This window comes from Billgrantia sp. Q4P2, assembly GCF_052806135.1.
On the sequence record NZ_JBRBAI010000006.1, the window covers coordinates 112509 to 168135 of the forward strand.

The following is a 55627-nucleotide window of genomic DNA, read 5'->3' on the forward strand; positions in this document are numbered from 1 at the left end:
AGTTCGCTGCGCGGCAGCCCCTGCATGCCTTGCTTGAGCGCAATGATGTGCACGAACAGATAGACGGTGGCGAAGTACATGATCGCCGGCAGGATGCTGACCTTGACCACATCCAGGTAGGGCGTGTTGGTGTATTCGGCGATCAGGAAGGCCCCTGCCCCCATCAGCGGCGGCATGATCTGGCCACCGGTGGAGGCGGCGGCCTCGATGCCGCCGGCCTGGTGCGGCTTGTAGCCCAGGCGCTTCATCAGCGGGATGGTGAAGGCCCCAGTGGTCACCACGTTGGCGATGGCGCTACCGGAGATCGAGCCCATGCCCGCCGAGGCGAGCACCGCCGCCTTGGCCGGGCCGCCGCGCTGGCGACCGGTGGCGGCGTAGGCCATGTCGATGAAGAACTTGCCGGCGCCGGTGCTCTCGAGGAAAGCACCGAACAGCACGAAGACGAAGATATAGGTCGCCGCCACGCCCAGCGGCAGGCCGAAGATGCCCTCCTGGCCGAGGTAGAGCTGCCCCACCACGCGGTCGATGTTGTAACCGCGATGCTCGAGGATGCCGGGCATGAACTGGCTCAGCCAGGGCAACTCGCCCCTCGGCCCGGCGAAGGCATAGAGAATGGCGATCACTCCGATGATGGTCATGCCCAGCCCCACCGCACGGCGACTGGCCTCGAGTACGGTAACGGTGGCAATGCAGCCGACGATGATGTCGGTCTGGCTCCAGAACCCGGCGCGACGGATGATCTCGTCGAGGTAGAGCACCATGTAGCCGCCGGTAATCAGGGCTCCGGCGAAGAAGGCCACATCGATCAGCCAGCCCAGCACGCCACGTTTACGGTTGGGGCCGAACACCGGAAAGATCAGGAAGGCCAGCATCATGATCAGCATCAGGTGGATGCTGCGCTGGTAGAACAGGCCCAGCGGCTGGATGCCGGCGGAATAGAGCTGGAACAGCGACAGCCCCACGGCGACCAGGGTGATCAACCACAGGATCGGGCGGGGCTGGATGGCATTGCCACCGGGTACGATGACGGGAGGGTTGGCAGATTCGCTCATGCACGCCTCTCAGGGGGTGGAGTCTGGGGTGCGCAGGTGAATGGTCACCCGCTCGCCGGCCGCCCTTTCGCTCAGGCTGGTCCGGCGACCCTCATGCAGCAGTCTATGGTCGACCCTATCCGAGCCGACCCGCAATCGGTAGTGATTGCCGGGCACCGGTTCGTCGATGTCCTCGATCCAGTAGCCGCCCTGCCCGTCCGAGACCTGGCGGCCCCGGCCCGGCACATGGCCCAGTCCGGCGGCAAAATCGGGCTGGTGGCTACGCTCCAGTACCATCCTCCCTTGGATGTGGCGATAGCAGTCCTGCACGCGAATGCCGGTCACGGAGTGGTTCCACTCCAGGCACCAGCGCTCGCCCTCCGGCATCGGCAGCTCGACCAGCAGCCGGCCTTCGTCGTCGAGCACTTCCAGGCGCGACGCATCAGCCCAGGCGTTGGCGCAGCACAGGGTCAGCACACAGAAAGTCGCCGACCCGAAGGCTCGGCGACTCCTGCGCAGGTTCGAGGCAAGCATCACGGTTGCCTGATGCGAAGAACCTTACGGACGCTGATGGTCGGCGACTTCGGCGCCAACTTCTTCATAGTAGCGCAGCGCACCATCGTGGAAGGGCACCGGCGTGGAGTCGATGCTGAACTCGATCGTGGTGTCGTTGGCCGCCGGGTGCACGGCGATCAGCTCGTCGGTGTTCTCGAACAGCAGCTTGGTCAGCTGGTAGGCCAGCTCTTCGTCCATGTCGGCATTGACGACCAGCACATTGGGGATGCTGATGGTCTGCACCGCTTCGTCCATGCCATCGTACATACCGGCACGCAACTCGTAGGAAGCGAAGACTGGCTCCTCCTCACGGGCATTGGCGATCTCTTCGTCACTGAAGCCGATCAGGCGAATGTCGCGGGTGGCGGCCAGGTTGAGAATCGAGCTGGTGGGCGGCCCGACGCTCCAGAAGCCGGCATCGATGTCACCGTCGCGGATGGCATCGGCGGTCTCGTTGAAGTTGAGACGCTGCGGCGTGAAGTCATCGTAGGTGATGCCGTTGGCCTCCAGCAGGGCACGAGCGTTGAGTTCGGTGCCACTGCCCGGGGCACCGACGGAAACACGCTTGCCCTTGAGATCCTGCAGCGACTGAACATCGGAATCCGCCAGGGTGACGAGCTGCACTGCGTTCGGATAGACGGAAGCCAGGGCACGGGTGTTCTCGATCTGGCGGCCTTCGAAGTCGCCGGTGCCGTTGTAGGCCTGGTAGACGGTATCGGCCAGCGCCAGCGCCAGGTCGGCGTCGCCGCGCATGATCAGGCCCATGTTCTCCACCGAAGCACCGGTAACTTCCGCCGTCGCGCTGGCCCCTTCGATGTGGTTGTTGATCATCTCGGCAAGACCGCCGCCGATCGGGTAGTACACGCCGCCAGTACCGCCAGTGGCGATGGAAAGCTGCTGAGCGGCAGCCAGCGGAGCCGCAACCATCAGCGAAGCAGCCGCGACATATTTGAGAGCGCGCATGAGTCTCCTCCGTCCTGAAACCGGATTGTTCGTGTTGTATGAAATAGGTCTAGCGTACCGGGGCGGTCCCGGCCACCACCAAGAAGCTAGCATGCCCTGGCACTGAGGGGCTAATCGTCAGTTTCTACGTTATTGTAAATTTTCGGAATTCCACCACGGTCGGTTCAGCTGGCAGGCCGTCGGACCGCGCACTGAGCAACATGCGCCCCGGTGCAGCGGGCGATTTTTCGCGGTCATTCCTGACTGCCTGACGCCGCAGCCCACGGCGTCGGGCAGCGACTGTCACGGTGTCACGAAAAAGTCGCCAAACGGTACTGGCAAAATCGGCGAAATGCCCCCATGATGTGGATGTCGCAATCGCCCACTGGAGTATCATGAGTACGGCACGACACACCACCAGCGCGGAACTCCTCGACCCCCCGCGAAGCTGCCCTGGCCTCGATGTCAGGGACCTGGAAAAGCGCACGCGCCTGATGCGCATCGTTACAAGGCTGATCGCCGTATCCGATCTCGGATGCCGCGAGATCGCACGCAGAGCCGGGCTCCCGGCGCAGAAGATCAGCGATCTGCTGGCCGGCCGCCTCGAACACCTCTCGCTCGATGAGCTACGGCTCGTCTACCACACGGTCGACCCGGATGGCGCGCTCAACTACTAGCCGGCGCCGGCGATGACATGCCGCTATGGCCATATCCAAAACGCCTCGCCACCGTGCGAGGCGTTTTTTATATCGGGCTCAGGCCCGCTGCCGTGGAAAGCCAAACGCAACCGACCGCATCCGTTGCTCATTCCTGGGGGAGGTCGGTCATCGCCCCGGTGGAAGCCGAACTCACCGTACGGGCGTACTTGGCCAGCACGCCGCGGGTATAGCGCGGCTCGGGCTGGTGCCAGGCATCGTGGCGGCGGGCCAGCTCCACCTCGTCGACATGCAGCTCGATGGTATCGGCCTCGGCATCGATGGTGATGGTGTCGCCATCCTGCACCAGCGCCAGCGGACCGCCGTCGAAGGCCTCTGGCGAGACATGACCTACCACGAAGCCATGGCTGCCGCCGGAGAAACGGCCGTCGGTGATCAGGGCCACGTCGTTGCCCAGCCCTCGCCCCATGATCGCCGAGGTGGGCGTGAGCATCTCGCGCATGCCGGGGCCGCCCTTGGGGCCTTCGTAGCGTATTACTACCACGTCACCGGCCATGACGGTGCCGTCGTTGATGCGCGCCTGGGCTTCCTCCTCGGAGCCGAACACCCGTGCGCTGCCTGAAAAGCGCGTACCCTCCTTGCCGGTGATCTTCGCTACCGCCCCCTCGGGGGCCAAGTTGCCGTGGAGGATACGCAGGTGGCTCTCGGCCTTCAGCGGCGCCTCCAGCGGCGCGATGATCGTTTGTCCATCCGGATACGGCTCGACATCGGCCAGGTTCTCGGCCAGCGTCCTGCCGGTCACCGTCAGGCAGTCGCCATGCAGCATGCCGGCATCGAGCAGGGTCTTCATCAGCGGCTGGATGCCGCCGATCTCGACCAGCTCGCTCATCATGTAGCGCCCGCTGGGGCGCAGGTCGGCCAGCACCGGCACACGCCGGCCGATTTCGGTGAAGTCGCCGAGCGTGAGCGGCACGCCCACGGTGCTGGCCATGGCGATCAGGTGCAGTACCGCATTGGTGGAGCCGCCCAGCGCGATGACCACGGTGATGGCGTTCTCGAAGGCCTGGCGGGTCATGATGTCGGAGGGCTTGATGTCGCGCTCGAGCAGCGCCAGCACCGCGGCGCCGGCTGCCTCGCAGTCATCGCGCTTCGCCTGCGACACCGCGTTCTGCGCCGAACTTCCCGGCAGGCTCATGCCCAGCGCCTCGATCGCCGACGCCATGCTGTTGGCGGTGTACATGCCACCGCAGGAGCCGGGGCCGGGAATAGCCGTCTCCTCGATCTGCTTGAGCTCGATCAGATCCAGGTCGCCGCGGCTGTGAGCGCCCATGGCCTCGAACACCGAGACGATATCGGTATGGTTGGCACCGGGCTGGATGGTGCCTCCATAGACGAACACGCTGGGCCGATTGAGCCGCGCCAGGCCCATCAGGCAGCCCGGCATGTTCTTGTCGCAGCCGCCGAGGGCCACCAGGCCGTCGAAGCCCTCGCAGCCGGCTACCGTCTCGATGGAGTCGGCAATCACCTCACGCGAGACCAGCGAATACTTCATGCCCTCGGTGCCGTTGGCGATGCCGTCCGAGATAGTAATGGTATTGAACACTACGCCCTTGCCGCCGGCTCCATCGGCGCCGTCGCGGGCACGCTCGGCGAGCTCATGGATATGGCTGTTGCACGGCGTGACCATACTCCAGGTCGAGGCGATGCCTACCTGGGGCTTGGTGAAATCCTCGTCGGAAAAGCCCACCGCGCGTAGCATGGCGCGGCTGGCCGACTTGCCGACGCCATCCACCACCGGGGCGGAGTGGCGGCGGCGTGGGTCCGGGGTATCGCTCATAGGGGCGGTCTCCGTTTGGGTTACGCACCCCCTGAGGTTGGCCGTTACGAAGTCTCCTGGCAAATACTCAGGCTGCGTGCAGCGTGGCGCGCGGCCTGAGCCAGGCAATCATCAGGCTGACCAGTGTCGAGGCCGCCAGCGCGCCGAGGAACGGCGGCAGCGTGGGAATGCTGTCGGGGAAACTCGCCGCCAGCACCCCGGCCGCCAGGCTGCCCTGGGCGCCCCAGCCCGGCAGGATCGCGCCAATCAGGCCCGCCACACCACCCGCCACCGCGGCCAGCGGCGTCATGCGCCGCCACAAGCCGAGCAGCACCGGCACCACGATGGCGGCACACAGTAGGTCGGCAATCAGGAACAGCCGCAATACCGAGAGCCCCTGCAGCGCCACGACCACCACCGGCACCATCAGCGCCACGGTGACCAGCCGCGCCGCGCCGATGGAGAGCCCGCGCCTTCCGGAGCCCGCCACCGCCAGCGAGGCGATACCGTTCTGCAGGGTATCGACGCTGGAGGCAACCAGCGTGACCGCCAACACCAGCGCCGGAAGCGCCAGCCAGCCCGGCGCCTCGGCCAGCAGCGCAAAGAAGGGAATCGGCGGCTCGCCCAGCGCCACCCCACTCATGGCCGCCAGCATGCCGAGCCCACCCACCAGCGCCACCACTGCCACGGTAGTGGCACCGCCCAGCCAGGCACCACGGTTGAGGGCATGATCGTCACGCGCCGCCCATACCCGCTGCCAGTAGCCCTGGTGGAACAGGTTGGCAGCCGTAACCGCAATGATCAGCGTCAGCGCCACACTCAGCGCACTACCGACGGGAATCGACGGTATGGCTGCTTCGATGGGCATCTCGGGGAGGCGCAGGAGCACCACGCCGCCTACCACCAACAGCAGGGCGATCAGCAGCCACGCCTGCCAGCGGTCGGTAGCCAGGCTCGCCCGCAGGCCGCCGATGGCGGTGTAGAGCAGCGTGGTAACGGCCACGCCGACCACCACCAGTGCCGGCGGCACGTCGGAAAGCAGCGCGGTGATCGCGCCGATGGCGGTCAACTCTGCAGCCAGGAAGCAGGCCATGTAGAGGATCGAGACCAGCGACACCCAGCGCCGCACGCCGGCGCCATAACACGCCTCGGCGAACTCGCCGATGCTGCGGCCCTCGGGCAGGTGGCGGCGGATGGCCGGGCCGTAGAGCCCCAGCACGATGAACGGCAACGCCGAGCCGATGGCATAGCCCGCCAGCGCCACGGGGCCGACGAAGGCGCCGATCTCCGGCGGCGCGAAGAGAATCCACGCGCCCATCCCCGAGGCCAGGAACGACAGCCCCAGGGTCGAAGCCGACTGGGAATTGCGCGCGGTGACGTAATCGTCGAGGGGGCCATCGGCACGGCGGGCACGCAGCCCCAGGAAAGCAAAGCACAAAAGCGCCGCGCCGAGCACGGCTGACGTCAGGTAGGGCATGTCGCACTTCCTCCGCCGGTATGAACCGGATCAGGTTCCAGGGTCAGCGCCTTGCGCTCTCTCAGCCTCGTCGCAGCGAGACTCCCCTGGCGACAGTGAAAGAATTGTCATGGCCGGCCTCAAGCTGGCCGCCTTCGGGCCGATATGACCTCGAACCCCTGGAATGATATAACAATGAAAAAACCAGAACGAGGATGCTGACAACCTCACGAGCGATGGCCAGCGTTCTCGAAGACTTCATCCCTGCAGGGACCTCACCATGTCATTCAGCGAAGCCAAGGAACACGCCCCCGGGCATCTGCACCATATCTTTGCCGACCCCTACTCCGCCTTCGACAATCTGGCCGCCGAGCGCCAGCTGCACCTGCGGGTCGCCCTGCAAGCGCTGGTCTGCGAGCCATTGGCGAACGGCCGGCTGACACTGCGGGTCATCCATGGCTGGGAGAATGGCGGCTTCGAGCCAGCCGACCTGGCACATGGCGATTACCCTATCGCATCGCTCGACGACCTGGCCCGGGTAAGCGCCGAGCATCAGCAGGCCATCGACAGTGCCGCCCCGCTGCCGCGCGACGACGCTTCGCTGCTTGTCAAACCGCTGGCCGACGCCATCGCCGCCGCCGAGGCCAAGGGGCAGGTGCTCAACGAGGAGACACGTACCATTCCCGCGCGCTGGCCCGTCTTCGACCAAGGCCTCACGCTCTACACCTTCTTCAAGGTTTATCACCGCCTGATCTACGGTGAGGATGACACCTACCGCTCGATCCACTGCCGAACGCTGGAAGGTCCCCGCGAGATCCACGAATTCCATCTCGAGGAAGGCGAGTTCGCCGTGGTCCGCCCTACCGAAGACGCCCCCGGAGACAGCGTACTGGTGCTGCACGTCAGCCAGCTGGAGCCGGTGCGGATGCTATTGGAAGCCTGCTGCTCCTGAGCGAGCCGTTACCGCCCTAGCTGGAAGCGGGTTTCTCCCTCGGCACCCTTCCCATCAGGTAGAACTCCGGGTTGGGCGGGGTGCCGGTGAGCGTGACCAGGCGGTTGGAGAGGCCGAAGAAGGCGGTGATGGCGCCGATGTCCCAGATGTCGTCGTGGGTGAAGCCGACCTCGGTGAGGCGAGCCTGCCACTCGTCGGTGAGTTCGCCTACTTCCAGGCCGCAGTGAAGGGCAAAGTCGAGCATCACCCGGTGGCGCTCGCTGATCGGCGCGGTGCGGTGGTTGATGGCCACCTGATCGGCCAGCAGCGGGTCCTTGCTGTAGATGCGTACCAGCGCACCGTGGGCCACCACGCAGTAGAGGCAGCGGTTGCGGGCGCTGGTGGCCACCACGATCATCTCCTTCTCGGCCTTGGTCAGCGTGTCGGATTCCCGCTCCATCAGGGCGTCGTGGTAGGCGAAGAAGGCGCGGAACTCATCGGGGCGGTGCGCCAGCATCAGGAACACGTTGGGCACGAAGCCGGCCTTCTCCTGCACGGCAAGAATGGCCTCGCGAATATCGCCGGGCAGGTCGTCGATCGATTCGGGTACGGGAAAGCGGCTGAGCGGGGCTGACATGACGTTCTCCTGGATGTTGTCGTTCTTGCCACGTCACAGTTAACGTCAACGTCAACACGCTGTCCATGCAACCTCCGTCACGTCTCCGGCAGCAGGGAACAGGTGACCACTCGGTTGCGGTCGGTCGCCTTGGCTTCATACATGACCTTATCGGCAAGATGATAGAGAGCCTGAGCATCACGTACTGCCTCGCATCCCTGGCAGGCCACCAGACCGAAGGAGGCCGTTATCACGCCATGGCGAGACGCCTCATGCGGAATCCCCAACTCCTGGAGGGCCTCTCGATACCGCTCCAGCAACTGCTTGCCTGCTTGGAGGGAGTCGACCTCGAGCAGCAAACCGAATTCCTCCCCGCCCAGGCGGAACAGCCGGTCGCCGGCACGCCGGAAGTGGTCCTGAAGCAGCGTGGCCACCCTCATCAGCACCTCGTCGCCGGCCTGATGGCCATAGAGATCGTTGTATGCCTTGAAATCATCGATATCCATCATGGCGAACAGCAGCGGTTGGCCGCTACGCCGCCGCTCCTGCAGCTTCTCCTCGACCAGTTCATGGAACTGTCGACGATTCAGCAGGCCGGTCAGGGGATCGGTGCGCGCCAGGGCCGTGAGCTGCCGGTTGACCCTTTCCAACTCGCGTGTGCGCTGCTGCACCTGGTCTTCCAGACGCTCGTTGAGCGAACGCTGCAGCTCGAGAGTGGCGCGTTCGGCGGCGAGTTTCTCGTTCTTGAACTGGTTGATCTTCCAGGCCAACCCCAGGGAGAGCAGCAGGAACTCGATGCCCGAGCCGACCTGGACCGCGTACTCGGTGACGATGTTGTACGGCAGAATTCCGGCCACGCGCAGGAAGTACAGTGCCACACCCACCAGCAGCACGCCCCAAGCCACCAGGTAGATCCTGGCCAGCGTGTCGCCCCGTAGGCTGCGCAATACCGCCACCCCGAGCAACAGGCAGGAGAGCACGATGGCGGCAGGGATCATCAGGCGAAACACCGGGGCGTAATGGCCCAGTAGCGCCGGTAGCGAACTCAGCAGACACAGGCCGGCCACCGCGAAAAGCATCCGGGCCGATCGCGGAGTGTGCCGACCTAGACTCAGGAAACTATTGCTGAAGACAGCAAGCATGACGGCAAAGATACCGATATTGATCGGCACCATCTGATTATTGAACGTCGGCAACGTCGGCCACCAATACTGGTACGCAAAGCCTCGCGCCGTGAACATCAGGATGAAGAAGGACCCGAGGTAAGCCACATAAAGCAACAGGGAGCGCTCACGGGTGGCAAGGTACAGCAGCAGGTTGTAGATCAGCAGCGCCAGCAGCGCGCCGAAATAGAGGCTGAAGGCCATCAGCTCGCGCTGAGCCTTGGCCAGGAAGCTGGCATCGCTCATCAGGTAGAGAGGCGTGGCGTCATACAGCCCGTCATGAGTGTCCAGCCGCAGGAATACCTGCCTCGACTCGCCGGCCGGGATAGAGACCGGCAGCACGAAGGTGCGATGGGCAACCGGGCGGGAATCGAAGTCACGTCGGTTGCCGGTCTGCCATTGGCTGACGACCTCGCCCTGCTCGTCCACCACATAGGCATCGAGGTAGTCGTGCAGCGGCATGGCCAGCTCCAGCAGCCTGCGCACCTCGGCACTGGAGCCGTTCACGACCCCTAGCCGCAGCCACCAGGCAGAGTGGGAGAAGCTGAAGTTGAGGGTCTCCTGCTGCGAGGCTTGCCACCCCAACGCGTCCCCCCGATTCAGCAGCTGCTCGATGTCGAGTTCACGATTGGGATCTTCCAGCAGTTGAACATGCTGCCCCAGGTTCAGCTCCCCTGTGAGCGTGCCGACCTCGATGGCGGCCTGGACGTTGAGCGAGACGAGACACAGCAACGCCAGGAGCCAGCGGGCAAGCCCGAGCACCGTTACAGGGAGGGAAGGCATACAGCAAGACACCTTGTCACGTTGGCTCCGGAGTCAGGTCCCGATATCAAGGTTACTCTAGCATCTTGATGTAAATATCTGTGAACGCCCGTAAACGCAAGCGCCCCCGCCGGCAACGGCGGGGGCGCGTCTTGCGGGCTGTGTCGGTTCAGCCCAACGAAATGGTGCTGTTGATGCCGCTTGAGACATTCTCGGGCTCGAACCAGCGGGCGGTCACGGTCTTGGTCTGAGTCCAGAACTGAATCGCCTGCTTGCCGTTGGGGCCCAGGTCGCCCAGCTTGGAGCCACGCGAACCGGTGAAGCTGAAGTAGGCCACCGGCACCGGGATCGGCACGTTGATGCCCACCTGGCCGACGTCGATGTCGCTCTCGAAGCGGCGCGCTACCCAGCCGGAATTGGTGAAGATCGAGGTGCCATTGCCGTTGGGGTTGGCGTTGATGAACTCGATTGCCTCGTCCAGCGTGTCGACGCTCACCACGCACAGCACCGGGCCGAAGATCTCCTCGCGATAGATGGTCATCTCCGGCTTGACGTCGGCAAATACGGTCGCGCCGACGAAGTTGCCGTTCGGGTAGCCGTCCACCTGGTAGCCGCGGCCATCCACCATCAGCCTGGCGCCCTCTTTCTCACCGGCGGCGATCAGACGCTCCACCCGCTCCTTGGCGGCCGGGGAGACCAGCGGGCCGAGGTCGGCGTCGCGCTGCGTGCCCGGACCCACCTTCATGTTGCGCGCACCTTCGACGATGTCGTCGAGCCACGCCTTGGCTTCGCCCACCAGCACCACCACCGAGTTGGCCATGCAGCGCTGGCCGGCGGCGCCGAAGGCGGAGCCCAGCAGGTTGTTGATCGCCTGGCTGCGGTTGGCGTCGGGCATCACCACGCAATGGTTCTTGGCGCCCATCATCGACTGCACCCGCTTGCCCGCCTCGGAGGCGCGGCGGTAGAGGTGGGTACCCACGTTGGTGGAACCGATGAAGGAGAGGGCCTTGATGTCCGGGTGGTCGGCGATCTGGTTGGCCACGTCCGGGCCGCCGTGAACCACGTTGAGCACGCCTGCCGGCACGCCTGCCTCGTGAGCCAGCTCGACCAGGCGCATGGTGGAGCTCGGGTCCTGTTCGGAGGGCTTGAGCACGAAGGTGTTGCCGCTGGCGATAGCCAGCGGGAACATGAAGCACGGCAGCATGATCGGGAAGTTGAAGGCGGTGATGCCGGCGCCCACGCCCAGCGGCTGGTTGAGGGTGTAGACGTCGACCTCGTTGGCGGCGTTCTCGGCCAGCTCGCCCAGCTGCAGTGAGGTGATCGAGCAGGCGTGTTCCACCACCTCCAGGCCGCGGCCCACTTCGCCGGCGGCGTCGGGCAAGGTCTTGCCGTGCTCCTCGGTGATCAGTGCCGCGAGTTCCTCGGTGTGCTCACGGATCAGTGCCTGCAGCGTGAGCATGATGCGCATGCGCTTGGCCAGCGGCGTCTTACGCCAGGTCTTGAACGCCTCCTTGGCACTGGCCACGGCGCGGTCGACCTCCTCGGCAGTGCAGAACGGCACCCGCGCCACTACTTCCTGGGTGGCGGGGTTGACGACGTCTCGCCACTCCTGACTCTTGGAGGGGACGGCCTGGCCATCGATGTACATGGAAATTTCGCGAACGGACATGGCGGTATTCTCCTGTCGTGCTTGTAGTCGTTATAAGGCTGAGCCGGGTTAGACTTTATGTGTAGAAATACACGGAATATGATTAATTTGAGTCTATAGAGACGCCCACCGACATGACAATGCGTACTTATTCACAAGATTTGTGCAATAATGCACAACCAGCCTCGCTGACAGAGTGGTCCAATGCTTGACTGGCAGGATATCCAGATCTTTCTCGAGGTGGCGCGCAGCCAGCGGCTTACCGACGCCGCCCGGCGCCTGGGCCTGGACCACTCCACGCTGTCGCGGCGCACCCGCCGATTCGAGCAGAAACTCAACACCCAGCTCTTCGAGCGTAGCACCCATGGCTACCACCTGACCGAGGCCGGCCAGCAGCTGCTCGCCCACGCCGAAGAGATGGCCCGCCACGCCTTCGAAGCGAGTGAGGGCCTGGCCGACAAGAACCGCCAGCTCAGTGGCCAGATCCGCCTGGGCGTGACCGAAGGCTTCGGCACCTGGGTCATCGCCCCGTTGCTCTCTGCCTTCTGCGAGCGCCACCCCGGCATCACCCTGGACCTGCTTGCCCTGCCCCGGGTAGTCAACCTGAGCCGCCACGAGGCGGATCTCGCCATCACCGTGGAGCGCCCGGCGAGCCAGGGGCTGGTCATCTCGCGACTGTGCGACTACCGGCTAAGGCTCTACGGCAGTCAGAGTTACTTTCAGCGCCACGGCCGCCCTGCCAAGCTTTCCGACCTCGGGCAGCATCGGCTGATCGGCTACGTCGACGACCTGATCTTCAGTGAGCAGCTCAGCTACCTCGACCCGCTGCTCGATCCGGCGGTGGTCGGCTCAGTACCTCACTTCTCGATCCGCAGCACCAGCGTCACCACCCAGCACGCCGCCGCCCTGCAGGGGGCGGGGCTCGCCGTGTTGCCTTGCTTCATGGCCGAGACCGGCGACCGGCTCGAGAGCGTACTGAATGACGAGGTAGAGATCGTGCGCCAGTTCTGGATCACCGCGCGCCAGGAGCAGCGCCGCCTGGCGCGGGTGCGCCTGCTATGGGACTTCCTGCGCGAGGCGCTGGAGCTCAATCGTGCTCTGTTGATGGGCGAGGCGGACAGATTAACGCTCCCCGCCTCTCTCGGTTGATTCCGCCGTGTTACTGCCAGACGAAGTCGATATGCGGCCTTAAGAGGCATCGCCGTCATGCACGACGACCTTGTCGCGTCCTTGCTTCTTGGCGTCGTAACTTGCGGCATCGGCCCGCGCCAGAATCGAATCGAGATCTTCATCCCCTTCATTGAACGCGGTGAGGCCGATGCTTGCCGTCACGAAGTACTCCTTGCCTTCATGGCTGACGCTGACTTGGCTAATGGCAACGCGCAGTGACTCGGCAATTGTCACGGCCTGGCTGAGCGTGCAGCTCGGCAGTAACAGGCCGAACTCATCTCCCCCTTGCCTGGCGACATGGTCGCTGCGCCGCACCTCCCATACCAGTACCTGCGCCACGCGACGCAGCAGTTCATCGCCAAGCGCGTGCCCACCCTCGTCATTTACCGGTTTGAAGCGATCGAGATCGAAGAAAATCACTGCCGAAGGCGTGCCGAGCTTGGTGAAATCAGCCATCGCGTCTTCGAGACGCCGTTGATAACCTCGGCGGTTGAGCAGGCCGGTCAGTGGGTCATGTTCGGCCTCCCAGCGTTGCAAGGCTTCTTGTTGCTGCCGCTCGGTGATGTCCTTGATCGTGCCCACGATACCCAGCGAATCGCCGTCCCCCTGCACCCGACTGGCATGGATTTCGACCCATAGCAGAGCGCCCTTGGCATCTCTCATCCGAAGTTGGCGCAGGAACTCGTTTCCTTGGTTCATGGCATGCCGCCACATGTCGCGAGCATCTTCGCGATCATTCTCATGAATGCGCTGCCAAAGATCATGCGTCGAGGCATCGGCCCGAAGCCCCAACATTGTCGAAAGGGCCGGGTTGAGGTAGATGAGGTCGCCTTTTTGATCGGCAACGAACATACCGACTGGGGTCGAGCCGAGTACGGCATCGAGAAAGACCTCTCGGTTCTTCGAGTGCTGCAAGGCCTTCTTGCGCTCCTGTTCCAGGCCGTTGAAGGCACGGGAGATTTGTGTCAGCTCCCTCAGACTGGTCGAGAGCGCCAACTGGTGACGAGCACCGGAGCCGATCTCTCCTATCTGCCGTTCGAGCCGATGTAGCGGCTTGAGCTGGTGCCCAACCAGCCAGCGAATGACGACCAGCAGCACCAGGGCAACCACTAGCCAGGTCCACCAAAGCCGCTCCAGGAAGCTCTCAAAGGGCGCCAACATCGACTCGCGCGGCATTGTCATGGCCACCACCCAGCCTGCTTCCCACACTTGGCGGTAGCCCACCAGCACGGCCTCGCCATCCAACTCATGGAGTGTCTCGCCCTGCCACCCGTCCAAGGCGAGCTGAAAATCCGGAGGGTCGAGGCGCTGCAGGGATCCGACGAATCGGCTTATGGACCCAGGCACGAACAGGGGCTCGCCGGCGGTCGTGAAGATGGCTACGTGGCCACTATGCTCAAAGGTCAGCGAGGATATGCTGTTGAAAAACTGGCCATGGGCGAAGTTCAGGAGCCCACCGACGACTCCATCGAATTCCCCTTGGTCATTCAGGCGAGGCACCAGTAGCATCACCAAGGGCTGGTGGCTGGTCCGACCAAAGAAGGGGCGGCTGACATAAGGCCAGGGAGAATTGCTCACCATATCGAAGTATTCGGTGTCGGATACGTCGAAGCCAACGCGCCCCGGCACCTCGGGCAGATCGGCGATAAGCTCGCCATCGGCATTGCTGACGATGATGCCTTCGAAATAGGCCAGCAGGCTGGGATTATGCTGTAGAAGAAGCGAAGCCTCCTCACCCGGGACACCGGCAAGTTGCGAAGATAGTCTCTCCAGTGCGGTAAAGCGTAAATTCAGGCGATCGCGTAGTTCACGACTCAATATTTCCGCCTGATACCCCAGGTGAGACAGGTTGGCTTCGTGCAGCAATCTCTGGCCGCTGACCCAGGCAACGAACAATAGCAGCCCGACGATGACAAGCCAGGTCATGACCAACCCAACCAGCAAGCGCTTCTGCAACGTATTCAGGCGACGCCATGGCACGCCGCGAGTCGAACCTTGTGGCAAGCTGCCCTCTCTTCGAAACATGATGCAGGCAAGGTCTGTTTCTCTGTGTAGCGTTAGAGTGGCAGCTTAACGGTCCATTAACGTTATCTTTATTAACGTATCGGTAATAAATTGTCATGCCTGTCACCTGATCTACGCTACCCAGCCACCCTCACGTCACCGCCCCGCGCTGCTGAAAGCGCGGCGCCAGGTACTCGCCTTCCGCCAGTACCTCGCGCAGGTGCCGGGCCGCCTGCCAAACGTCCTCATGGCTCAGGTAGAGCGGCGCGAAACCGAAGCGCATCAGCCCCGGCTCGCGGTAATCGCCGATCACGCCCCGCTCGATCAGCGCCTGGACGATGGCATAGCCATTGTCCGGGGCCACCAGCCCGACCTGGCTGCCCCGCTCCGTCTCAGGCGGTGTGATATCGGCGATACTGTGCTCGTCCAGGCAGTCGGCCAGCGACTCGCGAAAGAGTTCAATCAGCCGTTGGCTCTTGCGCCGCAGCTGGACGAGGTCAACCTCCTGCCACAGTGCAAGGGACGCTTCCAGCGCCGCATAGGCCAGCGGCGAGTGGGTACCGGTGCGGAACCGTGAGACACCCGCCGCCGGGGCGTAGTCGGCCTCGAAGGCGAAGGGGGCGGCGTGGCCCAGCCAACCCGAGAGAGGCTGCCAGGCACGGTCTTGAGCGTCGCGCCGCACATAGAGAAAGGCTGGCGCGCCGGGGCCGCCGTTGAGGTATTTGTAGGTACAGCCCACGGCGTAGCGCACCCCACAGGCGGCGAGGTCCACCGGCAACGCGCCGGCCGAGTGGGCCAGGTCCCAGATGACCTCGGCGCCGCTGGCATGCACCTGGCGGGTGATCGCCGCCATGTCGCGTAGCCTGCCGGTGCGATAGTGCACGTGGCTGAGCACCACGGCCGCCACGCGGTCGTCGAGGTAGGCATCCAGCGCCTCCCCTTCCGGGACTACCCTGTGCTCGAAGCCGCCGAAGCGACAGAAGCCCTGGGCGATATAGCCGTCGGTGGGAAAGTTGCCCCCTTCGCTGAGGATCACCGGCCGTGCCCGGCCCTGCCCTTCGGTGATATAGCCCAGCAGCTTGAAGAGGTTATGGGTGATGGTGTCGGTGGCCAGCACCTCTCCCGGTGCGGCCCCCAGCAGCGGCGCCAGCCAATCGCCAAGCCGCTCCGGGGCATCGAACCAGCCCTGGTTCCAGCCCTGGATCAGCGAATCGCGCCACTGCGTCATCAGGCCATTGACGGCTTCCACCGCAGCGCTCGGCTGAGCCCCCAGGGAGTTGCCGTCGAGGTAGATCGTTCCTTCCGGCAGCGCGAAGCGGTTTCTGAAGGGGGCCAGCGGATCCTGGCGGTCCAGTTCACGAACCTCGTCGAGGGTCACGGGCATGGTGCGCTCCGATGATCGAAAAAGAGGAAGGTGGCGGGCTCAATCCAGCTCGCGCAGGAGGGCACGCACCGGCGAGGCGTCGGCCCCGGCCAGCTTGAGCGGCACGGCGATCAGCTCATAGTGGCCGGGCGGCACCGCGTCCAGCACCAGCCCTTCGAGAATCGCCATGCCGTGATGGTGCACGCGCCAGTGCGCCAGCAATTGACTGTCGACCTCGGGGTCGAGGGACGGGCTGTCCACCCCGATCAGCCGGGCGCCGCGCTCGGCCAGCAGGTCGATGCTCTCCGGCGCGAGCGTGGTGAAGTCGCTGCGCCATTCCTCATGAGGAAAGCGCGCCCAGGTGCGCAGCAGTACCCGTTCGACCCGAGACGGCAGCTCAGGCAGCAGGTGCTCGGGCTCGACTCTCGGCCCGGCATGGCGCACGTCGAGCACCACGCAGGGGCCGATGTATTTCGCCAGGTCTACCGCATCGATGGCCTGTCCCCCGGCCGCATAGTGGCTCGGCGCGTCGGCATGGGTGCCGGTGTGGGTGGAAAGCACCAGCCGCGAGACGTTGACCGGACACTGCTCGCCGAGGACCCAGGTCGGCTCATGGGCGAAAGGCGTGTCACCGGGCCACACCGGCATGTCGGCCCGCAGCGGCTGGGAGATGTCGTAGAGCCGGCTCATGAGGCGCCCTCCTCGAGAGTAGTACGCACCGACCACAGCTCGGGGAAGAACTGCAGGTCCAGCGCCTTGGTCAGGAAGGAGACGCCACCGGTACCGCCGGTCCCGGGCTTCTGGCCGATGATTCGCTCCACTGTCTTGAGGTGGCTGAAGCGCCACTGATGGAAGTGGTACTCGGTATCGACCAGCTTCTCGGCCAGCTCGTAGAGTTCCCAGTGGTGCTCGACGTCGCGATAGATCGCCGCCCAGGCCTGCTCCACCTCGGCGCAGGGCCGGTAGGGCTCCGACCAGTCGCGCGCGACGACCGAAGCGGGAAGTTCGAAGCCGCGCCGGGCCAGCAGCTGCAGGCTGATGTCGTAGAGGCTCGGCGCATGCAACACCTCGCTGAGACGCTGATAGTGAACCGGGTGACGCCGGTGCACCTCGACCATGGCCGCGTTCTTGTTGCCGAGCAGGAACTCCAGCTCGCGATACTGGAAGGACTGGAACCCCGAGCTCTGGCCCAGGCTGTCGCGAAAGCGCGCGTAGTCCGCCGGCGTCATGGTCACCAGCACCTCCCAGGCGTTGATCATCTGGGCCTGGATCCGCGCCACCCGCGACAGCATCTTGAACGCTGGCCGCAGCCGGTCGGCGGCGATGTGGGCCGCTGCGGCATGGGCCTCGTGCAGGCACTGCTTGAGCCACAGCTCCGACACCTGGTGAATGACGATGAACAGCATCTCGTCATGTTCCTCGGTGCCCGGCTGCTGCGCCGATAGCAGCGGCCCCAGTTGCAGGTACTCGCCGTAGCTCATCGGCTGGTCCCAGTGGACACCCTCCTGCGAGAGGTCCAGCGCACCGCCGCGTGCCGGCTCGCCTTCATGCCTGACCATGGCCGCCCTCCTGTCGATATGCCTACGAACAGTTTACGAGGAGCCATTAGGCGCTACCACTGGCATCCCGATGGCCTGGCCGCCTTCGTCGTCAGCCATCCGAGCATTGGCGTGGAGGTCCGACGCTTCGCTCACAGCAAACCCAGCGTCAGCCAGGGTTGCCAAGCCAGCAACACCAAAGCCACCAGGCTCATGGCCAGAAAGGGCAGCAAAGAGCGAAAGATGCGCATCGGCGGAACCCCGGTCATGGAGGAGCTGATGAACAGCCCCGCTCCTACCGGCGGCGTAAGCAGCCCCAGCACCAGAGTCAGGCACACCACTACACCGAACTGGAAGGGGCTGATGCCGAACTGGCCCTGGGCGATGGGCAGCAGGATCGGCACCACCAGGATGAGGGCAGCGATGCCGTCGACGATCATGCCCACCAACAGCAGCACGCCCACCACCAGCAGCAGGAACAGGAAAGGATCGGTGGTCAGGGAGGCGATCCAGGCCGCAGCCATCTGTGGCAGTTGCTCGTAGACGATCACCCAGCCGAACACCCCGGCGGCAGCGATCAGTACGATCACCAGCCCAGCATTGATCGCGGTACGCTCAAGGATCAGCGGCAGGCGGTCGAAGCTCAGGTCACGGTAGACGTAGCGCCCGATCAGCAGGGCAGCAAGCGACGCCAGCGCCGCCGACTCGGTGGGCGTAGCTAGGCCGAAGAGGATACCGCCGATGATGATCAGCGGAATGGTGAGCGCCGGTAGCCCCATCATCAGGTAGCGCCGCATCTGGCTCCGGCTCGGCCATTCGCCCTTGGGATACTGCTGCACCAGACCGATCATGGCGATAGCGATGAAAAACAAGAAGCCCATCAGTAGCCCCGGCAGTATTCCGGCCATGAACATATCCGCGATAGGCACTTGGGCTATTACCCCGTAGAGCACGAAGAGCATCGAGGGCGGAATGATAGGCGACATCAATCCCCCGGCAGCGGTGATCGCTGCCGCATACGATTTGTCATAGCCTTCCTGTTCCATGGCCGGCACCATGGCCCGGGACATGATGGCGATCTGCGAGGCAGCAGAGCCAACGATGGCCGCCATCATCATATTGGCCACCAGGTTGATGTAGACCAGTCCACCCCGGAAGCCGCCTACCAGGATTCTCGCCAGGTCGATCAGTCGACGGGTCAAGCCACCCTCGTTCATCAGCTCGCCGGCTAGCATGAAAAGGGGGATCGCCAGCAGCCCGTAATTCTCGATGGCCCCGAATAGCTGCTGAGGGTAGGAGGCAAACAGCAAAGTGTTACCGGAATCGAAGATGTACCAGGCAGCGGAGAGCGCCAGCACCAGTGCAATGGGAACCGCCCCCAGTAGCAAGAGGGCGAAAACGGCAAGGGTCATGCCAGCCTCCTTTGCCCGGCCGCGAGGCCCTTCAGGCTTTCTGTGAGATTGACCAGGCCATGCAGGGTCAGCGAAATCGAGAAGATCGGCAGGCACAACCAAGACCAGAACTTTGGAATCCCCAAGGTACTGGTCCGCTCTGAGTAGATGAAGTTGAAGGTCCCCATCTGGAAGGCCCCGACATCGAAGCCGGTTCTCCACAGAGCTGCCGGCTCGTACCAGCGCCAACACAGCACGAACAGGAACAGCGCGAAGAAAAGCACCATGGCGTCCACAAATAGTGCCACCAAGCCACGCGCCCCGACCGGTAGCGCATCGACAAACAAGGTCACGGCGATGCCTTCGCGGCGCTTTAGCACCACCGAGGTGGTCAGGAAAGCCATCCAGATCATGGCATGAATCGCCAGCTCATCGGTCCAGTAGAGTGCCTGACCAAAAGCTCGGGTGGCGATATTGAGCAGGATCAGGCCGGTGATCGCCGCAGCCAGAAAGGCCGCGACCAGCAATTCGACCCGCGCCAAGCCTCTCGACAAGGCACTAATCGACAGAGTACTAAGCATATCGACGTCCTTGCCCCAGGCTGGCCTGGGGCATGCTGGCAGTTACTGGGAGTTCAGTCTGGCGGCCGTTTCACGCAGCACGGCCAGAGAAGGCGCCTCGGCCGCCCAGACGGACTCCCAGGCTTCGATCACCCCCCGGAAGAAGGCGTCATCGGCCTCGACGATATTGATACCCATGCCTCGCAGCTCGGCCTCCTGCTCCGCATCCTGCTGCTGAAAGGCGGTAATCACGCCATCGAGATGGCTGCTCATGGTGGCCTCGACCAGTTCGCGGTCTTCTGCAGAGAGTTCACGCCAGACACGAGCCGACACCACCCCGACCATGGGAAACATCATGTGGTTGGAGATCAGCAGGTTATCGGCCTGCTCGTGGAATTTGAGGATCAGGATGGAGTCGAAGTCCATGTCGATGGCATCCACCTGGCCGTTGGCCAGGGCGTCATAGACGGCTGGCAGCGGCAACGGTGTCGGAGCGCTATCGGCGGCCAGGTAGAAGTCGCGAATCGGATCGAAGGGGGTGATACGGATCTTCTTGCCACGCAGGTCCTGGGCCGTCTCGATGGGCGTCCGGCTCAGTACCTGACGCATTCCCGCCATGCCATAGCCGATACCCACCAGGCCTGCGAGGGATGGCAGCTGATCGAGCATTCCGGTGGCCGTGTCAGAGCGCAGCAAGGCCGCCGCCTGGTCGACGTTCTCGACGAGATAGGGTGCATAGAGCGCCCCGAAGTCGGGCAGGCGGTTGGAGATCTCGGCAATCGTCAGGAACGCCATATCCAAGGAGCCGGCCTGCAGCTGTTGCACCATTTGTGCCTCATTGCCGAGCTGCTGGGAGGGGAAGATGCTGACGCTGTGCTGGCCTTCGGAGCGCTCATTCAACTCCTCGGCGAAACTCTCTGCCGCCTGGGTCCAGAGATGGGCCGGCGGGGTAATCAGCCCCAGGCGGAAATCGCGAGCCTGAGCGGTCAAGGCACTCATCGAGAGGGTCGTGGCCACGGCGGTGACCAGGAAGGCTTTCAAGCTTGTCATGGGGAAGTCACTCTTGTCTTGTCGTTAGAGAGATCATCGATCCGGCCCCGAGGGGCCGGGGCCGGTCGATCAGGCGTCTTCGAGTGCCCGGGGCCGCTTGTGGCGGCTCTGCAGCTCGGCGGCGTCGGTCCTGGTCAGCTCGACGTCGAACACCACCTCGGTGAAGGGCCCTTCCAAGCCACGCAGCTCGGCCTCGGCGGCGTTCTCGATGCGGTTGGCATCGATCACCAGCTCCTCGCGGGTGGCGAAGGCGAAGTCGTCGTAGGTGTAGGGATCGCCGGCCAGGTTGATCTGGGTGGTCAGGTGCTTGTGACCCGGCGCCGAGATGAAGAAGTGGATGTGCGCCGGACGCTGGCCGTGGCGGCCGAGCAGGTCGAGCACCTGTTGGGTCGGGCTATCCGGCGGGCAGCCGTAGCCGGACGGAATGATGCTACGGGCGCTGTAGCGGCCGTCGGCATCGGCATGGATGGTGCGGCGCAGGTGGTACTCCGACTGGGTGGGATCGAAGAAGGAGTAGTTGCCCTTGGTGTCGGCGTGCCAGATCTCGACCTTGGCGCCAGGAACGGGGTTGCCATTCACGTCACGGACCTGGCCGGTGAGCCACATCACCTCGGCTTCGGTGTCGCTGCCATCGTCCATGCGCGCGAAGCCCTCGGCCTCCGGGGCGCCGGCCACGTAGAGCGGGCCCTCGATGGTGCGCGGGGTACCGCCGGTCAGGCCGAGCGCTTCGTCCTCGGCATCCAACCGCATGTCCAGGTAGTGGTCGAAGCCCAGGCCCGGCGCCAGCAGGCCGAACTGGGTCTCCTTGCCCAGGGCATTGAGCTGGCTGATGGCGCCCCAGAACTCCTCCGGGGTGACGTCGAAGTCGTCGATCAGCCGATAGACGTCGGACAGCAGGCGATGCAGGATCTGCTTGGCCCGCTCGCTGCCGCCGGCCTGGTCGAAGCCGCTGACGGTCTTCAGGAAGTCCTGCACGTCGGGGGTATCGAAGATCTTTACGGTCATGGTCGTTTCCTCTGTTGTTGTCATTCTTTACCCGTTGCGATACGGGTCATGGCTGAGTTCACCTGTGGGTCAGCTATCGTCGTCACGGATGGACGATGGATGACGGCACAGCGGTTTGACGTGGATCTCCATCCAGGGAAACAGCGGCAGGTTGGAGACGATCTCCTGCAGTTCGGCGTTGTCCTCGACGTCGAAGATGCTGACGTTGGCGTAGCTGCCGGCCACCCGCCACAGATGGCGCCACTTGCCGGCGCGCTGCAGGTCCTGGGCGTAGGCCTTCTCGGTCGCCTTGATCTCGGCGGCCCGCTCGGCCGGCATGTCCGGCGGCAGCTTCACGGTCATTTCCACCTGAAACAGCATGCGTTGGCTCTCCTCACGCTTTTCTCGAGTAATGGGCGAGCTTGTCCTCGTCCAGGGTGATGCCCAGTCCCGGGCCCTTGGGCAGCTCGACGCCGAAGTCGTGGTAGTGGAGCGGCTCGGCGACGATGTCGTCCTTGAGCAGCAGCGGGCCGAACATCTCGGTGCCCCAGGCCATCTCGGGCAGGGTCGCCCAGGCATGCAGCGACGCCGCGGTGCCGATGGTGCCCTCCAGCAGGGTGCCGCCGTAGAGGCCGATGCCGGCGGCCTGGGCCACATGGGCCAGCTCCAGCACCCCGTAGAGCCCGCCGGCCTTGGCGATCTTCAGGGCGAAGGCGCCGCTGAAGCCGCCGGCCGCCAGGTCGAGGCCGTCGCGGGCGTCCTGCACCGCCTCGTCGGCGAGCATCGGCACGTTGAAGCGGTTGGCCAGGCGGATCAGCCCGGCGTGCTCGCGGGCCGGGATGGCCTGCTCGATCAGCTCGATGCCGGCGTCCTGCAGCGCCTGGATGCCGCGCACCGCGGTGGACTCGTCCCAGGCCTGGTTGACGTCGACCCTGACGCTTGCCCGCTCGCCCAGGGCCTCCTTGATGGCGGCCACGTGGCGCACGTCCTGCTCCAACGTGTTGGCGCCGATCTTCAGCTTGAAGTCGCAGTGACGCAGATCCTCGAGACAGCGTTCGGCTTCGTCGATGTCCTTGCGGGTGTCGCCGCTGGCCAGGGTCCACAGCACCGGCAGGTGAGCCTGGCGGGCACCGCCCAGCAGCTCGGCAACGGAAAGCCCCAGGCGCTTGCCCTGGGCGTCGAGCAGTGCGGTCTCCAGCGCCGACTTGGCGATGGCATTGCCACGCGCGTGACGATCCATTCGCGCACGCAGGGCATTGAGGTTCGCCGAGGGCTGGCCGATCAACAGCGGCGCCAGGTAGGCATCGATGTTGCGCTTGATGCTCTCGGGGCTTTCCGGGCCATAGGCCAGCCCGCCGATGGTGGTGCCCTCGCCCAGCCCCTCGATGCCGTCGCTGTGACGCATGCGCACGATGACCATCGTCTGACAGGCCATGGTGGCCATGGAGAGTCGATGGGGCCGGATCGTCGGCAGGTCGACCAGGCAGGTTTGAATCGATTCGATACGGATGTCGTTCATGGGGTCCTCAGCTCGAGACGAACTTCTCGAAGAACAGGCGGTAATCGCCGACCTCACGCTTCTCGAGCCAGTGTCTCGAGGCCTCGATCATCGGCGGCGGACCGCACAGGTAGGCGTCGAAAGGCTGGGCCAGGAAGTCGCGATCGAAGAGCTCGCAGACCACGCCACGCTTGCCCTGCCAGGCCTCCGAGGCATTCATCACGATGGGTTCGAAGGCGAAGTCGGACAGCGTGTCGGCGAAGGCCGCGAGACGGCCGAGCTCGCTGAGGTCCTGCTCCTGGTTCACCCCGTAGCAGAGCCGGATCGGCTGGTCGCAGCCACCCTGCTCGACCAGCTCGTCGAGCATGCCGAGGAAGGCCGAGAGCCCGGTACCACCCGCCACCATCAGCAGGGGGCGCTCGATCTGGCGCATGTAGAAGGCCCCGAAGGGCGCTTCCAAGGCGATGGCATCGCCCACGGCGGCACGATCGCGCAGGTAGTCGCTCATCACCCCGCTGGGCAGCAAGCGGATCAGGAAACGCACCTTGCCGTCCCGGGCCTTGCCCGTGGCAAAGGAATAAGCGCGCCACTCCTCGGTACCGGGCACCTGGATGCGGGCGTACTGGCCGGGCAGGTAGTGCATCGCCGCTCCAGCGTCGTCCAGGGTCACCTCGAGGATGGCGGCGCCCTCGGAGACCTGCTCCACGGCACTGACAGTACCCGCGAAGATCTCGGTGGCCACGCTGCAGACGTTGGAGTCGATGTCGAAGTAGAAGGAAGCAGAGCTCTTGAGGCGGGTCTGACAGGCCAGCACGTGGCCCGCCTGCACCTCCTCCTCGGTGAGGGCTTCCTCGTCGATGTACTCGACCTCCACTTCGCCTGCTTCGCGCAGGCAGCGGCAGGTGGCGCAGACCCCTTCGCGACAGTCGACCGGCAGATTGACGCCATGACGCTGGGCGGCGTCCATCAGCAGCTCGTTGGGTTCGACCTTGATGAAGCGGGTGGCACCGTCGCGGAAGACGATGGCGGCTGTGTGATACATGGGACGTCCCTCCGGCGGATCAGACGTGGTAGAAGTCGAGCACCGAGTCGATCCGGTCGTTGAGCAGCACAGTGTGCTTGCGGGTGATCAGCCAGCTCTCGCCCGCTTCTCTCAAGGTGTAATCGGCGGTGCCGAAGAAGTGACCGCTCTCGCCGAAGCGATGGAAATGGGTCACCCAATTGACGCGGACCTGCACCTGGCCATCCTCCCGATCGCTGCAGCGCACGTTGGCGATCAGATGCAGTGTGCGCGGCATGGGGGTACAGGCTGCCGACTTGCCGGTGCGGATGCGGAAGACGCGATCCTCGATCCCCGTGCGGTCGGCGTAATACATCAGCGACATCTCGCGCTTGGGGTCGGTCGTGATCTCGTGCTCGCCCTTCCACTGCGGGATGTGGAACTCGCACTCCGGGGCGAACTGGTCGAGATAGGCGTCCCACTCCTGGGTGTCGCAGTATTCGGCGACCCGATAGAGGAACTGCTCGATGGATTGCTGACGGTTCATGGCTTACACCTCCTGGAGCTTGAGCGCTTTCTTCTCGAGGCCCTCGAGCAGCAGCCGCTGCCAGGTACCGTGCTGGTTGACGTAGAGCCCCTCATGGGTGAACTCGGTGCCGGTGATCACCGGCTGGATGCCGAGCACCTGGCTGTTGTGGGTCTCGCCGTATTCCCAGCTCTGATAGCCCCGGGAGATGTCGTTCCACTCGGTGGCCCGCGCCTCGAAGCCGCGCTGCTGCTCGCGGAACTCCACCAGGTCGTCGGGGGTGCCCATGCCGGAGACGTTGAAGAAGTCCTCGAACTGGCGGATGCGGTTCTCGCGGTCGGCGTCGGACTCGCCCTTCACACCCAGGCACAGGCTGATCACCTCGGTCTTGTTCCAGGCCACCGGGCGCACGATGCGCAACTGGGAGCTGATCTGGTCCATGAAGAACAGGCTGGGGTAGATGTTCAGGTTGCGCAGGCGGTGCATGGTCCACTCGGCGCGCTCCTGGGGGTGCTGCTCGAGCAGGCGCGGCATCACCGTGGCGTAGCCGGGACGCACCTGGGGGTTGGGCATGTCGCTGAACAGCAGGCTGTGGCCGTTGGCGAAGGAGAACCAGCCGTCATCGGTGTCCTTGTCGCCGGCACCCAGCTTGCTGTAGTCGAGGGTGTCGCCGCTGCTGCCCTTCTGTTGGGCCTCCAGCTCACGACGGTGCTGCACGGTGGAGACGTAGTTGTAGTGCACGGTGCTGACGTGATAGCCGTCCAGGCCGTTCTCGTTCTGCAGCTTCCAGTTGGCATTGAAGGTGTAGCGGGACTCGCCGGGCAGCACCTCCAGCTCGCCATCCTTTGCCTGCTCCACCATCATGTCGAAGAACAGCTTGGTGTCGCCGAGGAACTCCTCGAGGCTGACGGTGGACTCGGTGTCCAGGCTGATGAAGACGAAGCCACGGTAGCTTGCGATCCGCGCCTGGCTCAGGCCACGGCTGGCCTTGTCGAAGTCCTGGGGGTATTCGCCGGGGGCCTTGACCTTGACCAGGCGACCGTCGGACTTGTAGCACCAGGCGTGGAAGGGGCAGGTGAAGGTGGACTGGTTGCCCTTGCAGACCCGGGTCAGGGTGGCACCACGGTGCTGACAGGTATTGGCCAGCGCATGCAGCTCACCCCTGCCATCACGGGTGATGATCATCGGCTGTCGGCCGGCCTGCATGGTGATGAAGTCGTTGGGGGTGGGAATCTGGCTCTCGTGGCAGGCGAAGATCCACTGCTTCTCGAAGATCAGTTCCATCTCGAGATCGAAGAGCGCCTCGTCGGTGAACATAGCGCGAGCGACGCGAAAGACGCCGTCTTCGGAGCGAAAGTCGATGCAGTTCTCGACGAACGTCTGCCATTCGGAGAGGGAGCGCTGTGTCGTCATCGGTCGTTACCGTGTTGTTGCTTGTCAGGTACGACCCACCTTAGAGACTCCCCCCTGGGAGCCACTATGCGGTTCTTCGGACAGTGCTATACACTTCTTCTTAGGCACGAAGGCCGTCCCATGGCACCGGCTTTCCACAGCCTTAGACCATGGTCTCGGTCGCCGCTCCCTCTGGCATTCATACGTGGAGAGTGGCAGAATAATTTATAAAGTTCGCACAGCGCACCCCATGAGCGAGATGCGAACATCAGTCTCGACCACCCATCACGGCCCCACCCGAGGCCCGATGACAACGACATCCGGTGGCGAGACCAGGAGAAACCATGACCATACCCCCGACGCGACAGCAGATCGCTGCCGAGTTCCAAAATCCCGATTCGGCCTGCCGCTGGATGAGCGGTATCAACGGCCCGCATCGCCTCGAGGTGCCACGCCCCCGAGAACTCAGCTTTCGTCACCAGGGCACCAGTCTGGGCAACGTCTCCATCGGCATCATCGAATATTCGACTCCCGTCAATATCGATATCGTCGACCTGACCCACAGCTACAGCATCAGCCTTCCTCTCCGTGGCACTCAGAATTTCGAACTACAGGGCGACGCCTTCGGCTCCGACAGTGGCGTGGCCGCCATCATCTCGCCCAGTCAGCCGCTGCACCTGTACATGGACGAGAGCTGCCGGAAGCGCCTTGTACGCCTGTCGCGCCAGGCCATCGAGCACAAGCTCGCCCAGTTACTGAGGCGCGACCTGTCTCGTCCGGTGATCTTCGACCCCCGAATGCCACTGAGCGGTACGGTGCAAGAGTGGTGGAGGATGGTGGCTAACCTGCAGGAAATGCTGGACGCCGAAGGCTCGCTATGCGATCTGCCCGAGGTGTGGAGCAACTTCGAAAATTCGTTGATCACCAGCCTGCTCTATACCCAGCGCCACAACTACACGAATGAGCTGCTGGATCGCCAGTTGGGGCGGCCGGCGTATCTCGCTCGGCTCGAAGCACTGTTCCGGGAATCGCTGGATCGCTCGCTGACCCTCGTCGACCTGGAGCAGGCCACCGGCGTGTCGCGGGAACGACTCTACCGCGATTTCCATACTCACTACGGCGTCTCCCCCATCGCCCACTTCCGCCAGCTTCGCTTCGAGCATGTTCGCCAGCGCCTGGAACGGGCTGCCCCCGGCGAGAACGTCTCCAGCATCGCCATGGACTGCGGCTTTCAACAGTTGGGGCGCTTCTCCCAGGAGTACAAGGTGCGCTTCGGCGAGCTGCCGTCACAAACTCTCCAGCGAACCAGTCCCTCGGGGAACCCACCGCCCCTACAATGAAGCCGGTCCGGCCCAGGTAGGAGGCGGCAAGTCACACGACTGCTTTCCCTGCGCTCCTCAAGTCCCGCAAAAGGTACGGAACACCCGCTCGGTGGGCTCGGCCGGCCGGGCGTACTCCTCGCGCCCAGGCTGGTCGTCGAAGGGATGGGTGACGACCTCCAGCAGCGTCTCGAAGGGGCCGAAGTCGTTCTCGTCCATGGCCGCGGTCAGCGCCTGCTGCACGCGGTGGTTGCGCGGGATGAAGGCGGGGTTGGCCAGACGCATGCACCGCGCCCGCTCATCCTCGGTCCACAGATCCTGGGCAAGGCGCTCACGCCAGTCCGCAAGCCAGCCGGCAATCTCCTCGGGGCGTTCGAACAGCGTCTCGACGGTGGCTTCCGCCTCGGGGTTCTCGGCAGCATCCGCCAGGCGACGGAAGGTCAGGGTGAAGTCGGCGCGCCCGCGATGCATGGTCGCCAAGAGCGCTTCGATCAGCGCCTTGTCGCCGGGCTGCTCCCGCTCCAGGCCGAGCTTGGCGCGCATCACGTCGAGCCACTCGGCCTCGTACTGCTCGGGAAAACGCTGCAGCAGCTCGGTGGCACGCTCGATCGCGCGGTCGGTGTCGTCGTCGATCAGCGGCAGCAGCGTCTCGGCCAGCCGCGCCAGGTTCCACTGGGCGATCCACGGCTGGTTGGCATAGGCGTAGCGCCCGCCCTCGTCGATGGAACTGAATACCATCTTGGGGTCGTACTGTTCCATGAAGGCGCAGGGGCCGAAATCGATGGTCTCGCCCGAGATCGAGGTATTGTCGGTGTTCATCACGCCATGGATGAAGCCGACACCCATCCACTTGGCGATCAGCGCCGCCTGACGCGCCTGTACCGACTCCAGCAGTCCCAGGTAGCGCTCGCCACCCTTCCGTTTCGTGAGTTCCGGATAGTGCCGCTCGATGGCATGATCGGCCAGCTCGCGCACGCCTTCGAAGTCGCCGCGGGCGGCGAAGTACTGGAAGGTGCCCACGCGGATATGGCTGGCTGCCACACGGGTGAGGATGGCCCCAGGTTCGGGAATGCCGCGCATGACTCGCTCGCCGGTGGTCACCGCGGCAAGCGCCCGGGTGGAGGGAATGCCCATGGCATGCATTGCCTCGCTGACCAGGTATTCGCGCAGCACCGGCCCCAGCGGCGCGCGCCCGTCGGCGCCACGGGAGAAGGGTGTGCGCCCGGCGCCCTTGAGCTGGATGTCGCGCAGCCGGCCGTCGCGGTCGGTCACTTCGCCGAGCAATACGGCGCGACCATCGCCCAGCCTCGGCACGAAGCCGCCGAACTGGTGTCCGGCATAGGCCTGGGCCAGCGGCTCGGCGCCGCGCGGCACCACGTTGCCGGAAAACCACACCGCCGCCTCTTCGGCATCGAAGGCGGAAAGCTCGAAGCCAAGCGCCTCGGCCAGCGGCCGATTGAAGGCAACCAAGTGCGGCTCAGGCACGGGCACCGGTTCGAAGCGCTCGTAGAAGCGTTCCGGTAGGCGGGAATAGCGAAGGGTGAAAGGAGGAAACATGGCGACTCCACTGATGTTCTTGCCCGTCACTTTAGGTGGGCACTGGGCGAAAATCGAGAGCCGTTGCATCCCCTTACAAGCGGCTAGCCGGTAGCGGAAACCGGACGCTCGAACTCACGAATGCTGGCCACGAAGTCGCTGAAGCGCTCGCCCTGGATCAGTACGTGATCGCGCAGGGCATGCTCCGCCGCCGCCGGATCGCCGGCCTCGATGGCCGCCACCACGGCCCGATGTTCGCGCAGCGAGCTGTGCATGCGCTGGCGCACCTGCAGTTGCAGGCGCCGATAAGGCTTGAGCCGCTGCTTGAGCTGGCGCGCCTCCCCCAGCAGGAAACCGTTGTGGCTGGCGCGATAGATGCAGTCGTGGAAAGCCTCGTTCTCGTAGTAGTACTCGTCGGTATCCCCAGCCAGGGCGGCGGCCTCACAGCGCTCCAGCGCGCCGCGCAGCTCGGCGAGTTCCTCGTCGTTGATGCGCCTCGCCGCCAGACGCCCGCACATGCCTTCGAGTTCGGCCATGACCTCGAACATCTCGATCAACTGGTCGATACCCACCTTGGCCACGAAGGTGCCCTTCTTCGGCGTGACCGTGACCAGCCCGCTGGCGACGAGCTGCTGGATCGCCTCGCGCACCGGCGTGCGCGAGACGTTGAACTCACGGCCCAGCGCTTCGGGGTCGAGCCTCTCACCGGGCGCCAGGCGCCCGTTGATGATGGCGTTCTCCAGCGAATCTCGCAGGCGCTGTGCACTCGAGCGCTTGGGGCTGGCCATTGTCACCCTCCTTACCTTCGCGGCGTCCCTCGAACGGACTTGTCGCACCATCGTCTTACTGTAACGGATTTGACATGAGTATACGCAAGAGCTATTGAAGTATACATCAGCGTCGCTGATAAACATCACAAAACAGAACCTACCACACAAGAACAACCCGTGGAGACGCCAAATGCAACGCCAAACCCTAACCACTCTGGCCGTGGCTCTCGGTATGTCCCTGGCCTTGAGCGCCACCGCATCCGCCAATACCGTACTGCGCGCCTCGCACCAGTTCCCCGGTGGCCAGGGGGACGTGCGTGATGAAATGGTGCAGATGATGGCTCGCCAGGTGGCCGAGGCCGACGTGGGCCTCGAGATCCAGGTCTACCCCGGCCAATCGCTGTTCAAGGCCAACGAGCAGTGGGGTGCGCTGGTACGCGGCCGCCTCGATATCACCGCGCTGCCGCTGGATTACGCCAGCGGACGCCATCCGGAGTTTTCCGCCACCCTGATGCCGGGGCTGGTACGCAACCACGAGCACGCCCAGCGGCTCAACGATTCGGAATACATGGACATGATCAAGCAGGTGATCATGGACAACGGGGCCCGGGTACTGGCCGATGCCTGGCTCTCCGGCGGCTTCGCCTCCAGCGAGCAGTGCATCACCTCGCCCGACACCGTACGTGGCCAGAATATTCGCGCCGCGGGGCCGGCCTTCGAGCAGATGCTGCAGGCAGCCGGTGCCTCCATCGCCTCGATGCCCTCCTCGGAGGTCTACACCGCCATGCAGACCGGGGTACTGGACGCGGCCAATACCTCGTCGATGTCGTTCATCTCCTTCCGGCTCTACGAGCAGGTGGAGTGCCTGACCGAACCGGGCGATTTCGCACTGTGGTTCATGTATGAGCCGATCCTCATTTCGGAACAGGTATGGCAGGGGCTCAGCGAGGAGCAGCAGACCGTATTGATGGAAGCGGGCAAGGCCGCCGAGGAGTTCTTCGCCGCCGAGGCCGCCGCCATCGACGCCGAGATGGTCGAGGTCTACGAGCAGAACGGCATCGAAGTGGTGCGCATGAGCGAGGAGGACTACAACGCCTGGCTCGAGATCGCCCGCGAGACTTCCTACAAGAACTTCGCCGAGAACGTGACCAACGGCCAGGCGATCATCGATGCGGCCCTCGCCGTCGAGTGACGCCCAGCCCTTCCCAGCGTATGCCGGGCCACCCGCCATGGGTGGCCCCCGTTTCGAACCCCGGGAGGACTGCATGGCCATGGCCCACTCTCAATCCCTTGCTCAACGATCCGGTGTCGTGGGCGGCTACATCCGCCTGATGGATACCTTGTCACGCGCCAGCGCCTACCTGGCGGCAGCAATGTTCATCGCCGGCGTGGCGGTAATCTGCCAGATGGTCTTCATCCGCTACGTGCTCGGCATGAGCACGAGTTGGCAGACCGAGTTCACGGTGTTCTCGGTGACCGGGGCCATGCTGATGGGCAGCCCCTACGTGCTGATGACCGGTGGCCACGTGGCCATCACCATCCTGCCCGACGCTCTGGGCGGGCTGGCGCGCAAGATCATGCGCCTGGTAGCCGCGCTGATCGGCCTGGCCTTCTGTGCGGCGCTGGCCTATGCCTCCTGGGTCTACGTGGCCGAGGCCTACCTGCTCAACTGGCGCACCGGCACCGTGTGGAATCCGCTGCTGTGGCCGGGGCTGCTGCCGATGGCGGTGGGCACCAGCCTGCTCTCGCTACAGTACGTGGCCGAAATCCTGCGCGGGGAGGTGTAAGCATGGATCCAATCACACTGGGGATCATCGTCGCCATCGCACTCATCGTGCTGATGGCCATCGGCACGCCCATTGCCTTCGCCCTGGGCGGCGTGTCGCTGCTCGCCCTGATCTACGACCGTGGCCTGCCGGAGCTGATCTACTTCGGTGAGACCTTCTTCGACCGCATCGCCGAATTCGGCTTCGTCGCCATCCCGATGTTCATCCTGATGGGTGCCGCCGTGGCCTCCTCGCCCACCGGCCGCGACCTCTACCGCTCGCTGGACCTGTGGATGGGGCGCCTGCCGGGTGGGCTCGCCGTGTCCAACATCGGTGCCTGCACCATCTTCTCCGCCCTCTCCGGCTCGTCGCCGGCTACCTGTGCCGCCATCGGCAAGATGGGCATTCCCGAGATGCGCACCCGCGGCTATCCCGATGGCGTGGCGGCGGGCTGCATCGCTGCCGGCGGCACGCTCGGTATCCTCATTCCGCCCTCGGTGACCATGATCATCTACGGCATCTCCACCGAGACCTCGATCGGCCGGCTGTTCATCGCCGGCGTCATGCCCGGATTGATGCTGGCCGGGCTGTTCATGGCCTGGACCATGATCGCCTGTCGCCTGGCCGGGGGCTATGCCAACCCCATGGCCCAGGCCGCCGTGCAGATGAAGCAGAACGTCAAGGCCAACGTCGACGCCAACCTCAAGGCGCTGGTGCGCGTGCTGCCCTTCATGGCGGTGATCGCGGGCATTCTGTTCGCCCTGTACGGCGGCGTGGCCACGCCCTCCGAGGCCGCTGGTGTCGGCGCCTTCCTGTGCGTGGCGCTGGCGGTGCTCATCTACCGCATGTGGCAGGTGGGGCCGATCAAGCTGATCATGCGCGACTCGCTGCGCGAGAGTGTGATGATCATGCTGGTCATCGCCTGCGCCGAGGTGTTCGCCTACGCCCTCTCCTCGATGTTCATCACCCAGACCGTGGCCGCGGCCATCGCCAACATGGAAGTGAACCGCTGGGTGCTGATGGGCATCATCAACCTGTTCCTGCTGGTCGCCGGCTTCTTCCTGCCGCCGGTGGCGGTGATCGTGATGACCGCGCCGATCCTGCTGCCGATCATCCTCGCCGCCGACTTCGACCCCTACTGGTTCGCGGTGATCCTGACCATCAACCTGGAGATCGGCCTGATCACCCCGCCGGTGGGCTTGAACCTGTTCATCATCAAGGGAATCGCGCCGGACATCTCGCTGCGCGACATCCTCATGGGCAGCCTGCCCTACGCCCTGTGCATGGTGCTCGGCATCCTCCTACTGTGCTTCTTCCCGGGCATTGCCCTGTGGCTGCCCAACCTGATCATGGGCTGACTGAGAGTGGAATCATGAACATGACCTTCCTGCAGGAGCTGTTCAACAGCATCACCCAGCGCGATGCCCGGCTATGGCGCCGGCAGGGCGAGCTCAGCGCGCCCGACCACGCCCAGATGCTGGCGGCCTGCCACGCACTGCTGGAAAGCGACGGCGAGGCCTCGAGCATCAGCCTGGCCAGCCGCGCGCTGTCCATGTACAACCGGCTGACGGAAGACGAACGCACACGCTTCTTCGAGGGGCTGGCCAGCGAGTTCGCCGCCGACCCGGCGCGCATCGACCAGGCCTACGAGACCTATCGAGAGGCCCGCGACAACCCCAGCCTGCATGCCTTGTTCGACGCCTGCGAGCCGCGCCGCCAGGAGCTGTTCCGGCGCCTCAACCTGGCCAGCAACGGTACCTATGAGCTGGTGCGCATGCGCGAAGGGCTGCTGGCACGGTTGCGCGACCGGACCAGTGACGACAGGCAGGAGTTGGCCGCCATCGACGCCGACTTCGCCCACCTGTTCGGCTCGTGGTTCAACCGCGGCTTCCTGATGCTCAAGCGCATCGACTGGAATACCCCGGCCTCGATCCTGGAGAAGATCATTCGCTACGAGGCGGTGCACGAGATCCGCGACTGGGACGATCTGCGCCGGCGCCTCGACGCCCGCGACCGCCGCTGCTTCGCCTTCTTCCACCCGGCCATCGGCGACGAGCCGCTGATCTTCGTCGAGGTGGCGCTGTGCAAGGGCCTACCCGACCGCATCCAGCCCATCCTGTCGGGCGAGAGTGCCGGCGAGCGCAGCATCGACGACCCCGAGGCCGCCGATGCCGCCGCCTTCTTCGGCATCAGCAACTGCCAGACCGGCCTGCGCGGCATCTCCTTCGGCAACTTCCTGATCAAGCAAGTGGTGCAGGAACTCAAGCTGGAGCTGCCGCAGCTCAAGTATTTCGTCACGCTCTCCCCGGTGCCGGGATTTGCCCACTGGCTCGCCGAGCAACGCGATGACGGCACCCTGCCCGACGAGCTGGGCCAGGTGCTGCACGAACTCGACGCCACCGACTGGCATCTCGACCCCGCCCAGAGCGAACGCCTCAAGGCGGTGGTCAAGCCGCTTGCCGCCCGCTACCTGGTCGAGGAGAAGAATGCCCGCGGCCTGCCGCTCAACCCGGTGGCACGCTTCCACCTGGGCAACGGCGCCGAGCTGCATCGCATCAACTGGCTCGGCGATATCTCGCCCAAGGGCTTGAAGCAGGCCGCCGGCCTCATGGTCAACTATCTCTACGTGCTCGACGACATCGAGCGCAACCATGAAAACTACACCGCCAACGCCACCGTGGTCTGTTCCAACGAGGTCCGCGACCTCAACCGCCGCGCCCGGAAGATGGCCAAGGGAGAGCCTGCCAAATGAGTCACAACCTCTTCGAAACCTTCGCCGCCCGCATGCGCGACCGCGGCAATGCCGATTTCATCACTACCCGCGAAGGCCGTCGCTACTCCTACCTCGATGCCCTGGACGCCAGCGCCCGCCTGGCCGGCGCCCTGGTCGAGCTGGGCGTAGCCCCCGGCGATCGGGTCGCGGTGCAGGTCGACAAGAGCCCCGAGGCGATCCTGCTCTATCTCGCCTGCCTGCGTATGGGCGGCGTCTACCTGCCGCTCAATACCGGCTACACCGCCGACGAGATCCGCTACTTCCTCAGCGACGCCGAGCCGGCACTGTTCGTCTGCCGCCCCGCCGCCTTTGATGCGGCCCGCACGGTGGCAAGCGAGAGCGGCTGCCCGGCGGTGGAAACCCTCGGCACCGAGGCCGACGGCAGCCTGATGGCACTGGCCGAGCGGGCCCAGCCGTATGCGAACATCGAACCGCGCGAGAGCGACGATCTTGCCGCGATCCTCTATACCTCGGGCACCACCGGGCGCTCCAAGGGCGCCATGCTGACCCACCGCAACCTCGGCTCCAACGCCGCCACCCTGGTGGAGGCCTGGCGTTTTACCGCCGAGGACCGCCTGATCCACGCCCTGCCCATCTTCCACACCCACGGCCTGTTCGTCGGTTGCAACGTCACGCTGATGGCCGGCTCGAGCATGCTGTTCCTGCCCAAGTTCGATGCCGACGTGATCTTCGAAGAGCTGCCGCGCGGCACGGTGATGATGGGCGTGCCCACCTTCTATACCCGCCTGGTGGCCGACGAGCGCCTCACTCCCGAGGTGACCGCCAACATGCGCCTGTTCGTCTCCGGCTCCGCCCCGCTCACCGCCGAGACCCACCAGGCCTTTGCGGCAAAGACCGGGCACGCCATTCTCGAGCGCTACGGCATGACCGAGACCAACATGAACATCTCCAACCCCTACGACGGCGAGCGCCGTGCCGGCACCGTGGGCATGCCGCTGCCGGGGGTGGAGTACCGCATCACCGACCGCGAGACCCACGCACCGGTGCCCCAGGGCGAGATCGGCATGCTCGAGATTCGCGGCCCCAACGTCTTCATCGGCTACTGGCGCATGCCCGAGAAGACCCGCGAGGAGCTGCTGGAGGACGGCTTCTTCGTCACCGGCGACCTGGCCATGACCGATGAGCAGGGCTACGTGCACATCGTCGGTCGCGACAAGGACCTGGTGATCTCGGGGGGCTACAACGTCTATCCCAAGGAGGTCGAACAGGTGATCGACGAGCTGGAGGGCGTGGCGGAATCGGCGGTGATCGGCGTGCCGCACCCGGACTTCGGCGAAGGCGTGACCGCCGTGGTGGTGTCCGAGCCGGGGGCTACGCTGGAGGAGCAACAGGTGCTCGAGCATCTCGAGGGGCGGCTGGCGAAGTACAAGCAGCCCAAGCGGGTGTTCTTCGCCGATACCCTGCCGCGCAACACCATGGGCAAGGTGCAGAAGAACGAGCTGCGCAAGCGCTATCAGGACACCTATCGCTGACCACACGTTAGCCACACCAGGCGTGGCCGGCCGATGTACCGGCCGGCCGCGCTTCGGGCGCTACACCACCAGCGGGGTGACGAAGAAGGCGATCAGGAACGCCGTTGCCAGGCGCATCACGATGCCCAGCACGGCGGCACCCATGGCCTCGCGCTCGGAAAGATCGGAGCTTTCCGCCCACACCACCGGCACCTGGCCGAACACGGCCGACAGCGGCAGGCCGGAGGAAGCCAGCACGAACGAGCCCACCACCAGCGAGGGATCGAGGTCGGAAGCAATGCTCTGCAACTGCCCCATTGCCAGCGTCGGGCTCACCAGCACCGACAGCACGCCGGTTTCGGGATGGATGTTGAACAGCAGCATGACCTGGCCCAGCCCCGCCTCGATCGGCGCCCAGATGCCGACATGGTCGAGCACGCCGATCACGGCGAAGACCAGTGCCACGGCGGGAATCAGGATCAGCAGCAGCAGCTCGACGCCTTCCCGCGCGGCGCTGAACAGCGTGGGCATGAAGTCACGGTCGGGAGTGAAGGTCGGCAGATGGCCGATCTCGACCCGCTTGACGTCGCGATAGAGCACCTTCGACAGGATCAGCGGCACGATCACCAGCGGCAGGAACACCGCCAGCAGCACCACGGCAAAGACGTTCACCCCGGCGAAGGTCAGCGCCATCAGCCCCAGCATGAAGGTGGAGAACGACTGCTGCGACTGCACCATGGTGGCCACGGCGAGCTTCTGCTCGTCCTTGGTGGCGCCTGCCTTCTTGAGGATCGGCCCGGAGATCTTACCCGCCGCGTTGATGTCGCCGAAGATGTTGTAGACGCTCGGAATGATCACCGCCGGGTTGACGCCCAGCAGCTTCATGGCCGGCACGAAGATGCGCACCAGCGCGTCGGTGAAGCCCAGCCGCTCCAGCAGCCGGCCGATGATCACGCTGACGATGATCGCCGTGCCGACCACGCCGGTGAGGAAGACGTCGACCACCACGGGCCGCACGGAGTCGAGAATCGAATTGAACAGCCCCGAGAGGCTGGTGGGGGAAAGCAACAGCATCAGCAGGCAGATGCACAGCAGTACGATGCCGACCACTTCGATGCGCTTCCAGGCCCGCTTGCTCGCCGGTAACCCGGCATCTTTCTTGTCAGGGGTGGTTTCAGGGGTAGTCACTGAGGTTTTCATGACAGTGCCTCTATTGTTATTGAAGGGACGCTTGGGCAGAACTCATGCAGAAGCTGTGGATAACGTGTGGTGAATGGGGGAGAGAATAACGGCATTCGGCCGGGTCAGGTCTCGCTCAACGCATGTTTTCCCAGCAAGTGGCTTGACGCCATCTCGCGGGCATAGGCCTGCATCGCCTCATTACCTACCCGGCGCACCGGCGTGGAGGTGACCCGATCGCGGAACAGCACCACCTCCACCCCCTCGAGCAGTTCGTCCAGGACATGGGCCAGGGGCAGCCCGTTCTCCAGGATCTCCATCACGTGGCAGTTGCCGACCAGGAAGTTGAGCCCCAGCTCACGGGCCGTCTCGATCAGTGCATGCCCCGCATAGACCCGGCTGATCGAGGCCAGCACCGTATCCACGCCGGGGTTTTCCGCCACCGCCTGGCGCAGGTTCTCCGGCGAGAAGCCGGTATGCGGGAAGATATGCAGTATGTTCTCGACCCGGCTGTCGCGCTCGCCGAGGTGAATGAAGCCGCGGGTCTCCACACTGGTCTCGCGGATCTCCTCGATACCACGCACCAGCCGCTCCTCGGCCAGCAGGGCACGGTCCTGGTCCAGTGCCATGAAGCCGTCCAGGCGGTCGAGGATGTCGCCCAGGGTGGCGATACCCGGCAGCGCCCGGCCCACGAACATGATGTTGCCGTGAACGCCACCGTAGGAAATGCTGCCCTTCAGCACCCTGTGCCCGTGCAGGTAGGGAATCCCGGGGTGCAGGCCATGAAAGGCCTCGTGGCACTCCAGCCCCGCCACGTCATAGAGATCGAGGTAGTTCTTCAGCGTCACTCCGCCACAGCTGGCGGCATCGGCGATGGGGTGGTGCGCCACGATGGCGTCCACGCCAGTGGCTCCCGCCAGTTCGATCACCAGCTCCGTCATGGTCATGCATACGGCGATCTTCTGCACCTCCTTGTTCGGGTCGCCGTAGATCAGCCCCGGGATTTCCAGCACCTCCTTGCCGTAGATGCCGGAAGACTTGAGGATCACGAAAGGGTGCTTCCCGCTCTTGACCTCCTCCATGGACGAAACCGTCCTGCCGCCCGTGATCACGCTCATTGCATTGACGATATCCGCTACCTTGGCCATCGCATTTCTCCTCTCTTAGCCACAAAAAAAAGACCGCCAGCACAGCAGGAGGCCTGATGCCTCCAACTGCGCTGACGGTCTCGAGCACTCGCCTTCTCAGGGCGAGTTCACATCACCAGTCAACGTCTTGCCTTCAGATTTGCGGACCATGCCCGACGCAGGTGGCGTCAGAGGTAGTCGCGCACATCTTTCTTCATTACCACCACGGTGGCGGAGAGCTCGGCCTCGGCGTCGTAGTCCTTGAAGATGGACAGGACCTCGAAACCGTACTTCTCCACCAGCAGTTGCCTGAATTCGTGCTTGAATCCCTTGATGAGATAGTGGTCTGCCAGCTCGCTCACGTTGCTGTTGAGCCCGTTGAGGTAACCCAGCGCCGGAACCCGCTTGTGCAGGGCGATGACGAGGATCCTGTCACCCTCGATATCGACCTTCTGACGCACCACGCCGATACCGAAGATACGGTGGTTGACCTCGTTGTAGTCCTTGATCAGCTCCTGCTTGAGCGCTCCCAAGGAGCTGATGCCCAAAGCGCTCATATCCCAAGAACTCGTGCCAAGGTGCGCATAGATCGACCCCGTTTCGGCTCGGCCAGCCAGAACGACTGGTATACCAACATCTCTCAAAGGCCAGACTAGCCAAGCGCAAAAAACCTGTCAACAGAAAATAATCGATTATTCACAAAGTCACGAAAGACCAAGTAGATTAATGAAAACAGCGTAATAAAAAGGACCTGTCAGACTTTTCCCTCTTATCCAGGATGTCCTTCATGGCAACTGTTGCATGGACCGTCACCAGGCCAAGGGGGATCAGGTATACCATCAGCACGAGCGGCCAGACGAAGCGCCCCAGGCCCGCTCTTGCCGCCCCGCTACGGGGTGCCCGCTGCCATGTGTACCGTATCACCGCGCAGGTGGTTGACGCAGTGGGCATCGCCCTGATCGGCGCCGTGTGGGCCTGGCAATATCGGCTGAACCGAAGCAAATTAGGAGCTTCTTCATCACCTGCGGCCAGCAAGGAGCCTGCCCAATGAAGATCGTGATCCCCGACGACTACCAGGACTGCGTGCGCCACCTGGATGCCTTCGCCAAGCTGGAGGGGCATGACGTCACCCTCTACAACGACACCGTGACCGACGAGGACGCTCTCGTGGAGCGCTTCCAGGACGCCGATGCCCTGGTGCTGATTCGCGAGCGCACGCCGATCACCGAGCCCCTGCTGGCCAGGCTGCCCAAGCTGAAGGCGATCAGCCAGACCGGCGGCGGCGCGGCCCACGTCGACATGGCCGCCTGCAAGCGCCAAGGGGTCACGGTCATGGCCGGCACCGGCTCACCCTATGCTGCCGCCGAACTCACTTGGGGCCTGGTGCTGGCCGCCATGCGCCACATTCCCGAGGAATTCGAGAACCTCAAGGCCGGCCGCTGGCAGCGCACCCTGGGCACTGGGCTCAAGGGCCGCACCCTGGGAATCTTCGGCTACGGCAAGATCGGCAAGCTGATCGCCCGCTACGGCCAGGCCTTCGAGATGAACGTGCTGGTATGGGGCCGCGAGGGTACCCGCGCCCGCGCCGCCGAGGCCGGCCTCGAGGTGGCGGGAAGCCAGGCCGAACTGTTCGAACGCAGCGACGTGCTGAGCCTGCACCTGCGCTTGAACGCGGAAACCCAAGGCATCGTCACCACCGAGGATCTTTCCCGCATGAAGCCCAGCGCCCTGCTGGTCAACACCAGCCGTGCGCCGCTGATCGCCCCGGGAGCGCTGGAAGACGCGCTGCGCGAAGGCCGCCCGGGCCGGGCTGCGGTGGACGTGTTCGAGGAGGAGCCGGTGACGAGCCATCCTCTGCTCGCGCTGCCCAACTTCCTCGCCACGCCGCACCTGGGCTACGTGGAGAAGGACAGCTACGAGCTCTACTTCGGCGATGCCTTCGACAACCTGCTGGCCTTCGAGGCGGGCCGGCCGGTAAAGAACCTGGCCGAGTGAACGGCCGAGTGCAAGGAGAGGCAACGCCATGACGTCATCAGGCCAGAACGGCCCGCAGGGCCTGGCCACCTACCGTGAAGTCATCGCCGCCTATCGCGAGGAGCAGCAGGCCGGCAGCTGAGCCCCCGCCCAGGGCATGAGCGCCGATATCTCGGTGGAGCACACCGCCACCCCGCTGCATGCCGGCGCGCTGCGCTACTACCGCGAGATCGGCATCGAAGTGCCGGACGCGCTGGTGCCGCCCGAAGCGCAATGAACGCGCCGTTCGCAGCGACAACGCCGCCGGACTACGTCAGCAGCATGGGCTATTGGCGCGAGGGCAAGGTGTCGGGGTGGGAATTTTCCCACCGAACCAACCGGCCGACACCCTGCCCCGGCAATAACGGGGAGTGGCTTGGTGGGCGATCAATAGGCGTTTTCTTCGGTTCGAGGGGCTGCCGCCGGTAGGGCAGCGGGGCTCCATAGCGGAGCCCGGGAGCCCGTCTCGGCCAGGGTGAAGGACCCCACCGCCTCGGCCAGGCGCAGCGACTGCTCCTCGAGCCGCTCGGCGGCGGCGCTCGACTGTTCGACCAGGGCGGCATTTTCCTGGGTCATGCGATCCAGCTCGGCGACCGCCACATTGACCTGGCCGATGCCGTCGCTCTGCTCGCCGGTAGCCGCGGTGATCTGCTGGAGCATGGCACTCACCCGGGAGACGCTGGTGACGATCTCCTCCATGGTGGTGCCGGCCTGGCTGACCAGCTCGGTGCCGTCGCGCACCTTGGCCCCCGAAGCCTCGATCAGGGCCTTTATCTCACACGCCGCCGCTGCCGAACGACTGGCAAGCTGGCGCACTTCGCCGGCCACCACGGCGAAGCCACGCCCCTGTTCACCGGCGCGGGCCGCCTCCACCGAGGCGTTCAGCGCCAGCAGGTTGGTCTGGAAGGCAATGCCATCTATCACCGTGACGATCTCGGCGATCTGGCGCGAGGCATCGGAGATCCCGTCCATGGTTTCCACCACCCGAGACACCACCTCGCCACCACGTGCAGCAACTTCGGAGGCCGTCTGCGACAGGCCATTGGCCTCACGCGCGGATTCGGCAGTGTGCTCCACGGTACTGGTGATCTCCTCCATCGAGGCCGAGGTTTGCTGCAGGCTGGCAGCGGCAGTCTCGGTACGCCGCGACAGATCCTGGCCGCCGCTGGCAATCTCGGTGGTGGCGACACGCACCGCCTCGCTACTCACGCGCACCTCGAGCAACACATCATGGATCTTGTCGGCGAAGGCGTTGAACTGAATGGCCAGCTCGGCGCTCTCGTCGCGACCCTCGACCGGCAGGCGCTGGGTCAGGTCACCGTCGCCGGTGGCGATCTCACGCATGCGACCCGCCAGCTCCCGCAGCGGCCTGGCAATGCCACCTCCCACCAGCCAGATCGCTATCAGGCCGAGGCCGGCGACCAGCAGCCCCACCAGGCCCATGCCCAGCAAGTGCTGGCGGCGCTGGTCGCCCAGGGTACGCTGCAGGGCGCCCAGCTCGGCCAGTACCGCCTCCCGCGGCAAGCGGGTGAGCAGCACCCAGGGCGCCTGGTCGTCGCTGACGCTGAAGGGCAAGTAGAGTTCGAGCATGCCGTCGGCATTCTCTATCCGCTGCATCTCGCCGCTGCGCTGGGCCTCGACAATACGCTCCTGCACCGCATCGCCCATCACCTCTCCGGCCGCTTCCCCCAGGGAGCCGTCATCGGCGGTATAAGCCGCCACGCTGCCCAGCGAGGCAATCAGTGCCATCTCGCCGGCCCCGTCATAAAGCCCCTGGTTAGCCTGGGTCAGGAGTTCCTGGGTGAAATCCACCGACATGTCGACACCGGCGATACCGCGGAACTCACCCTCCACCACGATCGGTACATTGAAGGAGGTGACCATGCGCATGACCCCCGCATAGTCGTAGGCAGCCGGATCGATGATGCAGGGAGCCAGGGTGTCGCGCGGACAGAGGTAGTATTCGCCCCGTCGCATGCCGTTGCCCAACGGTGCCTCGCTCTCCATGTTCTCCTCATTGAGAACGCCCAGTCGCATGCTGCCATCGGCCTCCCGGACCCACCAGGGCCGGAAGCGCCCACTGCCCTCGGCGAAGCCGGTCTCGTGCCCGGCATAGCGGGCATCGGCGCCGAAAGCGTCTGGCTCCCAGCCGATATAGGCGTCCAGGAGTTCTGGAGTCTCGACCACCGTGTGACGTACCAGGCTGGAAAGCTCCCCGCGGCTCAGGCGCAGCTGAGGGCGGCCGTTGTCTCCCGGTATGCCCATGAGGGCATTGGTATGGGCCAATTGGCTGGCCAGGGTCAGGGCCCGGTCCAGTTCGTTGCGAATGCGCTCGGCCTGGACGTGGGCCAGCGAGGAGAGACGTTCGTCGATGCCACTCTCGAGCAGTGATTGGGTATGTTCGGCCACCACGTCCTGGGTGCGCGAAGCGGATACCAGCGAATAGCCTACCAGGGCGGCCGTCACGGCCAGAAGGCAAGCACCGGCCAGGGCGACGACGAGCAGTCGAAGAGAGCGGAATCGTAAGCGCATGGGGGGACTCATTATAGTTATGAGAGGCAGTTCCAAGGCTGACCATAGTGCTTTCATGGGTGTAAAGACGTAGTCAAAACGACTGAGAGTTTGGTATTCGCGCCACTGTCGGCAGCCGCGTGCTGTCGCGCCGTTCGGTCGTGGGCGCAAAAACAGGACACCTTGTGCCAAGCGCGCTAGCCTCAGAAAACCCTACGCAACGGACGTGAGGATGCCTCCATGCCCAAGTGCATCACCTACTACCTCAGCCTGGTATCGCCCTGGACCTACCTGGGCCATGCGCGGCTCGGTGAGATCGCCGCCCGCCACGGCGCCACCATCGACTATGTGCCGATCACGCTCAGCGCGATCTTCCCCAGGACCGGCGGGCTGCCGCTGCCCAAGCGGGCGCCCGAGCGCCAGGCCTACCGCATGGCGGAGCTGAAGCGCTGGCCGCAGCAGCTTGGCATTCCCCTCAACCGGCAACCCAAGCACTTCCCCACCGACGACCGCCCGGCGGCGCGCCTGGCACTGACCGCCAAGGCCCAGGGCCACGACATCGCCGAGCTGACACTGGCCATCCTGCGGGCCTGCTGGGCCGAGGAGCGTGATGTCGCCGACCTCGACACGCTACGCGAGATCGCCGACGCCTGCGGCCTGGACGGCCAGGCGCTGCTGGAGGAGTCGGAATCGGACGTGGGGCAGCAGCGCCTCGATGAGGCCTGCGAACGGGCCGTCGCGGCAGGGTGCTTCGGTTCCCCGTGGTACGACATCGAGGGTGAGCCCTTCTGGGGTCAGGACCGCCTGGAACTGGTGGAAAAGAAACTGGCCGGCGAACTGTGAGTCAAACCGGCATGCACTCACTCAGCCCCCAGGGACTCGCCATCGTCGACGAGCTCGCCGAGCGTCACGATTTCAGTCGCGACGCCATTGCGCACATGGTATTGGCCGTGGCCGACGGTGGTGGCCAGATGGCGATGTTTTCGCATCCCGAGTTCGGCGGCCCCGGCCAATGGATGCAAGGTGGCATGCTGATGCTGAGCGACCCTCTCAACCATGCCTTGAACGCTCGCGTGGATGCGCTGTGCCACGAGATTGGTAAGAGGGTTGGTGGGATGGCTGGTGGGATAGCTGGTGAAATAGCTGCCCATCAGTCGGCTTGGCCCGCCGCGGAAGGGAACACTGCCTGGTGGCCGGCGGAACTCGGCACACCCAACGCGACCGGCGAGCAGAACGGTTTACGCTATGCCTACTTTGCCCAGGCTCGGCGCCTCGTCGTGCAGACCGGAGATTCCACCCGGGTCTATGACACCCTGGACCATCGCATCCATGGCTTTGCCCAGCAGCAAGGAAGCCAGGGCCGGTTTACCGTGACCAGCCAGCACGGCGACGTCGACCTCGCGAGCCTGCCGGTGATTTCCATCAGAAAACAGCCGCCGAGCTAGGCTCTGTCCGAAAACTGGCTGCGCTCGGCCATACGGCGTTAAAAATAGGCTCAAAGTACTCATTTACACCCCGTAAACTCCATCTTTTCGCCAATTTTTTTTCCTTGCGACCCACAGGGATGTGGGAAGTGCGTTGGCCCGTAGGGAACGGGCCTAGCCCTGGCCTTCGCTCGCCGACTTTTCAGACAAAGCCCAGGAAGCGTCTCAAGCCACGAAAGGATCTACCGGCGTGCACGGCCCAAACGCGGCCTCGATGACCTCGGCAGCCTCAAGCACCAGGTCGTCGCGAAAGCGGTCGGCGTACAGCTGAACGGCCATCGGTGCGTTGTCGATCGGCCGGGTCGGTAACACGGCAGCGGGCGGCAGATCTCGCTCCCCCTTCATTTCACGCTGGGCATCCGCCGCGTCCGCCGCCTCACGAGCCGACGTGCACAGCATGACAGTGACGGCATTGAGCGCCGGATTGACCGCCTCGATCCGCGCCAGATGCGCATCGATCACCTCGCGGCTCGATACTTCCCCGGACCTGATGAGGGCCGCCAATGTCGTGGCGGACTGCCGCCAGAGGTCGTGCGAATGGCTCGGGGCCTGGGGCAAAGAACCCTTGTTCATGATTTCACTTCCTTTGTGGCCGTGGCACCCGCTAACTGAGGCGGCACGGGATGCGATCCTGCATCGTCAAGACGTGTTGGCTTCGGCGCGGGCAAGTCGTCCGCAGAACAGCCGATAGATGGCCCGCCGCGCAGCGGGGCCTCTCCCAGCAGGATAGTCGCTCATGACGGCGCCCGACCGGCGATTCTCTACGACCGTGCGAGGACAGCAGAAACGTGCAAAGCGCCGCACGTCTGGGCAAGCCCTGCCGCCCATGACCTTCCATCATGTTCTCGATGAGCCTGCACAGGGGCTCGTCCTCGTCCCTGAAACATGACAGGAGGTCACCACCATGAGACTTCGCAGCACTTTTGCGCTCTTGCTTGTCCTGGCTCTCGCCCCTGGTGCTGCATTAGCCGAACGCCCGTCCCCGGAGGAAGAGCCTCTGATGACACGTTCCGACAGCAGCACGACACCGTTGGTCAAGCGCAGCTTCGACGAGCTGGATACCGACCACGACGGCCGGCTCTCGCCTGTCGAAACCGCTGGTGCAGCGCTGACCGATTCGTTCTGGGAGCTCGACCGCAACCGCGACGGCTATCTCAATCGCCAAGAGCATGACTATCACCCCAACTGATTGCTCGACTCAGCTCGTATCGACGCGGGTGCCTAGGCACTCGCGCCTGTGTTTGGGGGAGACAATTCAGCTGATCGGCAGGCTCGAATGGGAACGGGCGAGGTTTGGGCTGGCCTATACTTCTTATCGGCCCGTTCAACGGAACCAGAAACCCTCTGAGCGACAGGGATATCCAGTCACCCTGGGCTTCGCTCTTTCGGGGTCGATGCGATGACGCAGCTTTCGATCAGGATGCCCCGACCGCCGAGCCTCGTGCCCGAGGTGCGCGAACGGCTGGCTAAACTGCTCGACGATGCCGAAGCCGCCTTGATCAACGATCAGGAAGCGGCCCGCGCCAGCCTGGCCCAGGCCCTTAACCTGCTGACCCAGGCAACGGCGAATCCCCTGCCGGAACCTAGTCTTCATGGCGGGCTCGTCGGCTGGCAGATCAGGCGCGTCGCCGCCTTCGTCGATGCCCACCTGGACGCGACGATTCACGTCAAGGAGATGGCGGCCGAAACACGCCTCAGCCTCAGTCACTTCTCGCATGCCTTCAAACTGACCTTCGGCGAACCGCCCTTGGCCTACGTGACGCGCAGGCGCTTGGCCCGTGCCTGCGAGATGATGCTCGCCGGCAACGCGCAGCTCTCCCGTATCGCCCACGAGTGCGGTTTCTACGACCAGCCGCACTTCACCCGCCACTTCCATCGCCGGCTGGGCATGACCCCGCAGAGCTGGCGGCGCCTGCACTCCCAGGGCCCGGTGGACTGAGCTGGCGGCCCCCGGCCTGCTTGCCGCCGCGACCAATGCCACGCCCCGCTATACCGGCCGCTCAAGCCCAAACAGATCACTCGTACGGGCATAGTCGCTGCCCGCCATGCGCCCGATGGGCTTGAGCGCGTCTACCGAGACATGGCGGCCATTCCATATCGCATCGTCGATGTGGATCGATACCACCTCCGCCAGCACCAGGCAGCCCGCCATGGGCTGATCGCCGAATCGCACGATCTCGCGTAGCCGACACCCGAAGGCCACCGGCGCCGCGGCCACCCGCGGCACCGAGAGCCCCGGCATGGCAATTTTCTCCAAGCCCGCCAGGGCGAACTCATCCTCTCCTGCCGGCAGGCTGGCGCTGGTAGCGTTCATCTCGTTGACCAACGCCTCGCCGCTGATGTGCACCACGCACTCCGGCACCTGCTCCAGGTTGCGAATGGTGTCCTTGGGCTGACCTTCGCCATTGAGCAGCGGCGAGAAACCCAGCACCGGCGGCGCCACGCTCACCACGTTGAAGAAAGAGAACGGCGCCAGGTTGGTGTTGCCGTCACGATCGTGCGTCGACACCCAGGCGATGGGGCGCGGGCAGATGGTGCCGCAGAACAGGCGATAGATGGCCCCGCTGCTCAGCGGCGCCTCTTCCAGCAGATAGTCGCTCATGGCCAGCCCTTATTGTCTTCGGTGAGGGTCTACCATCCTACACCGCTCGACAGGCTGCTCAATGCAGCTGCGACAGGCCGTCCACGGACTCGTGTCCATATCGATGGGCCCAAAGTCTCTATGGGTGACCGGCTTTCCACTTCCGCGGCGATTGCCCGGATTGTGCCTTGAACGCACGGGAGAGCGCGGCTTCACTACCGTAACCAACCTCGGTTGCGATCACTTTCAGAGGCCGCCCGCGCAGCAAGGCCTTCTGTGCCAGCCGCACGCGCCAGCTTTGTAAGTACTGCCCCGACGTAACGCCTACCGTCTCGCGAAAGGTCGTGGCGAATACGCTGCGCGACATGCCGGCAACATTCGCTAGTTCATCCAGTGTCCACGCCTGCTCGGGCTTCTCATGCATAGCCACCAGTGCGTTGCGCAGGCGCGGATGCGACAAGCCGGACAGCAGGCCGCCGTGCACTTCGCCACTGGCCATCAGTTGGCGCAAAACCTGGATCATCACCACCTCGAACAGGCGCTCGACCAGCGCGACGCGTCCGCATCGCTGCTCGAACGCCTCCTCGAATAACAACATGAGCACCGGCTCGGCGCCGGCAATCTCTGCCAGCGGCAGGCAGGCGACGTCCGGTAGCGCCGATGCGATCGGATTGCCTGCGCCGCCCTCGAACGACAGGTTTGCGCAGACCATGTCCGCACCACGCTCGGGATCGGTGACGAAGCGATGCGTCAGCGGTCGTGGAAACAACAACAGACTCGGTCGTTCGACCTGCAGTAACTCCCTGCCGTACCGCACCTCAACTGCCCCCCTGCGCACCAGATGCAACTGTCCGTGGGCGCCGTCATTTCGCAGTGTGTTGGTACCGCACAACGGCCCCGCATTGAACACCTGCGCTCTCACCGGGAAGTGCGTCATCAGCGCCGCAAGCCTGTCCACCACGACCGTACTCCTGATCAAGTTTTTAGGACTTTACACCACCAATTGTATCGATATGACGCGCAGAATACATCTCACCGGGTAACACCACCCGGCCACTCAACTGAACAGGAACGACTGCCATGACTATCGAAAAAATCCTTTACGCCGCCACCGCTACTGCCACAGGGGGCCGCGAAGGCCGCGCCACCTCCTCCGACAACATACTCGACGTGCAGCTGTCGACCCCGCGCGAACTGGGCGGCGCTGGCGGCCCCGGCACCAACCCGGAGCAGTTGTTCGCCGCCGGATACTCGGCCTGCTTCCTCGGCGCACTGAAATACGTTGCCGGCAATCAGAAAGTCGCACTGCCCGCAGCCACCAACGTCACCGCCAAGATCGGCATCGGCCAGATTTCCACCGGTTTCGGTATCGAAGCAGAACTGACCATCGCCGCCCCCGGCCTTAACCGCGACACCCTGCAAGACCTGGTCGACCAAGCCCACATCGTCTGCCCGTACTCCAATGCGACGCGCGGAAACATCGACGTGACGCTGCTCATAGCCGATTGATTTCACATCACCACTTTTCTTTCTTTCGATCGAACACTGGAGATATCGCATGAACATCACCACCAGTACCTTCGCTGCCGGCTTGCTCGCCATCACCCTGCAGGCCGGCGACACAGCGCAGGCCGCCACGCCCGCAAGCATCGCAGCCGGCGCCAGCGTAGATGGCAACTACGTGATTACTGCCGAAGGCGTGCGCCTCTACTACAAGGATTGGGGCCCGAAGGAGGGCCCGGTCGTCACCTTCAGCCATGGTTGGCCGCTGAATTCGGACAGCTGGGAATCGCAGATGCTCTTCCTGGCCGACCAGGGCTACAGGGTGGTTGCCCACGACCGCCGCGGTCATGGCCGCTCCAGCCAGCCCTGGGACGGCAACGACATGAACCACTACGCCGACGACCTAGCGGCTGTAATCAATGCCCTTGACCTCAAGGACATCACCGCTGTCGGGTTTTCCACGGGCGGCGGCGAAGTGGCACGCTACATCGGCCGTCACGGTACCGAACGGGTCAAGAAGGCCGTGCTGGTTAGTGCCGTGCCGCCGCTGATGCTGCAGACTGCCGACAATCCGGACGGCCTGCCGCTGGAAGTCTTCGACGGCATCCGCCAGGCCTCACTGGAAAATCGGTCGCAGCTGTACCTCGATCTCGCATCCGGCCCGTTCTACGGCTTCAACCGCCCTGGTGCCGAGGTCTCGCAAGGTCTGATCGACAGCTGGTGGGCACAAGGCATGCAAGCTGGTCACAAGAACACCTACGATTCCATCGCCGCGTTCTCGGCCACCGATTTCCGCGAGGACCTGAAGAAATTCGATGTGCCCACTTTGGTCATCCACGGTGACGACGACCAGATCGTGCCACTCGACATCTCTGGAAAGGCGTCTGCCGAGCAAATCCAGGGTGCAGAGCTGATCGTCTATTCCGGCGCACCGCATGGCCTGACCGACACACACAAGGAACGCTTCAACCAGGATCTCCTTGATTTCCTCAAAGACTGAAAACAGCCAATGGTCGGGAGAAACAGGCCAGTGCGCCCAGCTCCCGACCATAAAACTAGCGGGGATGCCGCACCACCCTCAATGCGACACTGCCAGGTTTGCCACCCGTTCAGGTGGCAACAGCGCCAGCGAGGCCTTCATTTCACGCACTTCCTCGCCGGGCGGCCGGCCGAAGAAGCGCTTGAACTCGCGGCTGAACTGCGACGCACTCTCGTAACCCACCCTGGCGGCGGCCGCCGCTGCAGGCAGGCCGTCGCGAATCATCAGCATCCGCGCCTGATGCAGCCGCGTCGACTTGATGTACTGAAGCGGTGAGGTTTGCGTCACCGCCTTGAAGTGCACATGGAACACCGCAGGGCTCATGCCGACTTCACTTGCCAGGCGCCCCACCTCCAGGGGCTCGGCGTAATCCGCGTGGATGCGGTGCAATGCCTTGGCGATTCTGCCGAATTGGCCCTGCTGGGCCAGCGCCGCGCGTACGCTGCCGCCCTGCTCCCCGACCAGTACGCGGTAGCAGATCTCCCGCACGATATCGGGCCCTAGCACTTGCGCTTCCATGGGCGAGGCCAGCGCCTCGAGCAGCCTGAGCGTGGCATCCGACATGGGCACGCCAAGCGGCGTGGAAATCATGCCCCGTGGCGGCACCGAGCGGGCGTCCTCCTGATCCAGCAGCAAGACCAGCTCCGCCACCATGGCCATGTCCAATCGAATCGATATGGCCAGCAGCGGCTCCTCGGGGCTGGCCTCGGTTTCCGAGGTAAAGGGCAGCGGCACCGACAGCACGAGATAGTGCAGGGCATCGTAGAGATACACCTCATCGCCCAGGTAGCCCCGCTTGCGGCCCTGGCAGACGATGACGATGCTCGGCTCGTACAGTACCGGCGTATGCTTCAAGGGGCGGTTCGAACGCATGAAGCGCACGCCTTCCAGTAAGGATTGGGTGTAGCCCTCGTGCGGCGCAAGCCGGTAGAGCCGTTCGATCATCCGTTCCTGAGTTGGCGAACCAGTATGCGCCGCCATCTGAAGCCTCCTTAGCCCCGACTGCGAAACTCATGTTTAGGCAACAACAATCGCTAAATTCCGCTCACAGAACAAATCCTCAATAGAAATAGGCAATATTTCCAGAGGAATGACCCTGTTGGCATCGTCGCTGCCTCCCTAGGCTTGTCCATGACAACATCCTAAGGAGTCCCATCATGAGCAAAGTCATTCTTCTCACCGGCGCCAGCAGCGGCATTGGCGAGGCCACCACCCGGTTGCTGGCCAAACAAGGCCATCATCTGGTCATCGGCGCACGCCGCACCGAGCGGCTGGAAGCGCTGGCCCAGGCCATTCGTTCCGAAGGCGGCAGCGTGGAGTACCGCGCGCTGGACGTCACTCGGCGCGAAGACGTGCAGGCCTTCGCCGATGCCGCGCTGGAATTGCACGGGCGCATCGACGTGATCATCAACAATGCCGGGGTCATGCCGCTCTCGCCCCTGGCCTCACTCAAGGTCGACGAGTGGGACCGCATGATCGACGTCAACATCCGCGGCGTGCTGCATGGCATCGCCGCCGTACTGCCCACCATGCAGGCTCAGGGCAGCGGACAGGTGATCAACATCTCCTCCATCGGCGGGCTCTACGTGGTGCCCACCGGCGCCGTCTACTGTGCGACCAAGTACGCCGTGCGGGCTATTTCCGACGGGCTGCGCCAGGAGAACGACAAGCTCCGCGTCACCTGCGTCTATCCCGGCGTGGTCGAGTCTGAGCTGGCCGATACCATCACCGACCCCGGCGCCGCCGAAGCGATGAAGAGTTTCCGCGAGATAGCGCTCAAGCCCGAGGCCATCGCCGCTGCCATTGGCCATGTCATCGCCCAGCCGGAAGAGGTGGACACCAGCGAGATCGTGGTTCGCCCTACCGCCAGCGCATGAGCACGAAAGCCCTGCTCCTGAGCCCGATCCTTGCCGCTGCGCCTCCCCAACCAGGGGAGGCTGCAGCCCCAACCGGAGACATCAGCATGGCAGACCACCCCTATGTGGGCATGTGGGTCACCGACGACGGCCACATTCGCCACGAACTGCTGCCTAACAACCGCTACGACGAAGCCCGCGGCGAGCGCGAGAGCGCCTACCAGGGCCGCTACCGCGTGAGCGGCAATTACATCGAATACTGGGACGACACCGGCTTCACCGCCGACGGTGAATTCATCGACGGCGTGCTCTATCACGCCGGCATGGTGTTACGGCGAGAAGCGCCCTGAGGTCTCTCAAGGTGAACGCTCGGCAACCTCCAGCACGTGGGTGATGGCCTGCGCCTTGCCATCCCACACATAGCGGAGATGCGGGCCCTGAACGGGTATGCTCAGCGCCGGCGGGCGCAGCACCGCCGCACACTCATGCCCTGGCTGCCTGACGCTGTTGTAGAGAATGCCCCACGCCCCCTCCGCCCTGAGACGCGAGGCGGATGCTTGGCCCCTTGGATAGGTAGCCGGGTCCGGGTCGTGCAGCTCGGGGTAACCCACGCGCGCATCATGCAGCGCCCGGGTAATGGTGTTGATATAGGTCCGCATGGTGACTTCGACGCTGGCCTCGCGGGTCGCCGCCAGGAACTCGGCCATGTGAAAGCGGGTCTCGGCAATCGCCGCATCCAGCGTGCTGGCGCAGTAGTAGACCCCGTAGCTGCCGTCGGTGAAACGCGATGGCCGGCCGATGTGGGTAAAGGCCGCCATGATGGGAGAGGAGCCGGGGCCAGCGACACGATCATGGGGCGGCACACGGTTCAGTTGTCCGGCCTCCTCGAGCAGCCTGTCGTTGGTCATCGCCTCGATGGCAAAGGCCAACTCCAGATCTTCCGAATCCAGGGTGTCCTCGAACACCGCGATCGGCGGATAGGCGCTGTTGATGATACGAAAGGAATTTCTCCACGCCGGGAGGCAGGTCTCCACCCCGCTCATCCCCGGACACTGTCCAGGTAGCGACGGGTATCCGCCAGGTCCACCACGCGGCCATGCAGCATGTACTCGAGGGCCGACTGCCCATTGAACGGCGCTGCGGTATTCGCCTTGTGCACCCATTCATAGGCCTTGTCGGGGCTGCTGCTGAAGAGGATGCGCAGCGCCTTGTGGATCCCCATGAGGTAGGAGATTCGCTCCAGGGTGTCATGTGGCAGACGGACTTGAGGCAGCTTCTTGTACTTGTGGTAGGTGGTATTGCCGATACTGCCCAGCAGGATGCGTTGCTGGGCCGGTGTACAACCCCATAGCCCCATGACATTGAAGAAGAACTTCAAGGCCACGCGACCGGCCTCGGGGCTGGCCGTATCAGGGCGTTCAAGCCGTTGTTCAGCGTTCATGGGTTTGCTCCTGCGGGAATGACAGTCCGCATATGAACTATAGTAAAAATTAACTTCGCATGCGAATCTTCATGCATCAGCCGCGTTTATCCGCCTACGCTTTTGCGGCACCATGAGGCCTTGCCTCACCTCCCGAGCAAGGACCCGCCATGCCGTTCGCCGCCCCCCAGGAGAATGCCCTTACCCCCGGCTTCATGGTCGTTCACGGCAACCGCCTGGAGGACCTGCGCGGCGTGGCGGTGGAGTGGATGAAGCGCCACCCGCTGGCGCCGCTGGAGAATGAGACGATCCTGGTGCAAAGCAACGGCATCGGCCAGTGGATGAAGCTGGCGCTGGCCGCCGACGAGGCCGACGGCGGCAGCGGCATCGCTGCCGCGCTGGACGTCACCCTGCCGGCGCGCTTCCTGTGGCAGGCCTACCGCGCGGTGCTCAACCACGTGGAAGGCGACCCCAACGCGGTGCCCATCACCTCGCCCTTCGACAAGTCACACCTGATCTGGCGGCTGCTGCGCCTGCTGCCGGAGCTGATGCCGCGGGAGGAATTCGCCCCGCTGCGCCGCTTCCTAGAAGGCGACAACGACCTGCGCAAGCATCACCAGCTCGCCGAGCGCCTGGCCGACCTGTTCGACCAGTACCAGGTCTACCGCGCCGACTGGCTCGACGCCTGGGGCCGCGGCGAGGACGTGCTGATCTCCGCCCGCGGCCAGGCCAGCCCGCTTCCCGACACCCAGCGCTGGCAGCCCGCCCTCTGGCGGGCGCTCATCGAGGACGTGGGCGACGACGGCGTGGCCTCCAGCCGCGCCATGGTGCACCGCCGCTTCCTCGAGGCGGCGCGCCAGCTCGACGGCAACAACCGCCCCGTTGGTCTTCCAAGGCGGGTGATGGTGTTCGGCATCTCCTCGCTGCCGCAGCAATCGCTGGAAGCGCTGGCCGCCATCGCCCGCTGCAGCCAGGTGGTGCTGTGCGTGCACAACCCCTGCCAGCACTACTGGGCCGACATCATCGAGCACAAGGACCTGCTCCGCGCCCAGCGCTACCGGCAGCGGCGCAAGGAAGGCATGCCCGCCCGGCTCGACGTGCTCGGCGATGGTGACGGCGAGGAAAGCCTTCATCTGCACGCCCAGCCGCTGCTGGCCGCCTGGGGCAAGCAGGGCCGCGACTACCTGCGCCTGCTCGACGAGCACGACGACGCCCAGCAATACGAGCGCCTGTTCGCCGCCGACTCGCTGCGCATCGACCTGTTCGAGCCCTTCGTGCGCGAGGGGAACGGCCGGCTGCTGCAGCAATTGCAGGACGACATCCGCGAGCTGCGCCCGCTGCACGAGACCCGCGACACCTGGCCGGCGGTGGACCCGAGCCGCGACGACTCCATCGTCTTCCACGCCGCCCACAGCCCCCAGCGCGAAGTGGAGATCCTCCACGACCAGCTGCTCGCCGCCTTCAGCGCCGACCCCGGCCTCAAGCCCCGCGACGTGATCGTGATGGTGCCGGACATCGACCACTACGCGCCCCACGTGCAGGCGGTCTTTGGCCAGTTGGAACGCGACGACCCGCGCTACATCCCCTTCACGCTCTCCGACCAGGGCAGCCGCCACCGCCTGCCGCTGCTGATCGCGCTGGAGAAGCTGCTGCGCCTGCCGGAGCTGCGCCTCTCGGTGAGCGACCTGCTCGACTTGGTCGACGTGCCCGCCCTGCGCGCACGCTTCGGCATCGAGGAAGACGACGTACCCACCCTGCGCCGCTGGATCGAGGGCGCCGGCATCCGCTGGGGACTCAACGCCGGCCAGCGCGGCAGCCTCGACCTGCCACAGGGCATGGAGCAGAACACCTGGGCCTTCGGCCTGCGCCGGCTATTGCTGGGCTACGCCGTGGGCGAGGCCGCCAGCGGCCCGTGGCAGGGCATCGAACCCTTCGACGACATCGGCGGCCTGGAAGCGGCGCTGGCCGGCCCCCTGGCCGCGCTGCTGGAAACCCTGGAGCAGCAGTGGCGCAGCCTGCGCGAGCCCACCGACGTGAGCGGCTGGGTACAGCGCCTGCGCGCCCTGCTGGAGGCGAGCTTCCTCGCCGACACGCCCGAAGACAGCCTGATGTTGGCCCAGCTCGAACAGAAACTTCAGGAGTGGCAGGAGAGCGCCGAAGAGGCCGGGCTGACCCGCGAGCTTCCGCTCTCCGTGGTTCGCGAGCACTGGCTGGGGCAGATCGACGAGTCGAGCCTGTCGCAGCGCTTCATGGCCGGGGCGGTGAACTTCGCCACCCTGATGCCGATGCGCGCCATCCCCTTCAAGCGCGTCTGCCTGCTGGGCATGAACGACGGCGACTACCCGCGCAGCCAACCGCCGATGGACTTCGACCTGATGAACGGCGACTACCGCCCCGGCGACCGCTCGCGCCGCGAGGATGACCGCTACCTGTTCCTCGAAGCGCTGCTCTCCGCCCGCGAGCAGCTCTATGTGAGCTGGGTGGGCCGCAGCATCGTCGACAACGGCGAGAAACCGCCATCGGTATTGGTCGGCCAGCTACGCGACCACCTCAAGGCCGGCTGGCGACTTTCCGACAAGGGCGAAAGCGACGCCAGCGACCTGCTCGACGCCCTCACCACCGAGCACCCGCTGCAGCCGTTCAGCCGCACCTACTTCCCCAGCGAGGCGCAACAGGCCGAGCGCGACGTGGCGGCCCGGCGGCTGTTCACCTACGCCCACGAGTGGCGCGAGGTGCATGGTGAAGCGGCCCCGGCAGCGGCGCCCCTCGACCTGGAGCCATACACGCAAGACGCCCCGCTGACTATCACGCAGCTAGGGAGCTTTTTGAGAGACCCGGCCCGCGCCTTCTTCACCACCCGCCTCAAGGTATTCCTCGAGCGCGAGGACATCGTCAGCCTCGACCACGAGCCCTTCGCCCTGGACGGCCTCTCCAACTGGCAGCTGCAGGACCTGCTGATCCGCGAGCAGCGCCGCGCCGTGGACGAAGGCCGCGAGCGCCTGCCCGCCATGCTCGACACCCTCGACCGCCTACAGGGCCAAGGCGTGCTGGCCATGGGCGCCTTCGGCGAGCGCATGCGCGAGCAGCTCAGCGAAACGATGGAGTCGCTGTTCGAGGCCTACGAGGAAGCTCTGGAAGAGTGGCCTCACGCCATCGAGGAGCCCGAACCGGTGCAACTCAGCGTGCCCGGCGCCCCGCCCTTGGAAGATTGGCTCGACGAACTGCG

The 55627-nt window shown here is 64.6% G+C and carries 52 protein-coding genes and 1 riboswitch (2 of these 53 only partly in view); of the genes, 19 read left to right on the forward strand and 33 right to left on the reverse strand.

All coding sequences use genetic code 11. The features are described from left to right. The 3 genes in view from ACUY1T_RS12310 to ACUY1T_RS12320 are tightly spaced (at most 24 nt apart) and all read right to left on the reverse strand, a layout consistent with a single transcriptional unit that may run on beyond the window. Positions 1-1052, reverse strand: the 5' portion of a protein-coding gene (locus ACUY1T_RS12310) for a TRAP transporter permease (protein ID WP_446023177.1). 970 nt of this gene lie to the left of the window's left edge; the window shows 1052 of its 2022 coding nt (coding positions 1-1052); the start codon lies at positions 1050-1052; the stop codon falls past the left edge of the window. 9 nt (positions 1053-1061) lie between these two features. Next, a complete protein-coding gene (locus ACUY1T_RS12315) occupies positions 1062-1565 on the reverse strand; it encodes a DUF1850 domain-containing protein (protein WP_446023179.1) in 504 nt (167 codons plus the stop codon). A gap of 24 nt (positions 1566-1589) precedes the next feature. Beyond that, entirely contained in the window at positions 1590-2549 is a 960-nt protein-coding gene (locus ACUY1T_RS12320) for a TAXI family TRAP transporter solute-binding subunit (protein WP_446023181.1), read from the reverse strand. A gap of 374 nt (positions 2550-2923) precedes the next feature. On the opposite strand from ACUY1T_RS12320, the gene ACUY1T_RS12325 reads away from it, so the two are divergent. Further along, positions 2924-3205, forward strand: a complete 282-nt coding sequence (locus tag ACUY1T_RS12325) for an XRE family transcriptional regulator (RefSeq protein WP_411795935.1) — start codon at positions 2924-2926, stop codon at positions 3203-3205. 127 nt (positions 3206-3332) lie between these two features. On the opposite strand, the gene ilvD is transcribed toward ACUY1T_RS12325, so the two are convergent. After that, positions 3333-5021 carry a dihydroxy-acid dehydratase gene (gene ilvD, locus ACUY1T_RS12330; protein ID WP_446023184.1) on the reverse strand — a complete coding sequence of 563 codons (1689 nt, stop codon included), beginning with the start codon at positions 5019-5021 and terminating at the stop codon, positions 3333-3335. A 67-nt stretch (positions 5022-5088) separates the two neighbouring features. After that, complete coding sequence (locus tag ACUY1T_RS12335) at positions 5089-6477, reverse strand: sodium:solute symporter family transporter (protein ID WP_446023186.1); 1389 nt, start codon at positions 6475-6477, stop codon at positions 5089-5091. Next, positions 6467-6575, reverse strand: a riboswitch (TPP riboswitch). It overlaps the preceding gene by 11 nt. 161 nt (positions 6576-6736) lie before the next feature. Here ACUY1T_RS12335 and ACUY1T_RS12340 point away from each other — a divergent pair. Next, positions 6737-7408 carry a hypothetical protein gene (locus tag ACUY1T_RS12340; RefSeq protein WP_446023188.1) on the forward strand — a complete coding sequence of 224 codons (672 nt, stop codon included), beginning with the start codon at positions 6737-6739 and terminating at the stop codon, positions 7406-7408. A 16-nt stretch (positions 7409-7424) separates the two neighbouring features. Here ACUY1T_RS12340 and ACUY1T_RS12345 read toward each other — a convergent pair whose 3' ends face one another. From ACUY1T_RS12345 to ACUY1T_RS12355, 3 genes are all read right to left on the reverse strand, one after another. Further along, positions 7425-8024 carry a peroxidase-related enzyme gene (locus ACUY1T_RS12345; protein ID WP_446023190.1) on the reverse strand — a complete coding sequence of 200 codons (600 nt, stop codon included), beginning with the start codon at positions 8022-8024 and terminating at the stop codon, positions 7425-7427. Positions 8025-8101: 77 nt separating this feature from the next. Beyond that, the gene (locus ACUY1T_RS12350) at positions 8102-9949 is read right to left on the reverse strand and encodes a 7TM diverse intracellular signaling domain-containing protein (protein WP_446023192.1); all 1848 of its coding nucleotides are present in this window, start codon (positions 9947-9949) and stop codon (positions 8102-8104) included. A gap of 148 nt (positions 9950-10097) precedes the next feature. After that, on the reverse strand, positions 10098-11597 hold the full coding sequence (locus ACUY1T_RS12355; RefSeq protein WP_446023194.1) for a CoA-acylating methylmalonate-semialdehyde dehydrogenase: 1500 nt from the start codon (positions 11595-11597) through the stop codon (positions 10098-10100). A 183-nt stretch (positions 11598-11780) separates the two neighbouring features. Here ACUY1T_RS12355 and ACUY1T_RS12360 point away from each other — a divergent pair, with 183 nt between their 5' ends. After that, positions 11781-12725, forward strand: a complete 945-nt coding sequence (locus tag ACUY1T_RS12360) for a LysR family transcriptional regulator (protein WP_446023196.1) — start codon at positions 11781-11783, stop codon at positions 12723-12725. 39 nt (positions 12726-12764) lie between these two features. Here ACUY1T_RS12360 and ACUY1T_RS12365 read toward each other — a convergent pair whose 3' ends face one another. From ACUY1T_RS12365 to antA, 13 genes are all read right to left on the reverse strand, one after another. After that, positions 12765-14750, reverse strand: a complete 1986-nt coding sequence (locus tag ACUY1T_RS12365; protein ID WP_446023198.1) for a sensor domain-containing diguanylate cyclase — start codon at positions 14748-14750, stop codon at positions 12765-12767. A gap of 151 nt (positions 14751-14901) precedes the next feature. Next, a complete protein-coding gene (gene kynU / locus ACUY1T_RS12370; RefSeq protein WP_446023200.1) occupies positions 14902-16134 on the reverse strand; it encodes a kynureninase in 1233 nt (410 codons plus the stop codon). A gap of 39 nt (positions 16135-16173) precedes the next feature. Next, positions 16174-16803, reverse strand: coding sequence for an arylformamidase (gene kynB / locus ACUY1T_RS12375; protein ID WP_446023202.1), 630 nt, complete (start codon positions 16801-16803; stop codon positions 16174-16176). Then, positions 16800-17672 (reverse strand): tryptophan 2,3-dioxygenase, encoded by an 873-nt coding sequence (gene kynA, locus ACUY1T_RS12380; protein WP_446023204.1) that lies wholly within the window; start codon positions 17670-17672, stop codon positions 16800-16802. The genes kynB and kynA overlap by 4 nt, the downstream gene beginning before the upstream one ends. A 131-nt stretch (positions 17673-17803) precedes the next feature. After that, entirely contained in the window at positions 17804-19063 is a 1260-nt protein-coding gene (locus tag ACUY1T_RS12385) for a TRAP transporter large permease (protein ID WP_446023206.1), read from the reverse strand. Continuing rightward, positions 19060-19623 carry a TRAP transporter small permease gene (locus ACUY1T_RS12390; RefSeq protein ID WP_446023208.1) on the reverse strand — a complete coding sequence of 188 codons (564 nt, stop codon included), beginning with the start codon at positions 19621-19623 and terminating at the stop codon, positions 19060-19062. Before ACUY1T_RS12390 ends, ACUY1T_RS12385 begins: the two co-directional genes overlap by 4 nt. A 42-nt stretch (positions 19624-19665) precedes the next feature. Then, positions 19666-20652, reverse strand: a complete 987-nt coding sequence (locus ACUY1T_RS12395; protein WP_446023210.1) for a TRAP transporter substrate-binding protein — start codon at positions 20650-20652, stop codon at positions 19666-19668. Between the two features lie 69 nt (positions 20653-20721). Then, the gene (catA, locus tag ACUY1T_RS12400) at positions 20722-21657 is read right to left on the reverse strand and encodes a catechol 1,2-dioxygenase (RefSeq protein ID WP_446023212.1); all 936 of its coding nucleotides are present in this window, start codon (positions 21655-21657) and stop codon (positions 20722-20724) included. Between the two features lie 69 nt (positions 21658-21726). Then, positions 21727-22017, reverse strand: a complete 291-nt coding sequence (catC, locus tag ACUY1T_RS12405) for a muconolactone Delta-isomerase (protein WP_110286203.1) — start codon at positions 22015-22017, stop codon at positions 21727-21729. Positions 22018-22030: 13 nt separating this feature from the next. Next, positions 22031-23155, reverse strand: a complete 1125-nt coding sequence (locus tag ACUY1T_RS12410) for a muconate/chloromuconate family cycloisomerase (protein ID WP_446023214.1) — start codon at positions 23153-23155, stop codon at positions 22031-22033. A gap of 7 nt (positions 23156-23162) precedes the next feature. After that, on the reverse strand, positions 23163-24176 hold the full coding sequence (gene antC / locus ACUY1T_RS12415) for an anthranilate 1,2-dioxygenase electron transfer component AntC (protein WP_446023216.1): 1014 nt from the start codon (positions 24174-24176) through the stop codon (positions 23163-23165). 19 nt (positions 24177-24195) lie between these two features. After that, positions 24196-24681 (reverse strand): anthranilate 1,2-dioxygenase small subunit, encoded by a 486-nt coding sequence (gene antB, locus ACUY1T_RS12420; RefSeq protein ID WP_446023218.1) that lies wholly within the window; start codon positions 24679-24681, stop codon positions 24196-24198. Between the two features lie 3 nt (positions 24682-24684). Beyond that, the gene (gene antA, locus ACUY1T_RS12425) at positions 24685-26073 is read right to left on the reverse strand and encodes an anthranilate 1,2-dioxygenase large subunit (RefSeq protein WP_446023220.1); all 1389 of its coding nucleotides are present in this window, start codon (positions 26071-26073) and stop codon (positions 24685-24687) included. A gap of 323 nt (positions 26074-26396) precedes the next feature. Between antA and ACUY1T_RS12430 the strand changes: the two genes are divergently transcribed. Continuing rightward, complete coding sequence (locus ACUY1T_RS12430; protein WP_446023222.1) at positions 26397-27392, forward strand: AraC family transcriptional regulator; 996 nt, start codon at positions 26397-26399, stop codon at positions 27390-27392. Positions 27393-27449: 57 nt separating this feature from the next. On the opposite strand, the gene ACUY1T_RS12435 is transcribed toward ACUY1T_RS12430, so the two are convergent. Next, complete coding sequence (locus tag ACUY1T_RS12435) at positions 27450-28928, reverse strand: protein adenylyltransferase SelO (RefSeq protein WP_446023224.1); 1479 nt, start codon at positions 28926-28928, stop codon at positions 27450-27452. Positions 28929-29011: 83 nt separating this feature from the next. Continuing rightward, positions 29012-29695 carry a GntR family transcriptional regulator gene (locus ACUY1T_RS12440; RefSeq protein ID WP_446023226.1) on the reverse strand — a complete coding sequence of 228 codons (684 nt, stop codon included), beginning with the start codon at positions 29693-29695 and terminating at the stop codon, positions 29012-29014. 172 nt (positions 29696-29867) lie between these two features. Here ACUY1T_RS12440 and dctP point away from each other — a divergent pair, with 172 nt between their 5' ends. The 5 genes from dctP to ACUY1T_RS12465 all read left to right on the forward strand — a co-directional run bounded on the left by dctP (position 29868) and on the right by ACUY1T_RS12465 (position 35709). After that, positions 29868-30869, forward strand: a complete 1002-nt coding sequence (gene dctP / locus ACUY1T_RS12445; protein WP_446023228.1) for a TRAP transporter substrate-binding protein DctP — start codon at positions 29868-29870, stop codon at positions 30867-30869. Positions 30870-30942: 73 nt separating this feature from the next. Then, entirely contained in the window at positions 30943-31464 is a 522-nt protein-coding gene (locus ACUY1T_RS12450; RefSeq protein ID WP_446023230.1) for a TRAP transporter small permease subunit, read from the forward strand. A gap of 2 nt (positions 31465-31466) precedes the next feature. Next, positions 31467-32801, forward strand: coding sequence for a TRAP transporter large permease (locus ACUY1T_RS12455; protein WP_446023232.1), 1335 nt, complete (start codon positions 31467-31469; stop codon positions 32799-32801). 14 nt (positions 32802-32815) lie between these two features. Next, positions 32816-34195: a malonyl-CoA decarboxylase gene (locus tag ACUY1T_RS12460; RefSeq protein ID WP_446023234.1), complete on the forward strand. Its 1380-nt coding sequence runs from the start codon at positions 32816-32818 to the stop codon at positions 34193-34195. Beyond that, positions 34192-35709: a malonate--CoA ligase gene (locus ACUY1T_RS12465; RefSeq protein WP_446023236.1), complete on the forward strand. Its 1518-nt coding sequence runs from the start codon at positions 34192-34194 to the stop codon at positions 35707-35709. Before ACUY1T_RS12460 ends, ACUY1T_RS12465 begins: the two co-directional genes overlap by 4 nt. Before the next feature lie 60 nt (positions 35710-35769). Here ACUY1T_RS12465 and ACUY1T_RS12470 read toward each other — a convergent pair whose 3' ends face one another. The 3 genes from ACUY1T_RS12470 to ACUY1T_RS12480 all read right to left on the reverse strand — a co-directional run bounded on the left by ACUY1T_RS12470 (position 35770) and on the right by ACUY1T_RS12480 (position 38551). Next, a complete protein-coding gene (locus ACUY1T_RS12470; RefSeq protein WP_446023238.1) occupies positions 35770-36888 on the reverse strand; it encodes a hypothetical protein in 1119 nt (372 codons plus the stop codon). 104 nt (positions 36889-36992) lie between these two features. Continuing rightward, on the reverse strand, positions 36993-38015 hold the full coding sequence (locus tag ACUY1T_RS12475; protein WP_446023240.1) for a Nif3-like dinuclear metal center hexameric protein: 1023 nt from the start codon (positions 38013-38015) through the stop codon (positions 36993-36995). Positions 38016-38182: 167 nt separating this feature from the next. Then, positions 38183-38551 (reverse strand): DUF2294 domain-containing protein, encoded by a 369-nt coding sequence (locus ACUY1T_RS12480; protein WP_446023242.1) that lies wholly within the window; start codon positions 38549-38551, stop codon positions 38183-38185. A 490-nt stretch (positions 38552-39041) separates the two neighbouring features. Between ACUY1T_RS12480 and ACUY1T_RS12485 the strand changes: the two genes are divergently transcribed. Further along, complete coding sequence (locus ACUY1T_RS12485; protein WP_446023244.1) at positions 39042-39989, forward strand: D-2-hydroxyacid dehydrogenase family protein; 948 nt, start codon at positions 39042-39044, stop codon at positions 39987-39989. A 405-nt stretch (positions 39990-40394) separates the two neighbouring features. On the opposite strand, the gene ACUY1T_RS12490 is transcribed toward ACUY1T_RS12485, so the two are convergent. Next, complete coding sequence (locus tag ACUY1T_RS12490; protein ID WP_446023246.1) at positions 40395-42539, reverse strand: methyl-accepting chemotaxis protein; 2145 nt, start codon at positions 42537-42539, stop codon at positions 40395-40397. 219 nt (positions 42540-42758) lie between these two features. On the opposite strand from ACUY1T_RS12490, the gene ACUY1T_RS12495 reads away from it, so the two are divergent. Continuing rightward, positions 42759-43361 (forward strand): DsbA family protein, encoded by a 603-nt coding sequence (locus ACUY1T_RS12495; protein ID WP_446023248.1) that lies wholly within the window; start codon positions 42759-42761, stop codon positions 43359-43361. Positions 43362-43372: 11 nt separating this feature from the next. Further along, positions 43373-43963, forward strand: a complete 591-nt coding sequence (locus tag ACUY1T_RS12500; protein WP_446023250.1) for an SHOCT domain-containing protein — start codon at positions 43373-43375, stop codon at positions 43961-43963. Between the two features lie 204 nt (positions 43964-44167). Here ACUY1T_RS12500 and ACUY1T_RS12505 read toward each other — a convergent pair whose 3' ends face one another. Continuing rightward, positions 44168-44575, reverse strand: coding sequence for a hypothetical protein (locus ACUY1T_RS12505; RefSeq protein ID WP_446023252.1), 408 nt, complete (start codon positions 44573-44575; stop codon positions 44168-44170). A 427-nt stretch (positions 44576-45002) separates the two neighbouring features. Here ACUY1T_RS12505 and ACUY1T_RS12510 point away from each other — a divergent pair, with 427 nt between their 5' ends. Together ACUY1T_RS12510 and ACUY1T_RS12515 are read left to right on the forward strand one after the other, a co-directional pair. Further along, a complete protein-coding gene (locus tag ACUY1T_RS12510) occupies positions 45003-45191 on the forward strand; it encodes a hypothetical protein (RefSeq protein WP_446023254.1) in 189 nt (62 codons plus the stop codon). Between the two features lie 210 nt (positions 45192-45401). Then, entirely contained in the window at positions 45402-45941 is a 540-nt protein-coding gene (locus tag ACUY1T_RS12515) for a helix-turn-helix transcriptional regulator (protein ID WP_446023256.1), read from the forward strand. Between the two features lie 48 nt (positions 45942-45989). Here the strand turns inward: ACUY1T_RS12515 and ACUY1T_RS12520 are convergent, their stop codons facing one another. Further along, complete coding sequence (locus tag ACUY1T_RS12520) at positions 45990-46604, reverse strand: flavin reductase family protein (RefSeq protein ID WP_446023258.1); 615 nt, start codon at positions 46602-46604, stop codon at positions 45990-45992. 118 nt (positions 46605-46722) lie between these two features. After that, the gene (locus ACUY1T_RS12525) at positions 46723-47544 is read right to left on the reverse strand and encodes a cupin domain-containing protein (RefSeq protein WP_446023260.1); all 822 of its coding nucleotides are present in this window, start codon (positions 47542-47544) and stop codon (positions 46723-46725) included. Between the two features lie 119 nt (positions 47545-47663). Here ACUY1T_RS12525 and ACUY1T_RS12530 point away from each other — a divergent pair, with 119 nt between their 5' ends. Together ACUY1T_RS12530 and ACUY1T_RS12535 are read left to right on the forward strand one after the other, a co-directional pair. Then, complete coding sequence (locus ACUY1T_RS12530) at positions 47664-48092, forward strand: organic hydroperoxide resistance protein (RefSeq protein ID WP_446023262.1); 429 nt, start codon at positions 47664-47666, stop codon at positions 48090-48092. A 49-nt stretch (positions 48093-48141) separates the two neighbouring features. Further along, positions 48142-49086 carry an alpha/beta fold hydrolase gene (locus tag ACUY1T_RS12535; RefSeq protein WP_446023264.1) on the forward strand — a complete coding sequence of 315 codons (945 nt, stop codon included), beginning with the start codon at positions 48142-48144 and terminating at the stop codon, positions 49084-49086. 78 nt (positions 49087-49164) lie between these two features. Here the strand turns inward: ACUY1T_RS12535 and ACUY1T_RS12540 are convergent, their stop codons facing one another. Next, the gene (locus ACUY1T_RS12540) at positions 49165-50106 is read right to left on the reverse strand and encodes an AraC family transcriptional regulator N-terminal domain-containing protein (protein WP_446023266.1); all 942 of its coding nucleotides are present in this window, start codon (positions 50104-50106) and stop codon (positions 49165-49167) included. A 176-nt stretch (positions 50107-50282) separates the two neighbouring features. On the opposite strand from ACUY1T_RS12540, the gene ACUY1T_RS12545 reads away from it, so the two are divergent. Both ACUY1T_RS12545 and ACUY1T_RS12550 read left to right on the forward strand, forming a co-directional pair. After that, positions 50283-51002 carry an SDR family oxidoreductase gene (locus ACUY1T_RS12545; protein WP_446023268.1) on the forward strand — a complete coding sequence of 240 codons (720 nt, stop codon included), beginning with the start codon at positions 50283-50285 and terminating at the stop codon, positions 51000-51002. Between the two features lie 86 nt (positions 51003-51088). Next, complete coding sequence (locus ACUY1T_RS12550) at positions 51089-51331, forward strand: Atu4866 domain-containing protein (protein WP_446023270.1); 243 nt, start codon at positions 51089-51091, stop codon at positions 51329-51331. A 6-nt stretch (positions 51332-51337) separates the two neighbouring features. Here ACUY1T_RS12550 and ACUY1T_RS12555 read toward each other — a convergent pair whose 3' ends face one another. Continuing rightward, complete coding sequence (locus ACUY1T_RS12555) at positions 51338-52015, reverse strand: RES family NAD+ phosphorylase (protein WP_446023272.1); 678 nt, start codon at positions 52013-52015, stop codon at positions 51338-51340. 5 nt (positions 52016-52020) lie between these two features. After that, positions 52021-52422: an MbcA/ParS/Xre antitoxin family protein gene (locus ACUY1T_RS12560; protein ID WP_446023274.1), complete on the reverse strand. Its 402-nt coding sequence runs from the start codon at positions 52420-52422 to the stop codon at positions 52021-52023. A gap of 149 nt (positions 52423-52571) precedes the next feature. Between ACUY1T_RS12560 and recC the strand changes: the two genes are divergently transcribed. Next, positions 52572-55627 carry the 5' portion of an exodeoxyribonuclease V subunit gamma gene (gene recC / locus ACUY1T_RS12565; protein WP_446023276.1) on the forward strand. 553 nt of this gene lie beyond the right edge of the window, so the window shows 3056 of its 3609 coding nt (coding positions 1-3056); its start codon is at positions 52572-52574; its stop codon lies off the right edge, out of view.

Bases quoted from the DNA above. Each gene is read 5' to 3' on its own strand.
- ACUY1T_RS12315 (WP_446023179.1), bottom strand. From the start codon at position 1,565: ATGCTTGCCTCGAACCTGCGCAGGAGTCGCCGAGCCTTCGGGTCGGCG.
- ACUY1T_RS12320 (WP_446023181.1), bottom strand. From the start codon at position 2,549: ATGCGCGCTCTCAAATATGTCGCGGCTGCTTCGCTGATGGTTGCGGCT.
- ACUY1T_RS12325 (WP_411795935.1), top strand. From the start codon at position 2,924: ATGAGTACGGCACGACACACCACCAGCGCGGAACTCCTCGACCCCCCG.
- ilvD (WP_446023184.1), bottom strand. From the start codon at position 5,021: ATGAGCGATACCCCGGACCCACGCCGCCGCCACTCCGCCCCGGTGGTG.
- ACUY1T_RS12335 (WP_446023186.1), bottom strand. From the start codon at position 6,477: ATGCCCTACCTGACGTCAGCCGTGCTCGGCGCGGCGCTTTTGTGCTTT.
- ACUY1T_RS12340 (WP_446023188.1), top strand. From the start codon at position 6,737: ATGTCATTCAGCGAAGCCAAGGAACACGCCCCCGGGCATCTGCACCAT.
- ACUY1T_RS12345 (WP_446023190.1), bottom strand. From the start codon at position 8,024: ATGTCAGCCCCGCTCAGCCGCTTTCCCGTACCCGAATCGATCGACGAC.
- ACUY1T_RS12350 (WP_446023192.1), bottom strand. From the start codon at position 9,949: ATGCCTTCCCTCCCTGTAACGGTGCTCGGGCTTGCCCGCTGGCTCCTG.
- ACUY1T_RS12355 (WP_446023194.1), bottom strand. From the start codon at position 11,597: ATGTCCGTTCGCGAAATTTCCATGTACATCGATGGCCAGGCCGTCCCC.
- ACUY1T_RS12360 (WP_446023196.1), top strand. From the start codon at position 11,781: ATGCTTGACTGGCAGGATATCCAGATCTTTCTCGAGGTGGCGCGCAGC.
- kynU (WP_446023200.1), bottom strand. From the start codon at position 16,134: ATGCCCGTGACCCTCGACGAGGTTCGTGAACTGGACCGCCAGGATCCG.
- kynB (WP_446023202.1), bottom strand. From the start codon at position 16,803: ATGAGCCGGCTCTACGACATCTCCCAGCCGCTGCGGGCCGACATGCCG.
- kynA (WP_446023204.1), bottom strand. From the start codon at position 17,672: ATGGTCAGGCATGAAGGCGAGCCGGCACGCGGCGGTGCGCTGGACCTC.
- ACUY1T_RS12385 (WP_446023206.1), bottom strand. From the start codon at position 19,063: ATGACCCTTGCCGTTTTCGCCCTCTTGCTACTGGGGGCGGTTCCCATT.
- ACUY1T_RS12390 (WP_446023208.1), bottom strand. From the start codon at position 19,623: ATGCTTAGTACTCTGTCGATTAGTGCCTTGTCGAGAGGCTTGGCGCGG.
- ACUY1T_RS12395 (WP_446023210.1), bottom strand. From the start codon at position 20,652: ATGACAAGCTTGAAAGCCTTCCTGGTCACCGCCGTGGCCACGACCCTC.
- catA (WP_446023212.1), bottom strand. From the start codon at position 21,657: ATGACCGTAAAGATCTTCGATACCCCCGACGTGCAGGACTTCCTGAAG.
- catC (WP_110286203.1), bottom strand. From the start codon at position 22,017: ATGCTGTTTCAGGTGGAAATGACCGTGAAGCTGCCGCCGGACATGCCG.
- ACUY1T_RS12410 (WP_446023214.1), bottom strand. From the start codon at position 23,155: ATGAACGACATCCGTATCGAATCGATTCAAACCTGCCTGGTCGACCTG.
- antC (WP_446023216.1), bottom strand. From the start codon at position 24,176: ATGTATCACACAGCCGCCATCGTCTTCCGCGACGGTGCCACCCGCTTC.
- antB (WP_446023218.1), bottom strand. From the start codon at position 24,681: ATGAACCGTCAGCAATCCATCGAGCAGTTCCTCTATCGGGTCGCCGAA.
- antA (WP_446023220.1), bottom strand. From the start codon at position 26,073: ATGACGACACAGCGCTCCCTCTCCGAATGGCAGACGTTCGTCGAGAAC.
- ACUY1T_RS12430 (WP_446023222.1), top strand. From the start codon at position 26,397: ATGACCATACCCCCGACGCGACAGCAGATCGCTGCCGAGTTCCAAAAT.
- ACUY1T_RS12435 (WP_446023224.1), bottom strand. From the start codon at position 28,928: ATGTTTCCTCCTTTCACCCTTCGCTATTCCCGCCTACCGGAACGCTTC.
- ACUY1T_RS12440 (WP_446023226.1), bottom strand. From the start codon at position 29,695: ATGGCCAGCCCCAAGCGCTCGAGTGCACAGCGCCTGCGAGATTCGCTG.
- dctP (WP_446023228.1), top strand. From the start codon at position 29,868: ATGCAACGCCAAACCCTAACCACTCTGGCCGTGGCTCTCGGTATGTCC.
- ACUY1T_RS12450 (WP_446023230.1), top strand. From the start codon at position 30,943: ATGGCCATGGCCCACTCTCAATCCCTTGCTCAACGATCCGGTGTCGTG.
- ACUY1T_RS12455 (WP_446023232.1), top strand. From the start codon at position 31,467: ATGGATCCAATCACACTGGGGATCATCGTCGCCATCGCACTCATCGTG.
- ACUY1T_RS12460 (WP_446023234.1), top strand. From the start codon at position 32,816: ATGAACATGACCTTCCTGCAGGAGCTGTTCAACAGCATCACCCAGCGC.
- ACUY1T_RS12465 (WP_446023236.1), top strand. From the start codon at position 34,192: ATGAGTCACAACCTCTTCGAAACCTTCGCCGCCCGCATGCGCGACCGC.
- ACUY1T_RS12470 (WP_446023238.1), bottom strand. From the start codon at position 36,888: ATGAAAACCTCAGTGACTACCCCTGAAACCACCCCTGACAAGAAAGAT.
- ACUY1T_RS12475 (WP_446023240.1), bottom strand. From the start codon at position 38,015: ATGGCCAAGGTAGCGGATATCGTCAATGCAATGAGCGTGATCACGGGC.
- ACUY1T_RS12480 (WP_446023242.1), bottom strand. From the start codon at position 38,551: ATGAGCGCTTTGGGCATCAGCTCCTTGGGAGCGCTCAAGCAGGAGCTG.
- ACUY1T_RS12485 (WP_446023244.1), top strand. From the start codon at position 39,042: ATGAAGATCGTGATCCCCGACGACTACCAGGACTGCGTGCGCCACCTG.
- ACUY1T_RS12490 (WP_446023246.1), bottom strand. From the start codon at position 42,539: ATGCGCTTACGATTCCGCTCTCTTCGACTGCTCGTCGTCGCCCTGGCC.
- ACUY1T_RS12495 (WP_446023248.1), top strand. From the start codon at position 42,759: ATGCCCAAGTGCATCACCTACTACCTCAGCCTGGTATCGCCCTGGACC.
- ACUY1T_RS12500 (WP_446023250.1), top strand. From the start codon at position 43,373: ATGCACTCACTCAGCCCCCAGGGACTCGCCATCGTCGACGAGCTCGCC.
- ACUY1T_RS12505 (WP_446023252.1), bottom strand. From the start codon at position 44,575: ATGAACAAGGGTTCTTTGCCCCAGGCCCCGAGCCATTCGCACGACCTC.
- ACUY1T_RS12510 (WP_446023254.1), top strand. From the start codon at position 45,003: ATGACACGTTCCGACAGCAGCACGACACCGTTGGTCAAGCGCAGCTTC.
- ACUY1T_RS12515 (WP_446023256.1), top strand. From the start codon at position 45,402: ATGACGCAGCTTTCGATCAGGATGCCCCGACCGCCGAGCCTCGTGCCC.
- ACUY1T_RS12520 (WP_446023258.1), bottom strand. From the start codon at position 46,604: ATGAGCGACTATCTGCTGGAAGAGGCGCCGCTGAGCAGCGGGGCCATC.
- ACUY1T_RS12530 (WP_446023262.1), top strand. From the start codon at position 47,664: ATGACTATCGAAAAAATCCTTTACGCCGCCACCGCTACTGCCACAGGG.
- ACUY1T_RS12535 (WP_446023264.1), top strand. From the start codon at position 48,142: ATGAACATCACCACCAGTACCTTCGCTGCCGGCTTGCTCGCCATCACC.
- ACUY1T_RS12540 (WP_446023266.1), bottom strand. From the start codon at position 50,106: ATGGCGGCGCATACTGGTTCGCCAACTCAGGAACGGATGATCGAACGG.
- ACUY1T_RS12545 (WP_446023268.1), top strand. From the start codon at position 50,283: ATGAGCAAAGTCATTCTTCTCACCGGCGCCAGCAGCGGCATTGGCGAG.
- ACUY1T_RS12550 (WP_446023270.1), top strand. From the start codon at position 51,089: ATGGCAGACCACCCCTATGTGGGCATGTGGGTCACCGACGACGGCCAC.
- ACUY1T_RS12560 (WP_446023274.1), bottom strand. From the start codon at position 52,422: ATGAACGCTGAACAACGGCTTGAACGCCCTGATACGGCCAGCCCCGAG.